Here is a 57,671-nt window from a genome sequence, read left to right on the forward strand (position 1 = left end):
CAGGTGATCGGGTGTTCTGTTTTGCCGATCCCCGCCAGGCGGGTGGTTTTGCCAACTACACCGCAGTCAAGGCACATGCCTTGAGCCGCATCCCCGACACGGTCAGCTTCGAACAGGCCGCCGCGCTGCCCTGCGCAGGCTATACGGCGTGGCAGGCTGTCCATGACAAACTGGATCTCAAACCCGGACAAAAAATAGCCATTACGGGAGCAGGAGGAGGCGTCGGGGGATTTGCCGTCCAGCTGGCAAAACTGGCAGGCGCAACAGTCTATGCCATCGCCGAAAAACGGCATCATCATCGCCTGCTTGATTATGGCGTCGATGCCGTGATCGATCCAAAAACCGAGAATGTTGCCATGCGGTTGATTGAGCTGACCGAAGATCAGCTGGTACATGCTGTTATCGACTGTGTGTCAGCAAAATCAGGCAGTATTATGAGTGCCCTCATCCGCTACAACGGCGAGATTGTTATGGTTGCCGATCAATTTAATCAGGTGCCGCTGCTGGCCACCACCAAAGCAATCAGCTTGCATGAGGTGGCACTTCACGGTACCTATGCCCATGGCACACTCGAGCATATCCACCATCTGGCCGATATCGGCAATACGCTCAGCAATCTGGTTGGGGAAGGAAAGCTGGATCCCATGATTGAGGAGAGCCTGGCGTTTGACAGACTCACTGACGGGCTAGACAAGCTCAAACAGCAACAACACAGCGGCAAGCTGGTTGTTACTGTCGGATAATCCTGCTCATTTTGAACTTGGTGTCATCATAGCTGCCAATTGCCCGTTGCCCGTCGTCACTAGCTTCTGGCAGCTTTCATCCGTTTGATTTTGTTCATCACCGGGTATTTTTCATCAATCAGCTCATTGATAAACGGCGACGTTTTTTCTGGATCTGCGCACACCCAAACATGTTTTTTCGCCCGCGTCAGCGAGACATAAAACAAGCGACGCTCTTCGGCATCGCTGAAGGCTTCATTTCGGGCTTGCAGACAACCAGCCAGCCCAGTTTCACGATCAGGCGCCGGGAAGGTCCCTTTGTTCACATCCAGAATGAATACGTAATCCGCTTCCCGCCCTTTACTTGCATGGCAGGTCATGAAGTCCAGGGACAGCTGCGGCCACTGACTCTGCCACTCTTTCAGCTTTTCAGGGCGCTGATTGTTATTACGCCCGAGTAGCAACACCGAGGCTGGTTTGCTATTTTGCGAAGCCAGCTGTACCAACTCCTGCTCCAGCAAATCCTGACAAAGAAGCGTCACCGCCTTGCGTTTTTGCTTCTTGAAACTGGTCAGGTTCTTTTTCAGCTGCTGAGGGTTTTGCTGAATAAACACGTTGGCAACTTCGCCGATCATGCTGTTAAATCGATAGGTAGTACCTAGCTCGGTAATATGGCTCGAGCCAAAGCGTTCTTCAAAACCGGTCGTCAGGTTAACATCGGCACCGGCAAAACGGTAAATCGCCTGCCAGTCATCACCAACGGCAAACAACGTCGGGTGGGTCTTTCCTTCCTGTGACGACTTACAAATTGCCTCAATCAGCGCCAAACGGTGTGGCGAGATATCCTGATACTCATCCACCATGATAAAGCGCCATTCCGGCACATACTTTCCTTCAACGACATACTCCGTCGCTTTTTGGATCATGGTGTTAAAATCAATTTGCTTATTGGCCTTCAGGTATTGCTGATAAGCGCGGAAACATGGCCACAACAAGGCCAGCTCACTCTTCATCCGCGCATGCGAGGCATTGCCTTCACTGGTCTCGATACTCTGGCTCAACTCTGATTTATTTGCTCCTCGCTGACCGATAAGCTCGATATGGCGCCAGATCCAGGCGGCCAGCTGCTCGCTTTTTGCCTGCTTCTCCATCGAGTTATCTGCCTTGAACCCGGGGATCCGCCACTGGGTCAGGTGTTTCTGCCAACGCTTGGCGGACGCCGCTGTCTGCCATTGCTCGGTCAGCATCCCGGCAATCCAGCTGGCGCGGGCTTTTTCATCCAATGCCAAGGGAGAAACATTCGGCTGCTCGCCTTCAACAGATTTGATGATCTGGGTACCCAGACTGTGGAAAGTAGCAACTTTGATGTTGTTATTTACTTTCTGACCAAGACGCTCGCCCATTTCCTCGGCAGCCTTACGGCCAAATGCCAGCATCAGGATCTCTTCTGGCTGCGCAACCTGATTGGCAATCAGATAACCTGCACGCGCAACCAGCACACTGGTTTTACCGGTACCGGCTCCCGCCAATACCAGGTTATGATCTTGGTTGATAAGCACTGCTTCACGCTGCGATTCATTCAGGGGCGAGGACTCAAATTTATCAAACCAGGATGACCACTTTTCAGCTTCTTGTCGCAGCCATTGCTTATTGGTTTCTTCCACCCATGGGGCATTATCTTCCAGCCAGGGCGTGACTCTCTCAAACGCCATAGGGCGAAACGACGTGGCCAGTTCATGGGACAGCCCCGTCATTGCCAGCGATTGTTGCAGAAATTGGTTAAGGCACTGATGTTCAGACTGGCGCAAATAGCTTGTCTGACCGGCAAAGGCATCTATCCGGCTTAGCATGTCAGGCAGCACGCTATCGAGTTTCTCAACCCGCCCCTGCGCCCAGCTTCGATAGGCTTCGAGCAATATTTCGGCAAACTGTTTGCACTGGCTCCAGGGTAGCCCGTGTACCGTCCAGCAGTACTCCTGATCGGCCGAGGTGATTTCCATTGATCCCCAAATCACACCACGATGCACAGCAATCGCACCATCCCAGTCATCAAAAGGGATTTCCTCCGACTCGGTCTGACTATCCAGGATCAGGCTATTCTCAGCCAATTCAATGCTGCAATAGTCTCCCTGAACCAACCACTGTGCTAGCCAACTGGCTGTTAAACGCATGCTGTCACCCAAAGCTTTCCAAAAACAGGTAAAGAGTAGCAAGAACTCCGGTTAGGCCATAGCACCTGAACAGCCATTTGAGTAAAATTTCTGCTAATAAATGCATTAGCCACTATTTTTACAAGGGGTATATACCCTTTGAGATATGAACTTTGGTATCTTTACCGCTTCACCTAACTAACTGAGCCAACATGCAAACCAGCCGCTTAAAACTTGCTTTTCGCCGCTACTGGGCGAACGACAGAATTAACTACAGTATTCGAGTTCTTATTGCGCTGGTCGGGATCGCATTCCCCTGCTGGTATCTGGACGCCACGACCGAAGTCACACCGCTGGTATTGGGGATTATTGCCGCCGCTCTTGCCGAAACCGACGATAACTTGACCGGGCGGATCAAAGCCCTGGTGATGACCCTGGCCTGTTTTCTTATTGCGGCCTTTTCGATCGAAATTCTGTTTGATTACCCTATTCTGTTTGCAGTCGGTCTGTTTAGCTCGACCTTCGGCTTTATCATGCTGGGCGCAATGGGAGCGCGTTATGCCAGCATCGCTTTTGCATCGTTGTTGCTGGCGGTCTATACCATGCTCGGTGCCGATCATAGCGTGAATCTCTGGTATCAGCCGATGTTACTGCTGGCCGGTGCATCTTGGTATGGCCTGCTCTCTCTGACATGGCAGGTCCTGTGGCCCAACCAACCGGTTCAGCAAAGCCTGGCTGCCGTTTTTACCGAATTTGCCCACTACCTCGACAGCAAAAGCAAGCTTTTCGAGCCTGTTAACAACATGGTACCGCAACCCCTTAGGCTAGAGGCTGCCGGACAGAACGCCCGGGTCGTCGCAGCCCTTAACGGTGCCAAGGCCACTTTGCTCAACCGCGCCCGTCGTGGCCGACCGAACGATACCGGCGACAAATTCCTCAAGATCTACTTCCTGGCTCAGGATATTCATGAACGGGCAAGCTCTTCGCACTACCGCTACCAAGACCTGGCAGCCGCATTTCAGCGCAGCGATGTTCTGTTTCGTTTTCAGCGATTACTGACCAGTCAGGCCAAGGCCTGTCGCGAAGTTTCGCATGCGCTGGCAATGGGCAAACCCTACCGGCACGGTGCAGACAGTGTCAGAGCACTCGACGAGCTTCAGGAATCGCTACTGTATCTGAAAAACCAGCACAACCCGAAATGGCGAACCTATCTGATCCAGCTCGAGTACCTGTTCAACAACCTTGCGACTGTAGAACGCCAGCTTTCAAATGTGAGCAACCCCGATGTCGCACAGACCGGCAATGATATAGAGCTGGCCGACAACGAAGCACGCAATATGAAAGCACGCTGGCAACGTATTACCAGCCAGTTCACACCGGACTCTATGCTATTTCGCCACGCCTTGCGGATGGCTATCGCACTGACCGTCGGTTACGGTGTCATTCAGGCTCTGGAGCTGGAACGAGGCTACTGGATCCTGCTTACCACCCTGTTTGTGTGCCAGCCTAACTACAGCGCCACCCGACAGAAACTGGTGCAGCGAGTACTCGGTACGCTTGGCGGCCTGCTGGCCGGGATCCCATTGCTGTATTTATTTCCGGGCCAAGAAGGCCAGCTGGTACTCATGGTACTGGCCGGAGTCTTGTTCTTTGCGTTCCGCACCGTGCGCTATGGGCTGGCAACCGCGTTCATTACCTTGCTAGTGCTATTCTGCTTCAATCAGCTTGGCGAAGGGTACGCCGTGATCCTGCCGCGTCTGGGCGACACCTTGCTTGGCTGCTTGCTCGCCGTGCTGGCTGTGAGCTTTATTTTGCCTGACTGGCAGGCAAACCGACTGCACAAGGTCATGGCCTCGGCCATTACCACTAACCGTGACTACCTCGGTCAAATCATCGGCCAGTACCGAATCGGCAAAAAAGACAGCCTGAACTACCGCATTGCCCGTCGCGATGCCCACAATACCGACGCCCAGTTGAGTACTGCCATCAGTAATATGCTGGCCGAGCCCGGCCGCTACCGAATGGCAACCGACGAGAGCTTTCGTTTTCTGACGCTCAATCATGCGATGCTGAGCTATATCTCTGCCTTGGGTGCCCACAGGACCCAGCTTGATGATGAGCAAACCCATCACCTGGTCGCCAAGGCACACCGCCAGATCCACGCGCACCTTGATTGCCTGGCAGAGCAACTCGACGGCAACCAATGCAGTCAGGCACCAAGTTCGGATACCGATCTAGAGCAACAACTTGCCCAGTGGCGGGACGAAGACTGTAAGTCCGTCCGTATGGTGTTGCAGCAGCTTCACCTAATCCAGCGAATGCTGCCAGAGCTACACTCGCTGGCCAACAAGCTTGCAGCCAGAACCAGCAAACAAACGGCCTAGCGCAAAAAAGTGACTTGAAGCCGGACTGTGATAACCTGCCGCTTCAAGTCACTGCAAATTGAGCACCACACTGAAAGGAATCAGTATGTCCGAAATTGCCAATACACCTGAACCACCTTATTACGCCGTTATCTTTACCTCCGAACGCACCGAAGGTGACAACGGCTATGGGATCATGGCAGATAAAATGGTCGAACTTGCCAGTATACAGCCCGGCTTTCTGGGTATCGAATCTGCAAGAGAGGGCGTCGGTATTACCGTTTCCTACTGGCGCGACTTAGCAGCCATCAAAGCCTGGAAGGCAAATGCAGAGCACCAAATAGCACAGAAAAAAGGCCGCAAAGAATGGTATTCAACGTTCAAGGTCAGGATATCCAAAGTCGAACGAGACTATGGTCTCTAGCACGGTATTTGTGGGTTGATCAAGCGTGAGTCCCTGGAAGATGTCGACAGGCACTCAATATGAAGAAACTCGTCGCCATTACCACAGCTGACAACCAACGCTGTATCAGACTACTGGACAAACTGGGATTACAGTTTGTAGGAAATATCGAAGAGCCCGAAGCCGCACCGACTCTCGGACTTTATGCCATGGAATTATAACTAAACGTCCGAAAGCGACGCTTTCAGTTTCTCCATACCGCCATCAATGCTAACCAACGGCGTATATCCCAGGTCGCGTTTGGCGGCGGTGATATCAAAATAATGGCTCGTCGACAGCTGCCTTGCCACAAAGCGAGTCATCACTGGCTCTTCTTTTTTGCCCAACGTTCCGTATACCCACTCCAAAAGCGAGCCGACACAATAGGCCAAACCGGCAGGCACTCGCTTGTTAACTTCGGGTAAGTCGGCGCTCGCCAGTATCTTGTTCAGCATCGCCGCCATCGTAATGGGTTCATCATTGCTGAGAAAGTACGCCTTGCCGGCACACGCTTTTTCGTCCCCGGACAGGCTAACAGCGGCCAAAACATGGGCATAGGCGGCATTATCGACGTAAATCGTATCAACCAGCTTATCTTCCCTGCCGACGAGCTTTAAGCGCCCCGCCCGGGCACGCTCAATCACCCGTGGAACGAGATGAGGATCACCCGGGCCCCAGATGAGATGGGGACGCAGAGCAACCGTATTCAAACTACTTTGGTTAGCCTTGAGCACAAGCTGCTCGGCAATGGCTTTCGACTCGGCATAGTAGTTAAGATAGCTACCGGCATAAGGAGCAGACTCATCTATTCCCGCTTCATCCCTTCCTGCAAACGTCACACTCGGTGTGCTGGTGTACACCAGCTTATCAATATCGAGCGCCTGACACGCCTCAATGATATTGCGAGCGCCCTCCACGTTCGGGCGGAAATAAGCATCCCTGTCTCCCCAGACACCCGCTTTCGAGGCAACATGGAAGACCACATCACAGCCTTGCATGGCGGCTAGTATTGCTGGTTTGTCACAAATGTCACCCTTGACCATCCTGACGCCCATCAACTCAAGATCCGGATAGCTCCCCCGAGCAAAGCCCGTCACATCAATCCCCGCTGCCCGCAGGTAGCGACAAATGGCCTTACCCAGAAAGCCTCCTGCTCCTGTTACGAACGCATGGCTAACCTTCAGCGCCAGCGCCTGCAGTGCCTTTGATTCTTCAGGCCGGAGTTCGTGATTAACCGTGCTAGCGGAGATATTTAGATCGCTTACCATCGAGTGCCTTATGTGTGCTCGTTATTTTGAAATGCTGTCTTGCGCCCAGACCGCAAGTTTCTCACGGAAGATTTTCGCATTGTGGCGAATATCGACAGGGAAGTCAGGGTGGATCAGAAAGTCAACAATGCCTGCGGTCTGGCGATGTTTCTCACCTATAGCTCTGAGCTCGTCATAAAAATGCTCTACCGCTGACTCTGACTTTTCTAACTCACCCCCATTTTCAAGCTCTACACACAACAATGGCGCAGTCTCGCCCCTGATTTCTACACCGACTAGTGCGGTACGTCTGACTTTTGGGTGAGTATTGAAGATACGCTCACACGGGATCGAAAAGTAGGGCTCGCCATCGAACGTCGAACCTGCACGATTGGCCTCGACCCGGTGGGCTTTACGACCACACATCCATAACTGGCCATGCTGGTCGAGATAGCCTAAATCTCCCATACGGTGGCGAATACTGTGCTCAGCCGGGCCATCGGCAATGTCTATGATCTTGGCTTGTTCCGTCGCACTGGCACGACGGTAATAAGAGTGGCTGACCATCGGTCCTTTCACGACAATTTCACCAATGGTATCTACGGGTAGCCGCAGTGCCTCGTCCCATTTGGTAATTGGATCGTCTGTGATCGCAATGATCGCTACATCAACCCCGCCAACTGGCTTCCCGACGCATATGCCTCCACCGCTATCAGTAATATCGGTTGTATTAAGGAGCTTCTCACTCCCGATCATCGTCAGCGGCAAGGACTCTGTCGCACCATAGGAATTTAGTACCTCGACACCGCCTTTCAGCATCTTGCTAAAACGGGCAATCGATGAAATTGTCGCCGGTGCGCCGGCAGAAATCACTCGTCGAATACGAGGCAAGGTATGCGCTTTAGCTTTTGTGCTAGCTGTGCCCGCTTGGCCCAGCCGCTCGATAAGGGCCGGATTCACAAACATATTACTGCACTGATATTGTTCGATTGCGGCAAAGAGGTTGTCAGGGTTGGCGGTGATCGGTTTGCTGGCATCCATATCAGGGACAATCGATGCCATCCCGAGTGCTGGCCCGAACAGAGAGAACAACGGGAAAGTGGCAAGATCGCGCTCACCGGGAACAATACCGTAATCGTTTTTCAGCACATTGATTTGTGCCTCAAACATGGCGTGGGTATACACCACTCCTTTGGGTGTTCCGGTACTGCCGCTGGTAAACAAAATGGCAGCCATTTCATCATCACCGAGCAATGCCATATTGTGGGTTATTGGCGTCTTGTTATTCGCTGACGAAGCCTGATAGTTAGCATCGGCCTTCAACAATGCTTTCAGGCTAGTACCGCCAAAGACTTTGGCAAATAGCTCACTGCCGCCGACAGTCAACAAACGGCGGACACTCGACTTGCCCCAGCCAAATAAACAGCGCGCAATATGAGCTTTCGGGATCCCGATAAACGCATCGGGCTCGGCCTCGGCGAAACACTGCCTGAGATTCTTTATCCCCATGCCCGGATCGACAAGGATCGGGATCACTCCGGCTTTGAACAGGGCAAACGTCAGGGCAAAGAAATCGAGGCTGGGTGTTACCATCAGCACCGCTTTCATGCCGCGGGTAATACCATACTCAGCGAGTACCCGGGCAATGCGATCACTCTCGGCATCAAGCGCTGCAAAGTTCAGTTCCTGATAGCGAAACCTGCCGGTCAGCAACCGCTTTTGCACCGCGACGGCAAGTGCATCTGGCGTTTCTTCCGCAGCTCGCTTCAGGTGGCGACAGATATTGGCCTGATGCTCATCAGCCATGTGGGCTATACCTCGCTTTGCGGCGTATCGTTAAGAAAATCGGTGATCAGCGGGACGACTTCGTCACTCGCATCTTCAAGAATATAGTGGCCGCAATCGGCAAACTCATGCACCGTGGCATGCGGCATTCTCTCACGCCACTCTGCCAAGAAATGCTTGTCAAAGACAAAGTCTTTCAACCCCCAGCAGATTAATGTCGGCACCTGTGAGAAACTCGGTAGGCTTGCGGCAATATCAGAGACGAGCTGATAGTTTCTGTCACCTTCGCGCAGCGGAATATCCTGAACAAAACGCAAGGTAGAGATCCGGTTTGCCCATGAATCAAACGGCGCTACATAAGCTTTACGCACTTCCGGGCTCATTGGTTTACGTTTTACACCCACATAGGATGCAATTGACGAAAAGGCATTGAAGCCACGCACCAGCCCAGTACCTAATAACGTATTGCGGCAAATCCACAGTGCCCACGGGAAAGGCTTTGATTCGGGCAGGTGAAATGCGCCTGTGTTCAAGACCACCAGACGCTTGATCCGATCAGGGTAGCGAGCAGCATACCCCATGCCGATCATTCCGCCCCAGTCATGAACCACCAGAGTGATGTTTTCCCGTACATCCAAGTGTTCCAGCAACGCCTCAAGATCGTCGATACGGTTGCTCAGAGTATAATCATATCCATCATCATCCGGCTTATCGGACAAACCGCAGCCAATATGATCCGGCACGATACACTGATGGTTATCGCTTAATGCTGTTACCAGATTACGGTAATAGAACGACCAGCTGGGATTACCATGAACCATCACAACAGGCTCGCCCTGCCCCTCATTGAGGTAGTGGAGCTTATGACCATTGCGATCAAGAAAGTTGCGCTTAAAGGGAAACAATGTGTCTAACATGACCATCCTTATTATGTACTGTTTGGTAGTTAACGACTGCTACCACTTAAGGCCCAACATCATGCAGTTTAGCCCGCTCCCTATACCCAGGAAGCTTACATTGTTGCCCGGTTTCAAAAAGCCGTGATCATGCGCCATCGCGGCGGTAACAGGCAAAGAAACACTGCCCATATTTCCCATCAGGCGATAGGTTGGGAATTCTTTACCAACAGGAATATTCAATGCATTTAGCACCTGTTTCCGGTTAGATGCCCCGACTTGGTGGCAAATAACCTTGTCGACCTGATCGACAACCCAGTTACGCTGCTCAAGAAAATGCTGCCAGGTATCTCGCGCCAGCTGAACCCCTTCCTTAAGCAGGCTCACACCGTCGGTACGCATATACTCACGGAACAACTGCGGCCCAACTTCCTGCAGGCCCCACTGGCAAAGATCGTGGTGTTCCGGTGCCGACAAATGACTCGCACCCAACAATTGGTGCTGACGTGTATTTTTAAGCGGCAGGCTACCATCAGTCAGCAACACAGCAACAGCCCCCGAGCCACCGGTCAGCGTTGCCAGCGACTGGGCAAAGTTCTGCATGGTCGGTTCGGCCAGCATATGATCAATGGTGATATCGACAATATGACGGGCTGATTCACAAGAAACCACTAAGCCAGCTTTAATCTGTCCCAACTCGATACGGTTGGCGATATCCAGGATGCCGGAAAGCACACCCAGACAGGCGTTGCTGATATCGTAAATGGCAGTATTGTTCGACACACCCAGCTCAGAGGCAATTCGACAGGCGGTAGCCGGTTCGTGCTGATCGCGGCATACGCCGGTATATATAACGGCACCCAGATCCTCGACTCTGACGCCCGTTTCATCGATCGATTTACGGGCTGCGGCCAGTGCGCCATCAGACAATACATGCCCCTTCGGCCACCAGCGGCGCTCTTCGATCCCGGTTAACGCGGCAAGCTGCCCCATCGGGATTCGGAATTTCTGATACAAAGGCGCTAAACGGGATTCAAGCTCAGAGCTTGTGACCACTTGTGGTGCTAGCTCGTAAGCCAGACTATTGATAAAAACGCGGGAATATTTCATTCAACTACTGTAACGGCTCACTATCTCGGTCCATACGGCACCGATCATCATTATTTATGCTTACTTGCGCGTCATTGGAGCAAGAAAAGAACGAGGATTCAATAAAAACTGCCAGATAACGAGATGTAGGCTGGCTCATATGACCAGTACAAAAGATATTATGTCAAAGGCAAACCTCATGTAGAGTGCCACTCGTGATACTTATTCTTGCCTAGGCAGAAAAGTATAGAACACCTTATTGATTTGAGAGACCGAAACCAAAATGAGCAAGGTATATCACCACCCGGTACAAATTTATTACGAAGATACTGACCACTCAGGCGTGGTATACCACCCTAACTTTCTCAAATATTTCGAACGCGCCCGTGAACATGTTATTGATAGTGACAAGTTGGCGCGGCTATGGAACGAGCATGGGCTCGGGTTTGCGGTCTATAAGGCCAATATGACCTTCCAGGATGGTGTTGAGTTTGCAGAGATTTGCGATATTCGCACCACATTTACCCTGGACGGAAAGTATAAGACCCTGTGGCGTCAGGAAGTCTGGCGTCCTGGAGCCACCCGGGCTGCCGTTATCGGCGATATCGAAATGGTCTGCCTGGATAAAGAAAAGCGTTTGCAGCCTGTTCCCGAAGAAATCCTGCGCTCTATGATGGATGAATGATCCACGCTATTACGCCATTCCAGTAGCCTTTCAATCATGCTTATTTGCAAAAATGAGGTATAGGTCAAGTTTTGGTGAAAATCTGAGTATTTGCACTAAAACAGCTAAGTTAACCCATTAAATTCAACTGGTTATAAATATTGATAATACAATAAAACGGATTTCCGATTTTATAACTGGTCTGAAGAGATCCTACCTCCCCATTCAGGCGATTGTAACGAAAAGCGACCTCGGGTAGGCTGCTGAGCCATCAACGGACGTAGCTGGCTTTCATACTGGATGGTAAGTACCTCCTTTTCTGATAATCGCAGCAGAATTATGATGGATACGACTTATATGGATGAAAGCACTACCGCAAATCGTAGAATGTCAGGAATATGCTACTGCTAATATGCACTTATCCATTTCTAGCAAATTCCAGCGCATTGCTACCGCCAATCACTTCCTAACTGGTGCCTTTCCACACCGGTTATTACCATATTTATTACACTTCTACCGACTTGCTTCGAACCCGTTGCCTACGAGCAACATCCGCACCGAATATTTTGCACCCGATTTTCGGGTGTTCAGTGGAGACTCATAATGAGCCAAACCCCAAACAACACGCCTGAATCGCAAGAAGACAAGCGACTCAACAAGCGTTTGAAAGACATGCCAATCGCTATTGTTGGTATGGCAAGTATCTTTGCGAACTCACGCTACCTGAACAAATTCTGGGATCTGATCAGCGAAAAGATTGACGCGATCACCGAAGTGCCTGAAACACACTGGCGTCCTGCAGACTACTACGATGCGGATAAGAGCACCCCGGATAAATCTTACTGCAAACGTGGCGGCTTCATGCCGGAAGTAGACTTCAACCCAATGGAGTTTGGCCTACCGCCAAATATTCTTGAATTAACAGATACCTCTCAGCTTCTTTCGCTAATCGTGGCCAAAGAAGTCTTGGCCGATGCCAAACTGCCGGCAGATTACGACCGCGATAAGATAGGTATTACACTCGGTGTTGGTGGCGGCCAGAAGATCAGCCAGAGCCTGAATGCCCGCCTTCAGTACCCTGTTCTAAAGAAAGTATTCAAAAATAGCGGGATCAGTGACGAAGACAGCGAGATGCTGATCAAAAAGTTCCAAGATCAGTACATTCACTGGGAAGAAAACTCATTCCCGGGCTCGCTGGGCAATGTCATCGCGGGCCGTATCGCAAACCGCTTTGATCTTGGCGGTATCAACTGCGTCGTCGACGCTGCCTGTGCCGGCTCCCTAGCTGCGCTTCGCATGGCCCTTGGCGAATTAGTCGACGGCCGCAGCGAGATGATGATCACCGGTGGCGTCTGTACCGACAACTCACCGACCATGTACATGAGCTTCTCCAAAACACCGGCATTCACCACCAACGAAACCATTCAGCCGTTTGATATAGATTCAAAGGGGATGATGATTGGTGAAGGCATCGGTATGATCGCCCTGAAGCGCCTGGAAGATGCTGAACGCGATGGCGACCGTATCTACTCGGTTATCAAAGGTGTCGGCGCCTCTTCGGACGGTAAGTTCAAGAGTATCTACGCTCCACGCCCTGAAGGTCAGGCCAAAGCCCTCAAGCGAGCCTATGATGATGCTGGGTTCGCCCCTCATACCCTTGGCCTGCTAGAGGCCCACGGTACTGGAACCGCTGCAGGTGACGTTGCAGAGTTCAAGGGCCTGAGCTCGGTATTCAGCGAAGATAATGACGAGAAGCAGCACATTGCACTGGGCTCGGTAAAATCGCAGATTGGCCATACCAAATCGACAGCGGGAACAGCGGGCCTGATCAAGGCTGCACTGGCACTGCACCACAAGGTGCTGCCGCCGACAATCAATGTCACCAGCCCGAATCCGAAACTAGAAATTGAAGATTCGCCTTTCTACCTCAACACCCAGACGCGTCCATGGATGCAGCGTGTTGATGGTACTCCGCGTCGTGCGGGTATCAGCTCATTTGGTTTTGGCGGTACCAACTTCCATGTCGTATTGGAAGAGTACACCCAGGAACATGCCCGGGGTGACAAGTACCGCCAACGTGAAGTTGCGCAAACATTGCTGTTCAGCGCAACATCTCGTGAGGCATTGCTTGCGAGCCTGAAAGAAACGGCAGCAAACATCGCAAGCAGTAAAACTGATCTAGCAGCACTGGCGAAGACTCAGGGCTTGCGCGGCATTGATACCACCCATTCACGTTTAGGCTTTGTCGCTAAATCCGATCAAGACCTCCAGGCTCAGCTAGGTCAGGCTATTTCAACGCTTGAGAAGCAGACGAAAGCACACTGGCAGCTACCAAACGGGATCAGCTACCGTGAATCAGCGCTTGTCTCTGAGCAAGGTTCGGCGAAAGTCGCTGCGCTCTTTGCCGGCCAGGGCTCACAATACCTCAATATGGGGCGTGAGCTGGCTTGTCATTACCCAGAAATGCGACAGCAACTCGCAAGCGCCGATCAGGTATTCGGCCAGAATAAAAAAACACCGTTATCACAGGTGCTTTTCCCTATCCCGGCTTTCAACAAGCAAGACACGGCTGCTCAGGAAGCCCTGTTAACCAATACCGCCAATGCGCAAAGTGCAATTGGTGTGGTTTCTATGGGTCAGTATCAATTGATGGCCCAGGCTGGTTTCAAAGCCGACATGGTCGCAGGCCACAGCTTTGGTGAGCTCAGCGCACTATGCGCATCAGGTGTTATTTCCCAGGAAGATTACTACCAGCTAGCGTTCCAGCGTGGCAATGCCATGGCTGCCAAACCTGCCGAAGGGGATAGCGGTACCATGTATGCCGTGATTCTCGAGGCAGATCAGCTAGCCGCCGTCGACACCTGCATCGGCGAGTTCGATGGTGTAAGCATCGCCAACTACAATGCACCGACACAGCTGGTCATTGCAGGTCCGACAGACAAAGCTCAACTGGCCGCAAAAGCGCTGACAGAGCAAGGCTTCAAGGCCATCCCTCTACCGGTGTCCGGTGCCTTCCACACCCCATTGGTTGCCCACGCACAAAAACCATTTGCTGCCGCCATTGATAAAGCGACATTCAGTGCCCCGGCTCTGCCGCTTTATTCCAATGCAACCGGCGAGCTGTATAAGAGTGACGGCAAAGCTATCAAGAAGGCATTCAAGCAGCACATGCTGCAGTCTGTGCGTTTCAGCGCTCAGGTTGAGGCGATGTACGATGCCGGTGCCCGGGTCTTTATCGAGTTTGGCCCGAAGAATATTTTGCAGAAGCTGGTTGAGAAAACCCTAGCTGAGAAAATCTCGGGCGAGCAGGCAACAGAGCTTTGTACGATTAGCATCAACCCGAACCCGAAAGGTGATAGTGATCAGCAACTCCGCCTAGCCGCCGTTCAGCTCGCTGTTGCGGGTATTACGCTAGACAATATCGACCCGTATCAGGCCGACATCGCCCAGCCAAGCGCAACATCACCAATGAATATCAAACTCAATGCGACCAATTACATCAGTGATACAACCCGAACCAAAATGGCCAAGTCATTGGCTACAGGAACGGTAAGTCCTGAAACTGAAATTGTCGAAAAAGTCGTTGAGAAAATTGTGGAAAAAGAAGTGATTAAAACCGAAATCCGCGAAGTACCGGTTGCCGCAGTGCAACCCGCTGAAGCTCCTGCAACAGCACCTGCACCTGCACCTGCACCTGCACAGCCAGTCAACCAGACAACATCACCGCTTGCCACTGGCGATGCATCATTGCATGCATTCTTTGCAGCCCAACAGCAGGCCGCTGAACTTCACCAGCAATTTTTGGCGATTCCGCAGCAATATGGTGATACTTTCACAACCTTGATGACAGAGCAGGCGAAGATGGCTGCTTCTGGTGTGGCTATCCCAGAGAGTCTGCAGCGCTCAATGGAAATGTTCCACCAGCATCAGGCAGAAACACTGAAAGCCCATGCGCATTACCTTGAACTTCAGGCAAAGAGCAATAGCTCTGCGCTAGGGTTGCTATCTTCACAACCTGTGTCACAGCCAGCTTCTGCGCCAACAGCAGTAGCTCCTGTTTCACGACCTGTTTCAGCACCGGTACAGCACGCTCCAGCAGCCCCTGTTGCTCAGGCACCACAAACTGTCGCAGCGACTCCAGCTCCGGTAACAGCACCAGAGCCAGTACAGGCCATCGCACCTGTTCAACAACCTGTGCAATCAGCGACACCATCAATAACAACAACATCACAACCGGTAGCGCCTGCGCCAGTTCAAGCCACTGGACAAACCGACAATGCTGAAAACGTTATGCTGGACGTCGTGGCAGAGAAGACCGGTTATCCGACAGAAATGCTCGATCTTGATATGGATATGGAAGCCGATCTGGGCATCGACTCCATCAAGCGTGTTGAGATCCTGGGCACGGTGCAAGAGCAGCTTCCTAGCCTGCCGGAACTGAACCCTGAAGATTTGGCTGAGTGCCGGACACTGCGCGAAATTGTCACCTACATGAACAGCAAGTTTCCGGCTGGCGCTGTATCAGCACCAGCACTAGAACCAGCAGCCGCGCCAGCATCAAATGGCCTTGATGCAACGCAAGTTCAAACCACCATGCTGGAGGTTGTCGCAGACAAGACAGGTTACCCGACCGAAATGCTGGATCTAGAGATGGATATGGAAGCCGACCTGGGCATCGATTCCATTAAGCGCGTTGAGATCCTGGGGACAGTTCAAGATCAGCTACCTACTCTGCCAGAATTAAACCCGGAAGATCTGGCTGAGTGCCGTACCCTAGGTGAAATCGTCACCTACATGAACAGCAAGCTACCGGCTTCTGTACCAGCAACTGCCATTGCTCCTGTAACAACACCAGTAACAGCAGCTGCACCGAGTGGCCTGGATGCGGCTCAAGTTCAGAGCACCATGCTAGACGTTGTCGCAGACAAGACTGGCTACCCAACCGAGATGCTTGACCTGGCGATGGATATGGAAGCCGATCTCGGCATCGATTCCATCAAGCGCGTTGAGATCTTAGGTACCGTACAGGATCAACTGCCAACGCTGCCTGAGCTAAACCCTGAAGATCTGGCTGAGTGTCGTACGCTTGGCGAAATCGTTGACTACATGAACAGCAAGCTACCTGCAGTGGCAATATCTGCAGCGCCTGCCTCAACAACCTCGGCTACAGCAACCGCACCGGTATCAGCACCTGCAGCAAGCGGTCTGGATGCGGCCCGAGTACAGAGCACCATGCTAGACGTTGTTGCAGACAAAACTGGCTACCCGTCAGAGATGCTCGACTTGGCGATGGATATGGAAGCCGATCTTGGCATCGACTCTATCAAGCGAGTTGAGATCCTAGGTACCGTTCAAGACCAGCTACCGACTCTTCCGGAACTGAACCCTGAAGATCTGGCCGAGTGTCGCACACTGGGCGAAATCGTTGACTACATGAACAGCAAACTGCCTGCAGCGCCTGTATCGACAACAGCAACGGTAGAAACGCCAGCACCAGTAGCAACTCCAGTTGCATCAAACGGCCTAGATGCGGCACATGTGCAAAGCACCATGCTGGATGTTGTTGCAGACAAAACCGGCTACCCGGCAGAAATGCTCGACCTGGCGATGGATATGGAAGCTGACCTGGGCATCGATTCCATCAAACGTGTAGAAATCTTGGGCACGGTTCAAGACCAGCTACCGACACTGCCGGAGCTTAATCCTGAAGATTTGGCAGAGTGCCGGACACTGGGCGAGATCGTTACCTATATGCAAAGCAAGCTATCAGGTTCCGCAGCTGCAGCCCCGGTGGTTGAAGCCATTGTTAAAACAGTAACTGAAGTAGCAAACGTAGAGCTTCCTCCTCACAATGAGGTGGCGCTAAAAAAGTTACCAGCGGTAGATAAACTAACAGACTGTTTTTCCGAAGACGCATGTATCGTGATCACCGATGACGGTCACAATGCCGGCGTTCTGGCAGAAAAGCTCAGTGCTCATGGCCTTGACGTTGCCGTAGTACGCAGTCCTCTATCTGCCGCTTCACCACTGAACAGCGAAATTGCCAGCTACCCGTTAGCCAGTATCGATGAAGCCGGCGTAAAAGCCGTCATCGCAGAAATTGAAAACAAGCACAAAGCAATTGGTGGATTCATTCACCTCCAGCCGGTTACGGCAGATGCTCAAGCAGACAGCGCAGAAATAGCATTGAACGGCGATGCGAAACAAAGCATTTCAGTCGCGTTCTTGTTTGCCAAATTGCTTCATACTCAGCTGAACAGTTCGTCGACATCAGGCCGTCACTGCTTCTTTACTGTCAGCCGCATCGATGGTGGTTTTGGCTACCGCGATGCTGAGCAGCTAGCCAAGGCAGAACTGAACCAGGCAGCATTGTCTGGCCTGACGAAAACATTAAGCCACGAGTGGCCGAACGTGTTCTGTCGAGCTTTAGATATTGCTCCTGCTGTTGATGCGCGTCACCTTGCTGAAGCCATCACTGCTGAACTTTTTGATATTGATACTCAAGCAGTCGAAGTCGGCTTTTATGAACCCAATAACGGTGAATCAGGTCGAGCAACCTTAACGGCTGTAGAGGCCGGGGCTGCACAAACGAAAAACGCCGCAGCGAAGCTATCCAGCACAGATAAGGTACTGGTCACCGGCGGTGCTAAAGGTGTCACTTTCGAGTGTGCACTAACACTGGCAAAACAATGCAAGTCACACTTCATCCTAGCCGGGCGCAGTAAGCATGTTTCGGCCAGCGAGTTGCCAGCATGGGCTCAGGGCAAACAAGAAAATGAGCTAAAACCTGCGGCAATTGCCCATCTTCAGGCTTCTGGTGACAAACCGACACCAAAGAAAGTCGATGCGCTATTAAAACCGGTATTAAGCAGCCTTGAGATCAATGCTGCACTGGCCGCGTTTACCAACGTAGGGGCAAGTGCCGAATACCTTAGTCTTGATGTATCAAACAGTGAATCAGTCGCCAAAACACTAACAGCTCTGTCTCAGGGCGGTGACATCACCGGTCTGATCCATGGAGCAGGTGTACTGGCGGACAGACATATTCAGGACAAAACCCTGGATGAGCTAAACCTTGTTTATGGCACCAAAGTCGGTGGTCTGGGCGCGGTATTAAGCGCGCTAGACTGCAGCAAGTTAAAACTGGTTGCGATGTTCTCGTCTGCAGCAGGCTTCTACGGCAACACGGGTCAGAGCGATTACGCGATGTCCAACGAAATCCTGAACAAGGCCGCACTGCAATTCTCAGCACGTCACCCGGAAACGAAAGTCATGAGCTTCAACTGGGGGCCTTGGGATGGCGGTATGGTCAATCCTGCGCTGAAGAAAATGTTCACCGACCGCGGGGTATACGTGATCCCTCTGCAAGCTGGCGCCGAATTATTCAGCACTCAGCTTCTGAGCGAAACAGGTATTCAGCTACTGATCGGTTCAAGCATGCAAGGCGCTGAGAGCAAGGAAGACATTGTAAAAAAGCCTGATGCGGAGTCTGTGCTGGTAGCAAAGAGTCCGCTGACAACAAGCATCACTGTAACTCGCGACCTTGATCCGAAAGCAATGCCTTTCATCAAGGATCACTGCATTGCCGGTAACCCAGTGTTACCGACAGTGTGTGCTATCCAGTGGATGCGCGAAACAGCAGAAAAACTGTTAGGTGCGAACGTCACTGTTCGCAACTACAAACTGCTTAAAGGCGTGATATTTGAAACGGACGATGTGCAGACCCTGACATTGACCCTGACCCCGGAAACAAAGCCGGGTACTAAGGCAGATGGTCAAATCAAAGCCTTGATCAGTTGCCAGGGCCGACCTCAATATCAGGCGATGCTGGTTACAGAAACAGTCACTGGCCCGGAAGCGCTGTCGCAAGAAACAACCTTCGCGGCGAATACAAGCGAGCCGGTGACAACAGCGGAAACCCTGTACAGCAACGGCACCCTGTTCCATGGCCCGAGACTGCAAGGTATTCAGGCTATCGAGCGATTCGATGAATCAGGTTTGCTGGCAACATGTCAGCTACCGACGGTTGACGATACCGACTGCGGAGCGTTTGTCGCCACCCTGCATACCGGTGGATGCCAGCCGTTCGCGGAAGACTATCTGCTTCAGGCGATGCTGGTTTGGGCAAGGTTGAAATACGGCGCAGCGAGCCTGCCTTCTGCGATCGGTGAGTTTGTTTCTTACCGACCGATGCGAGCAGGTGATAAAGGCTGGCTGGAACTAGAGGTCATTAAAACCACCTCCCGCTCTCTGCAAGCCAACATCACGCTCTACCATCAGGATGGTCGTCTGAGTGCCGTCATGAAAGGTGCCAAAGTGACGATCAGCAAGAGCCTCAACGAGGCATTCTTGGTGAAGTCCGAGCCAGAAAAGGAGCTTCTGTCATAGTGACTGACTCTTCTAATAAAGCGATGCCGTTGCGCATCGCTCTTTTAGCCCGGCCAGCATATGCTGCTGGGCTTTCTGCCGATTGTTTTCCTTCGCTCACAGCCGCTGAGACAATCTCAATTTCTGATTTTTCGGAAACCGCGATTGTAGAAAAAAGTGCTTTTGAACAAGCGCTTCAGGCAGCCGTTGAGGCCGTCAATCAGGGTAAGCCCGTTCGACTCATCGCAGATGCCAAAAAGGGTAACTCGCAGTCAGACGTCTTGATGCTGGCGGGATTAACTGCAGCCCAGAACAAAATTCACCCTCATGCTTATCTTTCAGGTTTCGCTGATACTCTCGAGCAAGCTATTGCCCAGTCGCGCCGTCCAGCCGGTGATATCACTCACCAGCAAGATTTTGACACGCTGACAGCCACTCAGAAGTTCGCGGCGTTCTACCAGTTGATTGAAGATATTGCCGGGCGTACGCTGTCAGAGCAGTATTGGTTTACCGAACCGCACAAAGCACGAGTCGCCAGCCTTACGTTCAGTCAACAAAGCAGTGTCGTATTGACTCAGGCGACAGGCCTGCAAGCGCCTCACTCACTGTTAAACTCTGCTCGACTGCTGTTTATCGTCTCCGGGCTGAATGAAGCCGAGCTACAGGCAAAGCTGGAGCAGCTCAGCCAGAGTTTGAACCGTCTGACTGAAAGTGACTGTGAACCAGATGCCCTGCTCCGTCTGATGAGCGAAAACATCAGACACTACCTGGCCGAGACAGCCAGTAAGCCTGATTCAACGAATCCACAATCACAACAGGTCATTGTGCTTCAGGGGGCTTCCGCGGCTGCCGTGCAGCAGGAAATCTCTGCCCTCCGCAGTGCCCTTCCCAAGGTGATGGCCGAGCACAGCCACTACAAGACACCGGCGGGCAGCTGTTTCTCACCATCACCAAACAGCCGTAGCGGTGTCGCATTTGTTTACCCCGGTGTCGGAACGGTATATCCGGGCATGTTCCGCGAATTACATCGCTATTTCCCGGCACTTTATGCTCGTCTTGAACGTGAAGGCAATCTCAAAGAAATGCTACAGGCCGAGAAAACATACGGCGCAGACCCTGCTGACATGACGTTGGGCGAACTTGCCATTGCCGGTGTCGGTAGCAGCTACCTGCTAACCCAGCTGTTATGTGAAGAGTTTGCGGTGAAGCCTGATTTTGCCCTCGGCTACTCCAAGGGGGAAGCCTCAATGTGGGCCAGCTTGGGCGTATGGAAAAAACCGCATGCCCTGATCGAGATGACCCAGACCAGCCCGATCTTCACCACGGCGATCTCCGGTAAACTCACCGCCGTTCGTGAAGCGTGGCAGTTAGGTGACAACGATTCGATCACATGGAATAGCTTTGTCGTCCGTAGTGAGCCGGAAGCCATTCAAGCTCTGCTACCTGAATTCCCGCATGCTTACCTGGCCATTATTCAAGGTGATACTTGTGTATTGGCCGGCTGTGAGAATGATTGCCGTGCCCTGCTCAAAAAGCTAGGCAAGCGCGGAATTGCAGCGAACCGGGTTACCGCAATGCACACACCACCTGCAATGAGCCAGCACCAGCAGGTCACGGAGTTTTACTGTCAGCCACTTTGTGAGCAGCTGCCAGAGCATATTCGCTTTATCAGTGCGGCTGGCCTCTTGCCTAAGAATCAAAGTAAGACAGGCCCCCTAAATAAGCCGGTTCAGATTGATAGCCAGAGTATCGCCGATTCCATCGCTGATACCTTCTGCTCAACCTTGGATTTTACGGCGCTGATCCGCAGCGCTCGTGAGCAGGGAGCCCGGCTATTTATCGAAGTAGGCGCAGACAGACAGACCTGCACGCTCATCGACAAGATCAACCGTGCCGATGAAGTGACAACCGAAAGTTGCACCATCGCAGCTAATGCCAAAGGCGGAGAAGATATTCTCACCCTGCTCAAGTGTCTGGGTCAGCTCATCACACACCAAATCCCACTGTCGCTGGAGCCTTTGTTGCAAGGGCTTGAACAGCAGCAATTGAATGCCTCGTCGGCAGATAATATGTCTTTGTCGGCGCACAAAATACAAGGAGAGCCAGTTTGAGTTCTCAACACAAAACAACCGACGCGCACAGCACCAGCAAGAAAATTGCCATTGTTGGTTTAGCTAACCAGTATCCAGACGCAGATACGCCAAAAACATTTTGGCAAAACCTGCTGGACAAGAGAGACTCTCGCAGCACATTGAGCGCTGAAAAACTCGGCGCCAATCCCGACAGTTATCAGGGCCAACAAGGAGAGTCCGACCGTTTTTACTGTGATAAGGGCGGTTACATCCAGAACTTCAGTTTCGACCCGAGCGGATACCGCTTGCCCGCCGAGAAGTTCGAAAACCTTGACGACAGTTTTCTCTGGGCACTGGATACCAGCCGCAAAGCGCTGGCAGATGCCGGGATCCCGTTAAATGCCACGGTACTAGATCGGACAGGCGTGATCATGGGCGCATTGTCATTCCCGACGACGCGCTCCAATGATTTATTCCTGCCGCTCTATCACTCTGCGGTAGAGAAAGCACTGAAAGCAAAACTGGGGAATGAGCACTTTTCACTCAGCCCTTCGAATGCAGTGGCACGAGACAGCAATTCGGCCAACGGTGCCGCAGCACATAATGCTTCCAAGCTAGTTGCAGACGCACTCGGCCTGGGCAGTGCCCAGCTCAGCCTCGATGCAGCCTGTGCCAGTTCAGTCTACTCACTAAAACTGGCCTGTGACTACCTCAATACCGGCAAGGCCGATATGATGCTGGCAGGTGCCGTTTCCGGTGCCGATCCGTTCTTCATCAACATGGGCTTCTCGATCTTCCATGCCTATCCGGATCACGGCGTCTCAGTACCGTTCGATAGCAACAGCAAAGGCCTGTTTGCCGGCGAAGGGGCTGGCGTACTGGTACTGAAGCGGCTCGAAGATGCAGAGCGCGACGGCGATCATATCTATGCAGTCGTCAGCGGGATCGGCCTGTCCAATGACGGACGTGGCCAGTTTGTCCTTAGCCCAAACAGCAAAGGACAGGTTCAGGCATTTGAGCGCGCCTATGAGGCTAGCGATTTGTCCCCTGAGAGCATCGAGGTAATTGAATGTCACGCCACTGGTACTCCTCTGGGTGACAAAGTCGAGCTGACCTCCATGGAGCGTTTCTTTGCCGACAAGCTAAACGGGACTCAGGCTCCCTTGATTGGCTCGGCAAAATCCAACCTTGGTCACTTGCTCACGGCGGCAGGTATGCCAGGGATCATGAAAATGATCTTCGCAATGCGTGACGGTACTCTGCCACCGAGCATTAATCTATCGACTCCGCTTTCTTCTCCTGATGGCTTATTTGGATCGCATACACTGCCGACCCAGGTTCAACCATGGCCAGATAAAGCCGGGAACCCTGCACGACGTGCCGGTGTTTCGGTGTTTGGCTTTGGCGGCTGTAACGCACACCTGTTGTTGGAAGCCTATTCTTCTCACTCGGAGCAACCCGGAATTACGGCTGGCGCACAGGTACAGAATCAAGTACAGAATAAAAAGTCGCCGGTATCAGCCCCGTTGAAGATCACCGGCCTGGCCTCGCACTTCGGTTCATTGAAAACCATTAATGCACTGAACCATGCCATCGAAACCGGCGCAGATGCCTTTGTTGCTCTGCCGAAGAAACGCTGGAAAGGGCTGGATCAGCACCCTGAGCTATTGAACCAGTTCGGCTTGCATACCGTGCCCCACGGTGCCTATATTGATCAGTTCGAGCTGGATTTCTTGCGTTTCAAAGTCCCGCCCAATGAGGATGACCGTCTGATCTCCCAGCAGTTGCTGCTCATGAAAGTTGCAGACGAAGCGATTCGGGATGCCAAGCTTGAAGCCGGACAAAAAGTTGCCGTACTGGTCGCAATGGAAACCGAGCTGGAAATGCACCAGTTCCGCGGTCGCGTTAACCTGCACACACAACTTGCCGATAGCCTGGACAACATGGGGATCACCCTGACTGACAGCGAATACCAGTCGCTTGAAGCCATTGCCATGGACAGTGTGCTGGATGCCGCCAAGCTCAACCAGTACACCAGCTTTATCGGTAACATCATGGCGTCGCGTATTGCCTCGCTGTGGGATTTCAACGGCCCGGCATTTACCATTTCTGCGGCAGAGCAGTCTGTTGCCCGCTGTATTGATGTCGCGCAGAACCTGATGTCACAAGAATCTTTAGACGCTGTCGTCATCGCCGCCGTCGATCTCAGCGGCAGTGCCGAGCAGGTGATCCTCAAAAACAGCATTACTCCCGTCGCCTCGACGGCACAAGACAGTGGCTGGCATGTCGGCGAAGGTGCCGGTGCAATAGTTCTCGTTGATGAACAAGAAGCGGCCGCTAGCCATAGCTACGGCTCAATCGATGCCCTCGGGTTTGGTTCAGTCAGCCAGAGCCAGTCGATTACCGATCGTCTTCTGACTGAAACCGGTATTGCTGCGGACAATATTAGCTTGCTGGAGCTTAACCAAGCGCCAGAAAGCACTGATATTACGGCTTACCCTCTGTCTCGAGCAGCACAAACACAGGCCAGCCGTCGCATGGGTCACTGTTATGCAGCATCAGGTATGGCGAGTATCCTCCACGGGCTATTGAGCCTGAACCAAACGGCTTTCCCCGCCAAGGCAAAAGCAGCCATCGTCGCGAGTATCAGTGAAGGTCAATGTTCACAGCTTGTTGTCACCCAGACAGACACAGAAACACACTCCCTGACGGCAAGGCTTGCAAGCGAGCTCGCCGTTGACTCAACACGACAGCTAATCAAACAGGTTACCCTGGGCGGGCGTGATATCTACCAGCATATCGTGACAGCGGATCTTCCTGAACTTCAGCAGATCCAGCAGAAAGCTGCGAACTCAAGACCGCGTATACAGTCCCCGGTGAAGACAATGGCTAAGGCTATGTCCATAACTAAGCCCGTGGCCCAGCCTCTAACCAGGCCCGAGGCACCAACGCCATCCGTATCCCCGACTCTGGCAACACCTGACCAGAGTCCGAGCACAGGTATTCAAAGCAATATGACCAACGTCCTATCCGCTAACGATCACAATGACTCAGTTTCAACGCAGCACGCTTCATTTGTCGAAAATCAACTGTTGGCACAGCAGGTCCATCAGGCCTTCCTGCAAAACCGCGAACAGGGGTTGAAGATGGCCGATGCCCTATTGAAGGCACAGCTTAACGAAGTCACCGCGCAAATGAATGCGGGCAATAGTCAGGTAGGTAACTATCAGCCTGACACAGTTTCAGAGCCGATCTCACCAACACAAAACGTAGTGGCTACACCAGCAGAAACGGTTATCGCAAAACCAATCCGTAAGCCCTGCATTTGGGACTATGAAGACTTGGTCGAGTATGCCGAAGGTGACATCGCCAATGTCTTTGGCCCTGACTACGCGATTATCGACAGTTACTCGCGCCGGGTAAGGCTGCCAACTACCGATTACCTGCTGGTATCGCGAGTCACTAAGCTAGATGCGCAAATGCTGGAGTACAAACCAAGTACGATGACCACGGAGTACGACATTCCAGTGGATGCACCTTACCTGGTTGACGGTCAGATCCCTTGGGCTGTCGCGGTCGAATCTGGTCAGTGTGATTTAATGCTCATTAGCTACCTCGGCATCGATTTCGAAAACAAGGGCGAGCGGGTTTATCGTCTGCTTGATTGCACCCTCACCTTCCTCGGCGACCTGCCGCGTGGTGGCGATACCCTGCGATACGATATCTCCATCAACAACTTTGCCCGTAACGGCGATACCCTGCTGTTCTTCTTCTCCTACGAATGTTTCGTCGGCGACAAGATGATCCTGAAAATGGATAACGGCTGCGCAGGCTTCTTCACCGATGAAGAGCTGGCGGACGGCAAAGGGGTTATCCGTACCGAAGATGAACTGAAGGCACGTAACCTGGCCGTTAAGCAACGCTTTAACCCGTTATTGCATTGCCAGAAGACCCAATTCGATTATCATGCCTTGCATCACCTGCTGAGTGCCGATATTGCCGGTTGCTTTGGTGACAGCCACATCTCTGACCGAAACCAGCCATCGCTGTGCTTCAGCTCAGAGAAATTCATGATGATTGAGCAAGTCAGCCACGTTGACCCGCATGGCGGCACCTGGGGACTGGGCTTGGTTGAAGGCCACAAACAGCTTGAACCTGAGCACTGGTATTTCCCTTGCCACTTCAAAGATGACTCTGTGATGGCCGGCTCATTGATGGCTGAGGGCTGTGGTCAGTTGCTGCAGTTCTTTATGATGTATTTGGGTATGCACACCCAGGTCCAGAGTGGTCGCTTCCAGCCGCTTGAAAGCGCACCGCAAAAAGTTCGCTGCCGTGGTCAGGTTATACCGCAATCTGCCGTGCTGACTTACCGGATGGAGGTGACGGAAATTGGCCTGAGTCCGCGCCCGTATGCAAAAGCAAACATTGATATTCTGCTTGACGGCAAAGTCGTGGTCGACTTCCAGAACTTGGGCGTGATGATCAAAGAAGAAGCTGAATGTACTCGCTACATCGGTTCATCAGACTATATTGCCGAAGATAATATTGCTGAAGATCATATTGTTGAAAGTGTTGTTGCTGAAGTGAAAGCAGTACAAACGACATTACAAACTACAGCACAAGCAATAAACCAGCCAGCCTCTGCCAATGCACCTCTGATGGCGCAAGTTCCCGATCTGAATACGGCACCGAACAAAGGCGTTATCCCGCTTCAGCACGTAGAAGCACCAATAACGCCGGATTACCCAAATCGCGTTCCTGACACGGTACCGTTCACGCCGTACCATATGTTCGAGTTTGCTACCGGTGATATCGAAAAATGTTTCGGCCCGGACTTCGCTATCTATCGCGGCATGATCCCACCGCGCACCCCGTGTGGTGACCTACAGCTGACCACCCGTGTCATAGAAGTTAACGGTACCCGCGGCGATTTTAAAACACCGTCGTCATGTATCGCTGAATATGAAGTGCCGGAAAATGCCTGGTACTTCAACGAAAACAGCCACAGCGCCCTCATGCCTTATTCGGTATTGATGGAAATTTCGCTCCAGCCAAATGGCTTTATTTCAGGCTATATGGGCACTACCCTGGGCTTCCCTGGCCAGGAGCTGTTTTTCCGTAACCTTGATGGCAGCGGCAAGATGCTGCGCAATGTTGACCTGCGCGGCAAAACGATTGTTAATGATTCCCGTCTGCTTTCAACCGTTATGATGGGTACCAACATAGTGCAGAGCTTCAGCTTCGAGCTAAGTACTGACGGCGTACCTTTCTATGAAGGTACCGCGGTATTTGGTTACTTCAAAGGTGAAGCACTGAAAGATCAGCTGGGACTGGATAACGGTAAAGTGACACAGCCTTGGCACATCGAAAATAGTCGCACGCCTGATGTCACTATCAACCTGCTTGATAAGCAAAGCCGCTACTTCAATGCCCCGCTGTCAGCAACAGGCGAAGCACGTCCACATTACCAGCTGGCTGGCGGACGACTGAATTTCATCGATAAAGTTGAAATAACCAGTGACGGTGGTAAATCAGGCTTAGGTTACCTGTATGCAGAGCGAACGATTGATCCAAGCGATTGGTTCTTCCAGTTCCATTTCCACCAAGATCCGGTCATGCCGGGCTCTCTGGGTGTGGAAGCAATTATCGAACTGATGCAAACTTACGCCCTGAACAAAGATTTAGGTGCCGGATTCCGTTCGCCGAAATTCGGCCAGATCCAATCTGAAGTGAAGTGGAAATACCGTGGCCAGATCAACCCGCTGAACAAGCAAATGTCACTGGATGTCCACATCACTGCAATTAAAGACGAAGACGGTAAACGCATCATCATTGGTGATGCCAACCTGAGCAAAGACGGCCTGCGTATTTACGAAGTCAAAGACATTGCCATCTGTATTGAAGAAGCTTGAGTTAGGAACGAATACTATGACAACACAAACAACCATGAATAACGAAAAGCTATCTCCATGGCCGTGGCAAGTTGATGAAAATGCTACCCACTTCGATACCAATGCAATGGCACAAGCCCTTAAAGACTTGAGCTTCGGGTGCTACGTGATCAATCACCCAGAAAAGGGGCTGGGGATCAGCCAGCAAGCCGAGCTGGCCTCTGGCGATTGTGCCAGTGCCACTACGAGTCACCCGGTCAGCGCCTTTGCGCCAGCTCTCGGTACACAAAGCCTGGGTGACAGCGACTTCCGTCGTGTGCATGGCGTGAAATACGCCTATTACGCCGGTGCAATGGCAAACGGTATCTCTTCGGAAGAGCTGGTTATCGCACTGGGCCAGGCAGGCATTCTGTGCTCCTTTGGTGCTGCAGGCCTGATCCCGTCACGTGTCGAGCAGGCTATTCACCGCATACAGGCAGCCCTGCCGAACGGCCCTTATGCCTTTAACCTGATCCATAGCCCGAGCGAACCGGCACTGGAGCGTGGCAGCGTCGAGCTGTTCCTCAAGCATGGGGTGCGCACTGTTGAAGCATCGGCATTCCTGGGGCTGACACCGCAAATTGTTCAATACCGTGCAGCAGGTCTTAGCCGCGATGCTCAAGGCGAAATCCAAATTGCCAATAAGGTAATAGCAAAAGTCAGCCGGACTGAAGTTGCCCGCAAGTTTATGGAACCGGCACCGGCAAAAATTCTGCAGAAACTGGTTGATGAAGGCCGTATTACAGCCGAACAAATGGAGCTGGCTCAGCTCGTTCCGATGGCTGATGATATTACCGCAGAGGCTGATTCTGGCGGTCATACCGATAACCGCCCGCTGGTAACCCTGCTGCCGACAATTCTGGCACTGAAAGAAGAGATCCAGGCGAAATACCAGTTCAAGACTCCGCTGCGTGTGGGCTCTGGTGGTGGTATCGGTACCCCCGATGCCGCACTGGCGGCGTTCAACATGGGAGCGGCCTATATCGTCACCGGCTCAATCAACCAGGCCTGTATCGAGGCAGGCGCGAGTGAGCATACCCGTAAACTACTGGCGACAACTGAGATGGCCGATGTCACTATGGCACCCGCCGCCGATATGTTCGAAATGGGCGTCAAACTGCAGGTAGTCAAACGCGGCACTCTGTTCCCGATGCGTGCCAACAAACTGTATGACATCTACACCCGCTACGATTCAATTGAAGCGATCCCGGCCGATGAGCGTCACAAGCTAGAGACACAAGTGTTCCGAGCGACACTGGATGAAATCTGGGCCGGCACCGTTGCACACTTTAACGAGCGTGATCCGAAACAAATCGAACGTGCGCAAGATAATCCCAAGCGTAAGATGGCTCTGATCTTCCGTTGGTATCTTGGCCTTTCAAGCCGCTGGTCTAACACTGGCGAAACAGGTCGTGAGATGGACTATCAAATCTGGGCAGGCCCGGCACTTGGCGCTTTCAACGCGTGGGCAAAAGGCAGCTACTTGGATAACTATCAGGATCGCCGTGCCGTTGATCTTGCCAAGCACCTGATGCATGGCGCCGCCTATTTGGCACGTATCAACCTATTGGCTTCACAAGGTATCCGGCTACCTGCTGAACTGGCGCGCTGGAAACCTGAACAAAAAATGGCTTAACTGCAACAACCAGTAGTTTTATAGAGAACCAATAAAATCGGCCTTCAGGTGAAGGCCGATTTTTATTTAGCACATAGAGGCTATCAGTATCAATTTAGCAACTATTACTCTTTAACTAAGTAGCCAATAAGCGAAGTCACATTATCGACATTGGTATGCATCAGCACAATTTCGCTCGCATCAGATTTAGTCGGGATAACTGTAAAGTCCAACACTTCCCCATCCAGTTTGATATAAGGTTTCTCAAGTGACACTGACGCAGTATTGATGGTTTGATCTGAAATAATTGTCCCCACACCATTGTCACCTTTATTATTAGGCTGCTTAATGGTCAGTGTTGAGCTATCGACAGTGATTTCAAACTTGTAATCAAACTCAGCAGAAAGCTTAGATTTATACTTACCATCTAGCTTTGATAAGCTATCTAGCTTCACACCTGTAACAATCTTTCTCATCTCTACATTTGGATGTTCATTTACAAGCACAGTCCACTCGTTACCTGAAATGTTAACCGGATTCAGAGTGAAACTGTTCATACGACCTGCAGGTCCAAACATTAAATATAAATGCCCCGCCTTACCTTTATCACCATCAGTTCCAAATGGCTTATTTAAAATTCCCCATGTCTGAACCGAGCCACTTTCATCAATAGACTTGGCAAATACTTCGCCCTCGCCTTCAACGCTGTAGTAATCCCGGGTAGACTGATTAAATGCCTGATCTAAGTGGAGTACAAGATCATCGGCAAGAATTAGATACTTATCAGATAAATCACTCGCAGAGAAAGCCGTATTTACACTGACCTTTTCAAGTGTTGACTGAAGTTCAGATTGAACGGTGGCTTCCGGAATAAAATCATCATGCTTAAAGTTCATATTGCTATCACGGTTAGCAAGCTTAACCTTATCAAGCAGTTCTTTTTTCAGTACCGTTGTTCTGTCAGCCGCCGGATCATTAATTAATGCTTGAAGATCATTAGTAACATTCTCGCCATTGTTATTAAATTTCAAGCCAGTCAAATCAAGGCTAGTCGCGTCTGAACCACGATTAAATGATTTTAAAATGGTCGCGATTGTAATTGGATCGGCATTATTATTAATGTTGCCTACTTTTAGATCGTAAGGCGTTGTGATGCTGGATGGTTGAGGAACAAAGCCAATTTTGATTAAATTCTCATCGCTCAAGGTTGCTTTGTTACTCTCATCACATTTACCGAGATAAAATGAAACACTCTCACCTTCTACTGCTGAGTATGTACCGCTCTCATCTGTACAGCCTGTGCTGTTTTCTGACTTGTAGTACAGACCTTTTACAGGCTCATCAATAAAGGAATAGCTATTCAATTGCGTGGGTGTTGTTTGCCCAGCACCTGCTGTAGATGAACTTGTTGAGCTGTCATTACATCCTGTTGCGGCTAAAGCCGATATTGCAATACAAAGTACTGAGAGTTTCGTTTTAAAAGCCATATTTACTCCGGAAGTAGAAATAAAGTATCAAGGGAAATCATTCATTAAGCGCTGCCCCTTATAGAGCAGCATCGATTCTGTTTTTGTTAAGAACATTTCATTCTCCCTTGCCTGACATTGTCTGTCTTCATGTCAAAAACGATACTCTCAGCATCCATACATTACACAGCTCTCACCTACAGCCGAATCCGACCAAACCTGTACAGAACCTGAACAGTATCGCTTTCGAGCTAATAATATATAAATTGGATTGCATTGAAATGCGATTTATATAAAAGCTAATGATGGCTCACAAAATTAGAGTAACAAATCTAATAATTACTAGACTTTCATAACAATATGATATGCAACTATTTCACTTGTTATCTGTAGGATAATTATGAACCTGGATACTTGCTGTTTGGCGTTCAGAATATCGTAACCGATTACGATTAAAGACTTTCCGGTTCGTACTAGAGGTACGGAAAAAACAATTATTCTCAGACTAAAGTCAATAAAAAGGCCTTCCTACTAGCCATGGAGGAAGGCCTTTTTCATCAGATCATTCTGTTATTTTGTCATCTCGATTTTTAGACTGGCCCCGCTACTTGACGGATTACTGAGCGCCGTCACATATTGCCAGCCACTTGCAGGGTTATTGATAGTAAGTGACTCCACATTGCCTGGCTCGATTGAGCTCAACACGTAGTTGTTACTCTCAGCCCAAGTCGACGGGCTATAGAATAAATCAACATTGCCCTCGCCGTGGCCAGTATTGATATCAATACGGCTGACATCAGCATCTACATAAAAGTAGTAATACGCCTTGCCGTTACTGACACAGACAGTATTGCCATCATAAATCTGGCCATAACCATAGGGTCCCTGGACTTTACAACTATCAGGTATTAGAGCTGGCCCCTGCCCACCGATTGGAGAGTCATCACTTTGCACCACCTGCAACCAGTTATACCACTGATAGTCTAGGGAAGTGCCAATCGAGGTGTTGAGGAAATTAACCCACCCTTGCACATCACCGGCACGGGCATATTGCATTAATTGCTCAACGAGTTCTGGGGACGTTTCAAATAGGAAACGAACTGCAAGATAGCCCCAACGATAAACACGTTCGTCACCGCTGTTATAGGTGTTATTCAGTATTTCACTAAAGCGATATCGCTGCTGACGGCCAATCTCTACCGCCTCATCATAACGATTTTGATGAGAAATATACTCGGCCAGTCCTTCAGACCACCAAACGGATTTGTCCTTGTCGATACTGAAGTAATTAAACGGACCATACATGTTAAACCGACCGTCGAGGTAATGAATATACTCATGACGTAGGTTCCAGACCAAAATGTCGTCTCGCCACGTTGCCTCGTGAGCAATGAAACGAGCCTGATTTCCTTCAACTGAAGGATCCCCTTCTAGGTACATGCCCCCGTTATCGGTACTAATACCAAAGATGGTACCGGCGAATGATTTATAATCCTCGGTCGAATCAAAAATATTCACTTCGAGGTTGGTGTTATAGTCATCATTCACTGGCTGGTTATTAGTATTCAGTACCTGATGAAATAGCGCTTCTTCCTCCGCCAGTAATTCACAAGATTGCTGAAGCTCGGACTGCGTCATACTCTGGGCACGAATTTTTATCGTATCACTACAGGAGTGATGAATGCTCAACACAGCATCTTTGAGCTCTTCCTTCCAGCCACAAATACCAAACTTTTCACATTCTCCCGGGTTATAGCGCTCCAATGCCCCGGCAGCAGTAGCCCACGCCTTGGTATTGCGCTCGAAGTGGGACATGAAGCTGACGATGCCCTGGTTGACTTCCTGTTTCAGGCTATCCGAGAGCCCCCAGTATTTCTGATATTCGAGGAAACGGGCATATTCATTTAGCGCATCAGTCGACTCATAGCTGTACTCAGAATTGTAAATGTACTCTGAAGTTGCAACCTTAAGTAAAGCTGCTCGCAAGGCTGTTTGTTGCTCGGCTGATTTCGTATAGGTTTCATCCCAACTTCCGCGATAGAGCGTCGTCAGCGCCTTGGTTAACGCACTACGGTGTGACCATTGTGCGAGGTGTGCCGGGCTAAACTCATTCAAATACCGGGTAATGGATGTAACACTCTGGATGTAGTTTTTACTGCTGTCCCACGCAGTAAAATACTCAGCCATTGTATTACCCTGAATATCGGTTACTTCAGAAATAAAAGGATTATTTCGGTAGGTTTCAAGTAAAGAAAGCAATGCTTGATGAGGTCGCTGGTCTTGATATTTCAGCTGCTCATTGTTGTACTCTATATAAAATGCACCCCGAAGGTAATAAAACAAATTATAAAGATCATCACCAGTAGATGAATTATAATCCGCGGCTATCACGGCTGCACGCCTGGCAATATCAATAACATTTTCGGCTTGGTATGTTGCTAGTGAAACGCTGTCATTGCGGCGGTACAATTCACTAATACACTCCGAAGATGTATCAGCTATAAATCTGAACAGATCATCGCCGGTAAGCACTGAGAACTGACGATAGTCAGCGCAACCCGCACTGTCATTGAATAATACAATATCCCGTTGCCGACGCTCTGAAACTGTCGGTGCTGGAATAGTGATAGGAGCAATAATAGTCTCCGATTCACTGTATTCTCTTAGCTGTTCATTATAACCACGTGTTGTTTCACCATCTGGGGAAAGCTGAACATTGGTATTATTGTCTTCTGCAAATACTGAGTAGCTAGTTAATAATGAAGTAATGAGTAGTGATAACCATCTTTTCCTGATAGCCATAATGTTTCCTTTTCCTTAGTTATTATTAATCAAAAGCAATGCCTCTCATGAAGGAGTACATGAGTAGCCTTTGTCTTTTCTGTTTTATTCGAACCAACTGCGTGGAAAAGTATAAATATCAGTGCATATGAAATTTGAGATGAGAATCACTCGCCATAGATAAATCTACAATTTACTCACATTATTAGATATTTGTTCCAATTAAATCCAGATATTCAACAGCAAAATTTTTATCAAAACACCCGGTGCAACTTCTAGCCAAGACAAGCGCTAACGTATCTTGATAAAAAAAGCCCCGGCATATAGAGCCGGGGCCTTCATTTATGTTGCGAGACTTTATAACACGCTCAATTAATGACTAAGCAAATCACTCTCAAGGGTCGCAGTCGTATTGTAGACAGGCAGATTTTCCAGGCTTTGTTTCTGATAAGCATATTGCTTGGTTAACAAGGCCTTCTTGGTTTCATCCTGGTAGTCAGCAAGTGCAATCATGCTTAACTGAACAGCAGTCAAATCAGCGCCACTTTTCTCTGCTTCAGACAAGGCATCAAAATCACGAACAAATTTGATCATATCCTGAGCATAAGTGTTATCTGCCGCTGCATAATAAGTTTTACCGTTACTGCGGACATAGGTCAGTGGATCAACCTGCCAACCTGGCTCGCTGCGCATGGTAATTGACCGGGCGAATACCTCATCACGTTGATCTGTCATATTTCCGGCCGAATGTTTGACCATCGCCGTCAAGATAGCCTTAATCAGTGACACTTCTTCATACTTCGGCAGGCCAAAGTAATCCCGGATTGAGTAACTGCCATAGTATGGCATACGCTCAAGCTTCTGCGACCATGACCATGGTTCAAAATCACCATGAGGCTGATGGTAAACACCTTTTTCATCATTAAAGCTTACACTCAGGTGTTTTTCCCCTTTGATGATGGTATCAAGCACGGCTACCTTTGGATTGGACACCAACGGCTGACCGTTTACCACCTCGATATCCAACAAGTCAAACAGCGCCATCGTTGAACGATCAGTGGTACGACGCTCACCAATACGCTCCACCAACGCAACTGCCGCAGCCAGCCGATCCGGCCAGTGACCAATATAGTCAATGTAATTAGAGTAATTATTCACCGGAGCAGGTCGTGGTGCACTACCGCTGTTCAGATATTTACCAGCTTCCCCAGTTACCAGACGTGGGCTATCCCCCTCGGCCAGACTTTTAACCACTGCAGGGTCGAAACACGATTCCGGCACATAGTTGATAGCGAAATTATTACGATAGTTATAGTCATCAATTATTTCAGCCAGGCTGCGATAGCTATATTGGTCTGTGGCTTCATCTTTCAGCTCACAGGTATGATCCGGGGTCATCAGGATCTTTACAAATTTATCCCGAACACTATCAACAGCTCTAGGCGAACCACAATACAAATCGAGCACGAAATCAGTCTGATCTTCCTTCGGATCAGTACACAGCGGGTTTACCTTCGACAGGTAGATCCGGAGCAAGTCATCCTTGAAGTTGTCCTGAACGAAATCTCTCCAGCGATCAAAGTTATGGATACTGTTTCGCCAATCCATAAAGGTACTGATACGGCCATTGGCATATTTAACAATGGTTTCTTCCGAGAAGTTGGCTTTCAGACCACGAATAGTTCGCTGATAATAGAGATCATCGTAACTTTCCAGCTTGAAGGCTGCAATTTCACCGCGGTTGCGCCCTTCATCATGTCGGTTACAGTCTTCGTTCAATGACACATTGCCATCGGTACAGAACATGAACTCTCTCAGTTTGGTATCTGCTGAGCCACCGTCACCCAGTTTCTGCTCGGCCGCCTTCACAACACCGTCATAGATATCAGAAGACAGTCTGCTGCTGTCACGGAAGGTTTCCGCCCTAAGCTTTTTATCCAGATCCGACACATCGAAATAGCTCACCTTAACAGCAGTTTTTCCTTTACCGTCAGGAGCAATCACTTTCTGGTTAGTTTCCAGCTTACGTGAATAACCAAAACGCAATGCCGCCAAATCATAAGGACCATAGACAGGCAATGCATTCAGCATTGAAGGGTTATAATCCATAATTGATGAATAGCCAGGTACGGTTTTTAATCCGTGTTGGGCCAATTCATCCTGACTGAAGTAGTTGTGCTCATCATTACTGCCTTTGAAGTTATGACGCAAACCAAGGTTATGGCCAAGCTCGTGTACCAACGTCTTAGTATAGTACGCCCCGGCAATGAAGATACCTAGCTCATCACGAACACTTGTCGGTAGCTCACGCCATTTCTTCAGATACCCAGGCTCTCCAACCTTGCCGTCCCGCCACATGTCAGGATTCTTGTAGTCAAAAGTCCGCTCCCCAACTTTCGTCGGTAGCGATTTAAATGTCGCTCCGGCTCGTAAATTATCGACCGAATACATATTATTTTCTGACCAATAACGCTTCTCAAGGCTTTCCAAAGCCGCCAACTGACTCACTGATGGTTGGTAGTCAGCATTCAGGCGTTTTTGCTCCTGGAATGCTTTCAATGCTTGCATCATCGATTCGTAAGCCATCGGCTCGGACTCTAGCTGCTGTTTCGCATACTCGCCGCCGACAATAGGCATTGCCGCGTTATCCAGCCCGTCGATCACTTCAGCTGTCTGGTTGCTAGCGTTGGTGGTATTGGCAGCAATATCTTGATCAGCCGATGCGGCCTGTTTTTGTTTTGTTACAGCAACTTGCCCGACACGGCCTTTGTTATAGTCAATAACCGCCTTGTCCCACAGCCAATCAGAAATAGACTGTAATACGCCGGAGTACTGATTGACATGGGCATGGACAATCTCGCCAGTCAACGGGTTCACGGCAGACGGACCGTAACCTGCCAGGCCATTTTTTAATGGCTCGTCTATCAGGTTAATCACGTTGTAGCGCAGGTCACCAGGCTGTTTGCCAGACGGCTCAATCAGATTGATTCGAGGTACACCCACACGTTCAAGCTGAGGATTAATCTTCGCGATCACATCTTTGGTGATTTGTTTGAAAAAGCGCGTATTTTCGTTCAGGTCAAAGCTGTTGGACAGATGATAGTCAATCGTTTTCAGCTTGGGGTTAAACCGATGCAAATAATTAAACTTCTGATCAAACTGCTCCCCCACATAGGAAACATCCGGCCTGCCCTGTTCGTTGGCAAAGAAACCGAAGGTGTCCTCGTCACCCTTTTGGTAGACAATCGGCTCATAAGCATCTGTCATGTTTGAGCTGAGAGACGGCGAACGCACCATGTCCAGCGGTACCAGTGAGTAGAAATGCGAGACAGTAAACGTCAGGTTGTTGATATCAAATGAGGCGCGATCCAGTGCATTGATAAGGCAGCTGAAATTATTGGCAATACTGTACTCTTGCTCAATCTCAAAGTTGATCACACCATCCTGGGTAACTTCGTACCCTTTCCAGTTTGAGTCAGGATCCCTAGCCAGACGAGAATCACCGGATTCAGTATAACAACCGGAGGAATAGGTAAAGACATCATCCCAGCTTTTTTCATGTACTTCGACTTCAGCAAAATCGGGCACAAAGAAACGACGCTCTTGCCAAGACACTTCGTTATTGTCGACCTCTTCTTCCTTGTTGGTACAGTCTCCGTAGTCATCCTCGTTACACTGATAATCAACGAAATCCCCCGGAATCGTCATAATCGGGCGCTGATTCGATTGTACGTCAGTCCAGCGGCCGAGTTTATTTTGATCGATTTCATCCTGGCTGATGATATCTGGGCTGATCATACGCACCTGCAGACTACCGCTTTCATTACTGTCAATACCGCCCTCAAACTTCAGGGTCACCAGCTTTTCTTTACCCTGAGTGAACGGAGCCATACTCACAGCGTAGTCCGGCGCTTTGGCCATTGACGGCATATACAGATAGACCTGATCCGTCTTAATCTGAGTCTTACTTACTAGGTTATCCGGCTTTGCCAGTGTATCGTATGCCTGATCATCGGCACCACAACCAGCCAATGCTGTTGCTATAGCTGACACCAGTGCCAGCTTCCTAAATAAAATTTGTTTTTCCTTTCTCATTTTTCTTCCTTAAAACGAGAGACTTATACTTGCGCCAAATATTGCCTTGTCGCTATCAAATAACTCGAGATCACCCAGGTTTCCTCGCTCGGCATCGGTATAAAATCCTGATGTTGATGCGCTAAGCGAGCCGGACAAAACATCTGTAAACTGGTATTCCACATAAGCAGATGCTCCGTAATCAAAAGTGTCACGGCGGGTCCCCTGATAACTGACGGTATTTCCGACCAAGGCCGAAACTCCCGTCGAAAATTTGTTCCGTGAATAATCAGCAGCCATGGATAAGCTATATATCCATTCTGTTAGGGAACGCCCTCCGGCAGTTTTATATTGGTGAAAGTTTTTCCTTATTCTGGGTGAAACGGATATATCCGCTTCCCATACTTTAAAACCGACCGGAAGATCAATACGCAAAGCGGTTTGTAGATCATCATCCCGGGATGCTTCTGAAGTAGGAATAGTCAGCTGACCTGAAAGGTCAATGGTTCCGCTTTCTCCAAAGTTATATATAGAATAACGCTTTAATTTGATTAAAGAGTCATTCCAAAAGTCTCCTGTTTCATCTTCGAGTGCTCGGTATGCGCCAGTTAAAAAATACACTTTATACTGTTTGTTAATTGGTGAGTTGAGTGACAAATCCCATGATAAATTACGTACCGAACGGTGATCGTCTTTATCATAGATATTTGATTCATAGCCAAAGGTTAAGCTACCACCTAACTTATACCCAACTACTTCCGTGTTATTTTGACTTATTCCTTCAGTCATCTGTTCAGGGTTTTCTGCTGCCATTGATGACAAAGAAAACAGTGAAGAAATAGCCAGCGCAGCTATCCGAACACAATAAGAGTGTGTGTTCTGCATACTATTATCCTGTAAAAATATAACTCAAGATACTGTTGATTGTCGTTATTATTTATTAACTCAAAATAAGGTTCTGAGCTAGCAGTAATCTAATTACAATATCTTGGCGACCTAATAATATTGTTGCCTAATATCCTCCTCAACATTTCCAGTTTAAATTAATGAGTTAATATAAAAACAATAGCATCCCTACCTATCAAACTAACTGATAGGCTTCTTATTAAGAAGCTGACTATTGCTACGGCCATAAAATAACTATTAAACCAGGCTCAATGTAACACGTTAAACAACGCATTTAAGTGATTAATAACTATCAAATATCAATCATTATTGAATTCACAACTAATCAAGAAAAACTAACTACCTAGTTGCCACAATTTAATATCAATACGAATCAACTATTCACTCATCTAGCCTGAATCAGGAACCAAGCCTGAATAGCTTTTATGATTTGAGTCCAATCGATGCAGTGGAGTAGGTATCCGGTGGGGCTATGTGAGTTATAAAGTCCATTTTAAAATCCATTTATTATCCGTGCTTCAAGGGCTGTGTAAAAATCCATCTAGAGTAAAAAATCTAATCAAGTCCAATATATTATGCAACAGTTGTAACAAAGTTTTTTTTTGAACTATAAAACGGAACCGGAAGTCTCATATAGTGATACTTTTTTGCTTGCAATAAAGCTCAACCTGCCTATGAAAAGCAGGTTGAGCGAGTAGTGACTATGTGATTCGAGCTCTTAGCTGGCCATTAATTGCTGTACTTTCTCCTGAAGATCTTTCGCCGACACCTGCTCCGGTTCGACTGCCTTGCCGGCAACAATCTCTACTTTTGACCAGAAACGAGATGGCAAAGTCGTAAACGCACGCCCTTTTTCATGACTAAAGAACGAGCCCCATACGCCAATCAAGCCTAAAGGAACAACCGGCACCGGATTACGGCTGATAATTTTCTCTATCCCTTTCTTAAACTCATTCATCTCACCGGTTCTGGTCAACTTTCCTTCAGGGAAAATACATACTATTTCGCCAGCAGCGAGCTCCTCACTAATCCGGTCAAAGGCCTGTTGATAGATTTTGGGTGATTTCCCCTGAGCACAGATAGGAATGGCCTTGATCCATTTGAAGAAATACTTAACCACCGGCATATTGGCAATGTCTTTGTCCATCACAAACCTTACCGGGCGGCGAGAAGCCCCGGCTATCAGCAATGCATCGACATAGCTGACATGATTACAAACCAATACCACAGCCCCTTCTTCGGGAATATTATCCAAGCCCTTGTGATTAATACGATACACAGTATGCGTCAGCAACCAGACCATAAAACGCAACATGAACTCATGAACCTGCGAGAACACATAGATAGCCACCAGCACATTGCCGATTGACAGTACCAGGAACAGCTCAAGAATTGTCAGCTCGAAAACGTTCAACAAGAGAACGGCCACTGCCGCACTCAACACCATAAACAAAGCGTTCATCACGTTATTGGCAGCAATAGTCTGGGCACGACTTTTTTCTTCACTGCGTTGTTGGATCAGAGCATTAAGCGGCACGACAAAGATCCCGCCGAAGGCACTTACCATTGCCAAATCAAACAGCATCCGAAGATTTTCGCCATGAGTGACGAATGCACTGGCTGTAATACCCGACTCAACAACAACCTGCTGGCTGGCAAAATACAGATCAAAACCGAACACACTAATACCAATTGCGCCAATCGGAATGATCCCCAGCTCAACCTGACCGCCGGATAACTTTTCGCAAAGCAGCGAACCGACTGCAATACCAACAGAAAACACGGTCAGCAGCACTGTCACCAACTGAGGATTGCCACCCAAATAATCACGGGCAAAATTAGGTAACTGGGTAAGATATGTCGCACCAATAAACCAGAACCAGCTAATAGCCAGAATAGACAGAAAGATAGTGCGATCTTTACGAGCATGGTTAACTGTTCTGACCAACTGGGTGAAGGGGTTCCAGTTCACCACCAGCGACGGGTCATTAGCCTTTGCATGAGGTATGAAACGGCTGCTCAGATACCCTAACACAGCAAGCGATAGCACAGATCCCGTCACCAATAACGTTGAATCCTCGGTAGTAAATAACAAGCCGGCAGCGACCGTACCTCCGAGTATCGCCACAAATGTCCCCATTTCAACAACCGCATTCCCCCCCACCAGCTCACGATCGGTCAGATGCTGCGGCATCAGGGCAAACTTTACCGGACCGAACAACGCTGACTGGGCTCCCATCAGGAAGAGGATAACCAGCAGTGCCGGCACATAGTTAAACCACAGGGCGATTGCACCTCCGGACATAATAGCAATTTCAGCCAATTTTATTTTCCGGATCAGCGCAGATTTCTCGTACTTGTCAGCAAGCTGTCCGCCGATTGGTGAGAGCAGGAAGAATGGCAGGATAAACAATCCGGCAGCCAGGTTGATTAAAGAAGTACTTTCCGCCTGATTGTAAATCCCGGAAAACGCAATAAACAGCAGCAACACATTCTTAAATAGGTTGTCGTTAAACGCCCCTAATGCCTGTGTACCGAAGAAGGGAAGAAAACGTTTCTTTCCTAACAATGTAAACTGATTCATGACCTGCCCCTTGCTGTATTCGATCTTTGATTTCCCTTGATGATGCTAATCTACACCACAATCGAACACTGTACAATTATATTTTCCAGTTTTTTGAGCGCAGTTTTGGAAACTAAGGACATACCGCTTGATGCTGTAACTTTAGTTCAATAGTTACAATGATTTAGAGAGAAGATATTGTTTCGGATCGAAACCAGCCTTTACGCAGCATTGATTGACAACACTGTTAAGTGACAAATCAGGCTTTTCGCATCCCCCTGGCCGCGCGCAGTTTCCGCAACGACACTAGGAGCAAGCGCTGCATTGTGCTCATGTTCCATCATGAACAGCTCTACCTGTTGCTTGTAACCTTCAGGCTTTGCTTTTCTTATTACTGTGTTCTCCTAGTTATTTTCATTTGTTAGTTAGCAGGATCATCGCTTTCCTGCAAGTCAACAGCTTCAAGTGCAAGTTGCAGTTCCGTAAGCGCTTCTGATAGCTGGGCCATTCGCTCTTTGCCGAGATCCGCTTCAAGCCGTTTTGCGTAATCAGCATGTTGCGGGCCGATTTTTCCGATGGCCTCCAATCCTTTATCCGTCGGTGTTAACAGCATGGCTTTGCGATGAGACGGGTTCGGCATGAACTGAATCATTCTGTCTTCAATCAACTGGGTGCTGGTTCTCTGAACACTCTGTCGTGTTATGCCCATGCGACGCGCTATTTCCGCCTGGGTTAACGGTTCGTTGAGGACCGCGCCCAATACCTGCCATCGTGTTGCCGTCAGCCCTGCTGGCTCAGCAAGCTGATCAGCAATTTTCAAAAAACGACCATTGAGCGCAAACACTGTCAGCGCCATTGAACTCAACTTGTCTTGATGATCACTCACTTTGAATGCTCCTCCATCAATTGATAAAAACCAGCCGGATCCTTGTGCTCAAATAGTTGCAACCAGGCCTCAAGCGTTGTGTCTGAATAGAGGCCGAGTTTACGAAAGATCTCTGCCGCAAATGCTACTGGCGCAACCCCGCTTGCCGTAATCAGATTCCCACCCGTTACAGCAGGTTTATCGATATAACAGTCGCTCCCCTTATAGCCTGCCATTTGCAGAAATTCCTTGGCATTGCTGGTATGTGGCAGCTCATCAAGTAACCCACGTTTTGCCAACGCAGCGGTCGCACCACATATTGCGGCAACAGGAACATCAGCACTCAGAAAACGCGCTGCCATATCAACGAAAAGTTCAATACCATCACCTGCTGCAGTATCCGCACCAGGCAAAATCAATAGTTGGCTGTCATTTGGCTCCAACCTATCCAGACTAAGATCTGGGAGGATACGGATCCCACCCTTGGTCGTGACCGGCTCAAGCGTCTCACCGACAGTCCTGATCTCAAAATGTCCCGGTGATTTCTGAAATTCTGGTGAATTGATATGAGCAACGACATAGCCATACTCCCAGTCGGCCATCGTGTCATACACTGCCAGGTGGATTATTGCCTTCTTCATATGTAACCCCTCCCTTATAGATATGACAGCATGCTTACATTTTGACAGCGAGCTGTCAATTTTATTGTTAATTCTAAGGATCAGATCTGCCATTTCTTATCATCTATTCCTTATAGCTATTTTTCTCAGAGGTGTGATGTAGATTAAGTTTCCTAAAAGAAACCTTTGTTCATCACAGTGGAATTTGTCTAATATGTTTCGCAATTGTTAAGAAACATGGCGAACGCAGCAGTCCTCGCCCGTTAGAAAAGCATGGAGACAGGTAAATGCCACATAGTATTTTTGAGCTATTCAAGGTTGGAGTCGGCCCTTCCAGCTCCCATACTGTAGGACCGATGGCAGCGGCTGCAGGCTTTGCCACTTTCTTAGTTGAGCAAGAACTGCTTGACCAAACATTTTCGGTGAAGGTTGATCTCTATGGCTCGCTCGCCTTAACCGGCCTTGGGCATGCCACCGACATTGCCTGTGTCATGGGGCTGATGGGAGAACTCCCAGAAACGATAGAAGCCGATGACATCCCAACCATGGTCAGTATGGTTAAAGGCTCCCGCGATCTCCCATTAGCCGGCAAGCGTTTTGTTCCTTTCGACTGGTCAAAAGATATCGTGTTCCACAACGATACTTTCCTTCCGGAGCACCCTAACGGCATGACTTGTACAGTGTACGATCAAGAAGGCAAGATCGTGGCCGAAAAAACCTACTTTTCTATCGGTGGCGGAGCCATTGTCGCCAAAGGTGACGCAGAACAAGAAGCGGCTTCAACATCGCCTCTTCCTTACCCATTCCGCTCCGGAAACAAACTCCTGGCACTGTGCAAGGAGCACCAGCTAACCATTGCCGAAATCATGCTCGCCAACGAACAGGCACGTAATGACGAGGATCCAACCACTCGTCTGGATCACGTCTGGTCAGTAATGGATCAATGTATTAAGCGCGGGGTAGCACAAACAGGGGTACTGCCCGGCAGCCTCAAGCTCAAGCGTCGTGCTAACAAAATCCACCAGGATCTGACGGCAAGAGAAGAACGTGGCGAGCAGGTAGACTCTCAGGAATGGGTCAACTTGTATGCCATGGCCGTCAACGAGGAAAATGCGGCCGGAGGCAAAGTCGTAACAGCCCCGACTAACGGCGCGGCTGGCGTGATCCCTGCTGTTCTGGCCTACTACATCCAGTTTGTCGCCCCCAAAAATCAGGATAACGTACAAAAAGGCATCCATGATTTCCTGGCCACATCTGCGGCCATCGGCTCACTGTACAAAACCAATGCTTCAATTTCAGCTGCCGAAGTCGGCTGTCAGGGAGAGATCGGCGTGGCCTGCTCTATGGCCGCCGCTGGCCTGACAGAAGTGATGGGTGGCACCCCGGAGCAGGTAGAAAACGCAGCAGAAATTGCCATGGAGCATAACCTCGGACTGACGTGCGATCCTATCGACGGCCTGGTTCAGGTGCCATGCATCGAGCGTAATACCATGGGAGCGGTAAAGGCCATTAATGCCTGCCGATTGGCCCTGAGCGGTGACGGCTCCCACCATGTCTCTTTGGATGATGTCGTCAAAACCATGCACCAAACCGGGCTGGACATGATGAATCATTACAAGGAAACCTCTCTCGGCGGACTGGCGATTAATGTCACGGCCTGCTAAACAATCTTTTCGTTATGGAAACGGAGAGCATCGATAAAAGCTCTGTGCAAGGATGGCTTGAGTATCAAGCCATCCTTAAAGTTAAGACAAGTAGATTTCAGCTAGGCTGTTAATGCCAGTACCAACGTTGGCTATCGCCACCGTGATGCGTCCAAAGATGCGCCTTGCTGCCATTTGTGCTCCAGTAGCCACCTTTTATGTCCAGCATGTTTTGCTTACCATACTGGCTGCGTAACCCATGATCGCCATACTCAGACCAGCGTTGGTTTATCTGTTCGTTGCAATCCCAGATTTCAACGTTAGAGCCCTTATCCCCCGATCCTGAGACGGTGGCACACTTGTTGAAATTCATCTTATTGCGCAGATATCCCTCCGAATCCAGGTACCAGCGTTGTGAGTCGGCATCGTGGCAACTCCATTGATGGATTTCGTTGCCATTCTCTAAGCTGCGATCTTCCAAGTCCAAACACTTGTCATAACCATTTTTCAACTGGCGGAAATTTACATTGCCGAAAAGTGGATAGATGGCACCGTAATTATTTGGGAAGAATGATTTCACACCAGCCAATGAAGCAATATTCTTGCGATAAAGATTGATAGCAAGACTAGTCTCTACAACCTTAGAGCGGCGCTCATAATAATCAACCATAATAATATTCGGTTCCAAGCCCTGATCTATTTCATAGGACATCATCCATTGAGAAAGATAAGTATTGAATTCATCAGCCATACTTTTTAAGGTTGTTAGTTTGTCAAGAATGCCACCAGACCCCATAAAGGTGAGCTGCATCTGACTCACATAAAATTGATTGGTATTTTGATGGTTGAGAAGTTGAGCGTCCTGGTAGACCTTCAGATCTTCAACCGTAGCGGCGTTTGCCCATGGTGAATCGATATTACTGCCACGGTGCCAGTAGTATTTTGAAGAGGCGAGTACCTTGCTGTCTTTCGCCAATGCAATAATATTTCTATTCATATTCCAAGCATCGGAAATCTGAATATTTCCCGAGTTATAACTGATACCAGCCGCATTATTAGGAATTAAGAGATTGGAAAACTTAGTCAGGAAGTAATCGTTGAAACGTTGTACATCTGTATTGTCAGCAAAATCATTTAACTCCTGAAAGTCCAATATCAAGATCTCTTTGGGATGACTCTTGGCAAATTCATACAAAGGATCAAGAACCAGTGGCAGATCTTCTCCACGTATGATGCCATGCACGATGATAAACTTATTATTGTCATCATCGTTACTGACCCGTAGATCAAAATAGCGAATACCATCTTTAGCCTGCTGACACAAATCCCGACTTTGGGTCACTGACACTGCTTCAATTGAAGCAAGAGACTTGATCGAGAAAGTACCCGCATCGTGGGTGCCTGGAATGGCAATATCGCGCAGGCGAACATCACTGTCCTGACTATACAAACGCTCCATCCAGCCGCTATATTCTCCCCCGCCTGAACAGGTTGTAGCCTGAGCACCCATACTGAATGCCAACGCCGTCAACATACAGGCTGAACAGGTGAGTTTTCGAATGAATTTCATATGAATCCTTTTATTATATAGCTCCGTTATATTCGGAGTAGGGTCTATTGGTAGTTTCTTGCTTATGCTTTCAGGGCATTATTATATGAATTACAAGCAAAAAAATACTCACCCACCATTGAGAACCTTGTAAGCAATCCCAAATAAAACACAAAAGGAAAACATCTTTGGCTGTATCGTGCCGGAGTGGTTAATCCCCAGATAAAAATTGCCTCGCACAATGGCGAGGCAATACAAAGTTATCTTTTTAAGCGCACTGATTCAGGTTCAACTATTCAGGACGAACGATTCAAAACAACCTTCTTCTGCCTGAGTAGCTGTTTAGGCGAAAAACCTGTCACAAACATGGTTCCAACGACGACGAGTACAGAGCCCACCAAAGTGTTCATGCCTATTTCTTCACCGAGGAAGAGGTGCCCCCAAAAAATACCAAATACAGGGATCAGGAAAGTCACCGAGAGTGCAGAAGACGCCCCTAGATCAACGATCAATCGGAAATAGATTAAATACGCGATACCTGTACATACCACGCCAAGCAAGAAGACCGCCAGAGCAATATTAAGATTAGGGTCTTCCCTAATTGGTACAAACGGCAGGAAAGGCACAACGATAAGGACCGCAGCCCACATGCTGCCATGGGCATTATTGAACGACTCAATTTTCGGTGCATTCTTGGCATAGTTTGAGGCAATACCATAACAAAACGCCGCCATTATCGCGGCAGTTATAGGCAAAATAGCATTCTCACCGATATTGGCAGCTTCCCAGCCAACCAACACACTCACCCCTATAATCCCCATGCATAACCCGAGTAAGACGCGTTTTGACAGGACAGTCCTGGTCCAAATCGCACCAATTATCGCCCCCCAGATAGGCGCGGTAGAGTTCAGAATCGAGAGAGAAGAAGCGTTCAACGTCTGCGCAGAATAGGCGAACAGCAAAAATGGCAAAGCTGTATTGAACAGTCCCAGGATAAAATAGTGCCTGGCATTGGCTATAAACTGGAGGTTCTTCTTTAGGTAAAAAGAAACCGCCAGCAAGGTAATCGCCGCAAATGCTACCCTGGCTTCAATCAGCACAGCAGGCCCGAGCGGGTTGGCCGCAATGCGCATAAAAAGGAATGATCCACCCCAGATTGCAGCTAAGGTAAGAAGTCTGAGAAAGCTTGCCATATTATTCTTCCATAAAAGCGGTTATTGCCGACTTGTACTAACCACGCAGCACTTCGACACCCTGTCTTTTCAGGGCATCGATATCATCTTTAGGTGCAGCATCATCGGTCAGCAAAATTGATATTTCACTGGTTTTGCCGATTGAAGACGGATAAATCTGGCCAAACTTGCTGGAGTCGGTCAACACAATATTGCGGCGGTTCTTGCCGATGATCGTTTCGGCAATTTCTGCCCGCATCATATCCCGGCTGGTAAAGCCGGTATCCTGGTGATAGCCGTCAATGCCCAGAAAGGCGGTGCTGAAATGAATATTCTGAATACACAGCTTGGTTAACGGGCCAACCAGGCTCTCCCCCTGATGCTGGTATACGCCGCCAAGCAAGATAATATTGGCTGCGGAGTTGCGAATAAGATGAGCAATATAGGCCGAAGGCGTAATGATCGTCACATCGCCGCGCTCAGCCAGTGTCCGGGCCAATAGCGCATTGGCACTGCCCCCTTCTATTAACACCGTTTCGTTCGGTGCCACCAGCTCGGCCGCTTTGTTGGCGAGTTGCTGTTTAATATCGAATCGGACTTCAAGACGTGCATTCACATCATCACTCTGAAGCGCCATTGCGGCGCCATGAACACGCTTAAGATAGCCCTGCTGCTCAAGAAAATTAAGATCCTGACGGATAGTCACCCCCGAGACACCCACCAGCTCAGACAAGTCGGTAACTTGTACCCGCTTGCGTTCGTTGACGATTTGTAAGATCTCGTTTTGTCTTGAATTCACAGCGTTTCTCCAAAAAAAAGGCCGAGTCAGTGTAACTCAGCCTTCTTTCATTTGAAACTACTGCAAGCGTGTAGTTGAAAGTCTACTTACAAGTCATGCTCGGTACGGGCAATGATATCGTCCTGCGCATCTGGCGACAGCGCCGTAAAGAACGCCGAGTAACCGGCAACCCGTACCACCAGATCACGATATTGCTCAGGGTTCTTCTTCGCCGCCAGCAAGGTATCACGCGAAACGATATTGTACTGCACATGCCACCCCTTGTGATGATTGAAGAAAGTACGGATCAACATAGAGAGCTTCAGCTTATCCCCTTCCGAGGCGACCGCAGCCGGTGACAGTTTCTGGTTCAGCAACACACCACCCAAAATCTGATTCACCTGAATTTTGCCGACCGAGTTATATACCGCCGTCGGTCCCAGACGGTCCGAGCCTGATGACGGGCTTGCCCCCTCTGCCAGTGGTGTGGTTGCCTTGCGGCCATCTGGCGTTGCCATGGTGGATGCCCCGAATGGCACGTTGGCAGAAATGCTCGACGTACCTGCGTAGTAACCGCCACCAATTGGGCCACGACCGTAGCGAGTGTTCACAAACTGGGCAAGCTCATCAATATAGGCCTGGTATGCTTCCGCCAGCAGGCTGTCAACAGCATCGTCATCGTTACCGTATTTCGGTGCGAAATTTATCAGGCGCTGGCGAAGCTGTTCGTTCTCGCTGCCGGCAAAATCCTCTGCCAATGCTTTTGCCAGTTCAGGCTGGCTGATTTGCGCCTCGTCAAACACCAGGTGCTTAACCGCTGCCAGGCTGTTGCCCAGGTTGGCAATACCGACCTGTAAACCCGATACCCAGTCGTATTTTGCCCCGCCCTCTTTGACGGTTTTACCACGCTCAAGGCAGTTGTCGACCAATGATGAGCAGAAGATATCCTGTGCCTGCTGCTCCAACACTGTATCGACTACCGTGTCAATCTCAATCGACTTACGTGTGTAGTAACGTACCTGATCGCGCCAGGATTGCATCACTTCAGCGAAGTTCGCAAAATTTCCTTTCGCCAGCGATTTGTCATGCGGCAGGAAGTCCTTACCCGATGTGGCATCCACACCTTCATTGAGTGCTGCCAGCAAGATACGGGCAAAGTTGATAAAGCTCATACCGGTACAACGATAGCCCCACTTGCCCGGCACCGCCGTTTCGATACAGCCGATCGAAGCATAGTTATAGGCGTCTTTTTTCTCCACACCCAGCTTGATGAACTCAGGGATCACGATTTCATCGTTGTTGAATGCCGGCATACCAAAGCCGCATTTAATCACCTCAATACAGCCCATTAAAAACGCTTGGTCTAGCCCTTCGTGATAACGAACACTCAGGTTTGGCTGGGTAGAACGCAGCTGGCCGCAAGATTCCAAAATCGCCCACGACAGAGGATTGACCGCATCTTCCGGCGTCCCATCTTCATTCAGCTTCTGACCGCCGATACAGACATTTTGGTACAGCGGTGAACCTGCCGATGCTTTAGAGTGTGCCCCCGAGCGAATCTTGTTAACTTCCAGTAGCTTAAGCCAGCAGCTTTGCAGCAGTTCAAGCGCAAAATCCTTTTCAATAGCGCCGCTCTCAAGGTCGCGCACGTAGTAGTCATTCAGGAACTGGTCCATCCGGCCAAACGACACCGAGTGACCATTTGATTCGATTTGCAGCATCAGCTGAACAAAATAGCTCAGTTGCAATGCCTGCCAGAAATTCTCTGGGGCATCGGTGGACACATGACGGCAGTTCGCGGCAATCATTTCAAGCTCTGCCTTACGAGCCATACGCGCTTCGTCTTTTGCCATTGACTCGGCAAGCTCGGCGTAGCGCACCATGTGAGCCTGGATCGCCACAAGAACAATCTCGACCGACTTATAGAACTGCTCTTTCTTCAGTCCCTCAAACGTAGACACATCATTGGTTGCACGGTACTGGCGAACTTCCTCAATCAGGCCGTTCATACCCAGCTCGAGGATCTTCTCGTTATCCACCGCAAGGTGAGCATCGCCTGAGGTCATATTGCCTTCGGCCTTGATGATGGTGGTTGCCAAAATGTCCTGCTGCTCATCGGTAAACAGGCCATAGCAGCGGTCTTGTACCGTCTTGCCACGCCAGTAAGGTGTCAGACGGTGAATAATCTGCTTATCTTGCTCGGTTACCGCAAACCCCGCCCCCGGGCGGTCAGCCAGCTCATCAATCTCGGCTTCAATCCAGCGAACTGTGTATTCAGGGAATATAGGTGCCGCGCGCACTTTACTTGCCTGGTTACCGATCACCAGTTCATCGTGTTTGATCCAGATAGTACGTGTACGCAGGTGCTCCTCTAGCGCCAGTGCACGCTGGACAATCACAGGCTTGTCTTCATTGGCTTGATAAGCCTTGGTATATGCCTCTGCACGTTCGGTACAAATCGGTGGGGTGACAATATTTACCAGCTCAGCTTTGTGTGCTTTGATGCGCTCAGGCAGAAAATTTAAGTCCATGATTAACCTCTGATGGTCACGTTAAGTTGGGTATTGTTGCTCGCGTATTGCTGTACTCTCTGGAGCAGCTCCGGATTATTCAGCGGTTGGTCCGAACATTCGTAGGGCATATCGAGCAAGCGATATTTGTTGATGCCGAGGGTGTGGTACGGCAGCAGATGAAGCTCTTTGCAGCTTTCAAGTGAAGATGCAAAATCAATAATTTGTTGAAGCTCTTGATCTGTATCGTTAAAGCCCGGTACGACAGGCACTCTGATCACAATGCGTTTGGTAATAGGTGCCAGCTTGCGGAAGTTTTCTTTGATGCGCTTGAGCGAACCCTTCGCCCAGCTCAGAAACTTCTCTTCATCGGTATGTTTAAGATCGGCCAGCCAGCAATCGATATGGGGCGCCGCTTTCTCGATATTCTTCCACGGAACATGCATGCATGATTCAATCGCCGTAGGGACATCAGCATCGTGCAAACGCATTGCCAGATCGGTCACCAAGTCTGGCTGCATAAGCGGCTCGCCGCCCGAGAAAGTCACCCCGCCACCGCTTTGGTCATAAAAGGGCTTATCTTTCATTAGGGTATCGAATAGATAGTCACTTTCTGCTTCTTTCCCACACACGGTTAACGCCTCAGTCGGGCAAACTCTTTTCAGCGCGATTAGCTCGTCGTCACTGATCTGCTTACGATTGATGACAAGCGTATCGCCATCACGCTCAATGCCCTGGCTGGCACCGACGCATAGGTTGCAATCAGCCATGCAGCTTCGCTCGTCAAACAAGACAGAGTGCTTTTCACTGCGGCTTTCAGGATTTTGACACCAAGGACAAGCCAGACTGCACCCTTTCAAAAACAAGATAGAGCGAATGCCGTCCCCGTCATGAGTCGAAAACCGTTGAATATTAAAATACATCCTATTCCTCGCTGTCGGTTTGATAGATAACCGCGACACCTTCATTAAATGAAATTATTATACTTTCAAATGAAAGTTCAATTGATCTTAATCAAGATCTAAACAACTAGCGGGATCTATAGTTTGTCTATCAACTGAAACGAGACCTATACCCATGATCGAACTCTACCTAGACACTGCCGACATTGAAGAAGTAAAGCGTTTTGATAGCTGCCTGCCACTGAAAGGGGTAACGACCAACCCGAGCATTCTGGCCAAGTCGAAGCAAGGGCTTAACGAAACCCTAAAAGGAATGAGTGAAGCAATAAGCACCACACCAAGGTTTCACGCCCAGGTGATCAGTACCGATGTAGAGGGAATGGTTGAAGAAGCACGCCAACTCAATGAAATGCCATATGACATGGTGGTAAAAGTGCCTGCAACAGAAGTCGGCCTTGCCGCTATTAAGCTGATGAAAAAAGAAGATATTCAAGTACTAGCCACAGCAATTTACTCCGCGCAGCAAGGTTTTCTGGCGGCACTTTGCGACGCTGACTACCTCGCCCCGTATGTAAACCGCATTGATGCCATGAATGGCAATGGTGTGGAAGTGGTTGCCGATCTTCAACTGCTGCTTGATCAGAACCAGTTACCGGCCAAGATCCTGGCCGCAAGTTTTAAGAATACCCAGCAAGCGATGGAAGTGATGAAGCTGGGTATCGAGGCCATCACACTGCCTGTTGATGTTGCCGCTCAGATGTTCACCCACCCGGCAGTACAACCAGCGGTTGATCAGTTTGATCAAGACTGGAAAGGTGCGTTTGGAGATAAACTTTCATTTGAAAGTTAATTGAGGATTAGGCTGAGATAAAGCCGCGATAGATACAATCAAATAGTCGCGGCTTTTGTTGCGGCTATGAGTTATCCATTACCTGCAACACCGCTTTTGCTGTTTTCGTCGTGGAGTTTGGGTTTTGCCCGGTGATCAGCCGCCCATCTACGACAGCATGACCCATGAGAGGAAATAGCGCCTTACTATATACCATTCCTCTGTCTTTCAGAGTCTTCTCAAGGTTATAAGGTACAAGGCTTTTCACTCCTGCAATGGCCTCGTCAAAATATGGGAACCCCGTTCCCTTTCTGCCCTTAATCAGATAATCACCATTACTCAGACGGACGTTTTGTAAAGCGGCGACACCATGACATACAGCCGAAACAATTTTACCGTCTTCATACATTTTACGCGTCAGCGTGTGGAGCTCACCGTTACCAGAAAAGTCCCACATCGCACCATGCCCACCGGCAAAATACAGAATGTCGAAATCTCGCCAGTCGACACTTGAAAGTGGTTTTGTATCTTCTAATAACGCCATGAACTCGCGGTCTTCATAACGCTTTTTGGTCGCCTTATCTAAGGTAAAACGCCCCAGGCTTCTGCCGTCAATTGGCACTTTTCCCCCTTTAGGGCTGACGATATCAATATGAATCCCCTCTTTATCGAGTTCATCATAAAAGTGGGTCAATTCTGATAGCCAAAGTCCGGTTGGCTCTGCCTTAGAGTTCTCGAAACTGGAATGATTAGTAACGACGACGAGTGCCTTATAGTTTTTCATTTTCTTTTCCTATATTCCTGATAAGCAAAATATACCAACTGTTTGGCTCATGCTTTAACACGAATAGAGGAAGGTTAAACACAAATCGTAGGAACGTTTGATAGTAGCAATAAGCTTCCTAAATCTGGCGGTATTCTTGTGGCGTTTTGCCGGTTTTCTGCTTGAAAACTCTCGCAAAGTAATGAGGATAATTAAAGCCAAGAGAGTAAGCGATTGAACTCACCGAGTCATTAGAGCTTAATAACAGGTGTTTCGCTTTTTCTACTAGGAAGTCATTGATATGGTCTTTAGCCGAGCGGCCCGTTTCCTTGGATAATAAGCTGCTCAAGTAATTTGGTGACAAGTAACACCTGCTTGCCAGGTATTGAATGGTCGGCTGACCGGATTCAATCAGATCGTTATTCTGGTAGTAATCCTTTAGAAGCGTCTCTATTCGGGAAATGATATCAAGGTTCTGGACAGAACGCGTCGTCAACTGCCGCTCATAGTATCTCGCGCAGTAGTTAAGCATGAGCTCGATGTAAGAAACGAGAACTTGCTGACTATGCTCGTCAGTATCACCATTAAGCTCATGCCTGATCAAATTGACGATCTGATTCAGCGTTTGTTGTTCCTGCTCTGTCAGGTACAAGGCTTCATGGACGGCATAATCAAAGAAGGTGTACTGATCAATCTTCCGAGCTAATGCGCTCTTTTGGATAAGATCCGGATGAAAATAAAGCATCCACCCTTTTACTTCATTCAGCTTCTGAGCTTTGGCGACTTTAAACACCTGATCCGGAGCCGTAAAAATCAAAGTCCCATTATCCGAATCATAAGCATTGCGCCCATAGTCAATACCGCAACCTTTATCTTTCAAAGCGATACAGTACATGTCAGACGTGAACTTCATGCCAATTAATTCTTCTCCGTACGATAGATTTTCTGTATCCACTATCGTAATGAGAGGATGAGCAGGTTTGCCCAGCCCCATGCCTTCGTGCAGTTCTGATATCGACTTCGAACGAATGATCATATTCTTCATTTCAGCGTGTTCAACAACGTTGCTTTAATCCGCAGATAGACTAACACAGCGATTTACTGGCTCAATAAGGACGTGATGTTTCGACATCACATCATACTTAACTTTTGTATAAAGTGAGGCGTTCGTTAATTATGACTTTCAGCAAATAAGCCTTTATCTAAGCATTACGACGCACCTGGCCTGGCGGCTGTTCAAAAAAAAGCTTAAATGCTTTACTAAAGGCAGCCTCAGACGAGTACCCTGCGTTTTCAGCAACATTAATCATGGGCATATTACTAGTTTCAAGTTGTGCTTTGGCTCTTTGCATGCGCCAGTTGATTAGATATGTCTTGGGAGGCATACCGACCATCTTTGAAAATTTCAATGTAAATGCTGTTCTTGATAGGGCAACTGCCTCACTAAGCCGTTCAACGCTCCAATAGGCCTTGGATTCCGAATGGATCAAGTTCAGTGCGGAGCCTATTTGATGGTCTGCCAGTGCCGCAATATATCCCATATTATTCGGTGCACTCTTTATGTAAGCTCGCATAAGCTGGATAAACAGAACCTCGGTCAGACGGTCAACCATGACGGTTGAGCCTGGCGACGACTGGCGAGACTCCGCCGCAAGTACCGTTACCAGAGATTTTAACCAATTATTCTCCGGGGATTCAGATGCACTGATATGAATAAAACAAGGAAGATCTTTCACAAAGGGATGATCCATTGAAGAATCGTAACGAAAAGAACCACACAGCAAGGTATTGCTACTGTGTGCTTCCTCTTCTTTGAGCTGGAATGGGTTGTTACCATTGAGGATATTCTCAACAACATTAGAACCAGGCAGTTTAGGGCTATTGGGTGTATCACTTATCCAATGAGCACCACCCGTGGGAAAGGCAACAATATCACCTGTATCTAATTGTATGGGCTCATCAGCCTTCGCGAGCTTTAACCAGCACGCCCCTTCAACCACAACATGAAAAACTCCCTGTTTACTTTCTTCAATTTCCATTCCCCAAGGAGCGTTAAAGTCTGTACAAAAATAAGTGTTGGCACTGAGGCGAACTGCTTTCAAGACATCAGCTAATGCATCCATATTGGCTGAATTCTCCATTTAATCTCCTGCTAGCTTGACTGCTGGTCAAAAAGACAATTTATACCAACATTACAGCATATTTTGTTCGATATGGATCGGGATAATCATACTCAACGAACATAAAGAGGAACGGAGACTTCAGCATGATTAAATCAAATAACATCAAAGCTCTTTCGTTATATCACTACCAGGGCTGCCCTTTTTGTGCCGCCACTAGAAAGGCTATTAAACAAACCAAGCTCAATATCGAGTATCGAGACATACGATTACAACCACAGAACCGCTCGGATTTGATCAACGGTGGTGGAAAACCACAGGTACCTTGTCTTCGCATTGAAAAAGAAAACGGTCAACATGTGTGGCTTTATGAGTCGACCGATATTATTCATTTCCTGCGTAGTTATGATGCGCAATTAGAAAAACAGGCTGAATCAAATAATTAACAGGATCGCTATCATGAAAACAAGACACGTTGACGTTGCTATTATAGGTTCTGGTACATCTGGAATGGGGGCCTATCGGGCCGCTCGAGAATATACTGATAGCCTGGTACTTATCGAAGGCGGTGAGTATGGCACCACTTGTGCCAGGGTAGGTTGTATGCCAAGTAAATTACTGATTGCTGCCGCTGAAGCCGCGCACCATGCCCGACATACCCAACCTTTTGGTGTAACTGTTGAAGATGTTCACATTGATGGTAAAGCCGTTATGAACCGGGTACAAAGTGAACGTAATCGTTTTGTTGGATTTGTCCAAGAAGCTATCGAGGAATTCAAACCCGAACATAAAATTAAAGGATATGCGAGATTTAAAGATGATCATACTCTAATCATCGACAATCACATCGAAATTACAGCTAAACGTATAGTAATAGCGACAGGCTCAAGCCCTGTCTATCCTCCAATATTTGCTGAGGCGGGTAATCGCTTACTGACTAATGACAACCTCTTCGAGTTAAGTGATCTTCCTGAGTCTATTGTCGTTTTTGGTCCGGGGGTGATTGGCTTGGAACTAGGACAGGCTTTAAGCCGGCTGGGGGTTAAGGTTAAAGTATTTGGTTTGGGCGGCGCCATTGCTACTCTCCGAGATCCTGAAATTAAAACTTACGCTGAAAAAGCTTTCAACGAAGAGTTCTACTTAGATGTCGATGCACAAGTTAGTACTATTCGAAAAGTCAATGATGGGGTTGAAGTGACGTATCAGGATCGGTCAGGAAAAGATACCACGGAGGTATTTTCCTATCTGTTAGCTGCGACCGGGCGCAAACCTAATGTGGATAAACTAGGGCTTGAGAATACTACAGTGCAACTGGATAAGCGGGGCGGACCTGTATTTGATCATTACACAATGCAAACAACCCCTGATCATATTTTCATTGCCGGAGACGTAAATAACGAACTTACACTCTTACATGAAGCTGCTGATGAGGGACGAATTGCTGGAAGCAATGCTGGTCGCTATCCGGATGTGCGTGCAGGACTACGTCGGGCTCCTCTCGGGATCGTGTTCACTGAACCGCAAATTGCCAACATCGGCCTGAGCCTGCCAGAGTTGGAAACACGCTGTGCTGGATGCTATGCCGTTGGTGAAGTCAATTTCGAAGGACAAGGGCGAAGCCGGGTAATGAGAAAGAACAAAGGGATATTGAAAGTCTATGCCGAACAAGGCTCGGGGCTATTTCTTGGGGCAGAAATGTTTGGCCCTGCGGCAGAGCATATCGGTCACTTACTTGCCTGGGCGCTTCAACAACGGCTGACCATTAGCAAAATGCTGGAGATGCCTTTTTATCATCCTGTGATCGAAGAGGGACTGCGTACAGCGCTCAGAGATCTCAATGCGAAACTGCACCTTGGTCCAAAAATGATTAAAGGTTGTCTTGATTGTGGTCCGGGAGCCTAAGTATGAGCTAGCTTTTTTAAACGATAAGCTATAACACAGAAAAGGACATTTATTACAGGTAAAACAACTAGCCTATTATCAAGCAAGTTTTGTAACAAAGCCGCGATACTTCGCGGCTTTGTTATAAGAGAGCACCTACCCCGGCATTTCCTCGAACGTATCTTGCAGGGCAAATTTCAAATCTTGCTCGGCTTGGGCCAATGCCTTACCTGCCTGCTGACGCTTGATTCGGCCTTCTTTGACATGACCTAGGGTATTTTTCAGGGTGTCGATGGTGAGCTGATTAACGGTTTGCAGCGATTCGATATCCAAAATACCACGCTGGTAGTTTTCGGAGATCTGCTCTTCCAGAGCCTTTAGCTTCTCGGCGTTTCGGACATACTGCTTGTTGGTGTAGTCCTTCACCGTGCGGGTAACTTTCAGTGCCTTCTCTTTCTCGAAGTTAGAGATCGCAATCAGGAACTGACGCTTCCACAACGGCAAGGTGTTGTGAATGATATCCTGAATATCTTCCATCAACATTTTGTTGCCTTCCTGCGACAGACGAATTTGCGGTGCAGTCTGAATCGCAGCCATTCGAGCCAAGCTAAGGTTGTGAACCCGCTTTTCGAGACGCGTCATTGCCTGCAGGGCATCACGATAGGCCTGACCGTCTAGTGCATCGTTACTGGCATCAGCCTTTTCTTTTAGCTCAACCAATTCCTGGTTTTTCAGCTTATCGAGACGGATATTGCCGGCATAGATATAGATATCGAGCTGCTGCAACAAGCCTAGGTTTTCGTCATACAGGCCATCAAGCTGCTGGATATCATTCGCCAGCTTGGTTTCCTGTGCTTCAAGCCGCTTTGCCAACTCTTCAAGCTGCTCTTTAACGGTATCGAAGCCT

The 57,671-nt window shown here is 49.1% G+C and carries 35 protein-coding genes (2 of these 35 cut by a window edge); 13 read left to right on the forward strand and 22 right to left on the reverse strand.

Annotated elements, in window-relative coordinates:
• Window positions 1-743, forward strand: the 3' portion of a protein-coding gene (locus EIZ48_RS08790) for an alcohol dehydrogenase catalytic domain-containing protein (protein ID WP_160650192.1). It extends 238 nt beyond the left edge of the window; the window shows 743 of its 981 coding nt (coding positions 239-981); its start codon lies off the left edge, out of view; the stop codon is at window positions 741-743.
• Between the two features lie 59 nt (window positions 744-802).
• On the opposite strand, the gene helD is transcribed toward EIZ48_RS08790, so the two are convergent.
• Entirely contained in the window at window positions 803-2,893 is a 2,091-nt protein-coding gene (gene helD / locus EIZ48_RS08795) for a DNA helicase IV (RefSeq protein ID WP_160650194.1), read from the reverse strand.
• Window positions 2,894-3,084: 191 nt separating this feature from the next.
• Between helD and yccS the strand changes: the two genes are divergently transcribed.
• The 3 genes from yccS to EIZ48_RS08810 all read left to right on the forward strand — a co-directional run bounded on the left by yccS (window position 3,085) and on the right by EIZ48_RS08810 (window position 5,859).
• Window positions 3,085-5,256 (forward strand): YccS family putative transporter, encoded by a 2,172-nt coding sequence (gene yccS, locus EIZ48_RS08800; protein ID WP_160650195.1) that lies wholly within the window; start codon window positions 3,085-3,087, stop codon window positions 5,254-5,256.
• A gap of 85 nt (window positions 5,257-5,341) precedes the next feature.
• Window positions 5,342-5,659, forward strand: coding sequence for an antibiotic biosynthesis monooxygenase family protein (locus tag EIZ48_RS08805; protein WP_160650196.1), 318 nt, complete (start codon window positions 5,342-5,344; stop codon window positions 5,657-5,659).
• 59 nt (window positions 5,660-5,718) lie between these two features.
• A complete protein-coding gene (locus tag EIZ48_RS08810; protein ID WP_160650198.1) occupies window positions 5,719-5,859 on the forward strand; it encodes a hypothetical protein in 141 nt (46 codons plus the stop codon).
• Here EIZ48_RS08810 and oleD read toward each other — a convergent pair whose 3' ends face one another.
• From oleD to EIZ48_RS08830, 4 genes are read right to left on the reverse strand one after another with little or no spacing between them, the layout of a single operon-like run.
• Entirely contained in the window at window positions 5,860-6,945 is a 1,086-nt protein-coding gene (oleD, locus tag EIZ48_RS08815) for a 2-alkyl-3-oxoalkanoate reductase (RefSeq protein WP_160650200.1), read from the reverse strand. It abuts the gene before it with no gap.
• Window positions 6,946-6,966: 21 nt separating this feature from the next.
• On the reverse strand, window positions 6,967-8,730 hold the full coding sequence (gene oleC, locus EIZ48_RS08820; protein ID WP_160650202.1) for an olefin beta-lactone synthetase: 1,764 nt from the start codon (window positions 8,728-8,730) through the stop codon (window positions 6,967-6,969).
• Window positions 8,731-8,735: 5 nt separating this feature from the next.
• On the reverse strand, window positions 8,736-9,626 hold the full coding sequence (locus EIZ48_RS08825; RefSeq protein ID WP_160650204.1) for an alpha/beta fold hydrolase: 891 nt from the start codon (window positions 9,624-9,626) through the stop codon (window positions 8,736-8,738).
• A 39-nt stretch (window positions 9,627-9,665) separates the two neighbouring features.
• On the reverse strand, window positions 9,666-10,715 hold the full coding sequence (locus tag EIZ48_RS08830) for a 3-oxoacyl-ACP synthase III (protein WP_160650206.1): 1,050 nt from the start codon (window positions 10,713-10,715) through the stop codon (window positions 9,666-9,668).
• A gap of 262 nt (window positions 10,716-10,977) precedes the next feature.
• Here EIZ48_RS08830 and EIZ48_RS08835 point away from each other — a divergent pair, with 262 nt between their 5' ends.
• From EIZ48_RS08835 to pfaD, 5 genes are all read left to right on the forward strand, one after another.
• On the forward strand, window positions 10,978-11,379 hold the full coding sequence (locus EIZ48_RS08835) for a thioesterase family protein (protein WP_160650208.1): 402 nt from the start codon (window positions 10,978-10,980) through the stop codon (window positions 11,377-11,379).
• A 582-nt stretch (window positions 11,380-11,961) separates the two neighbouring features.
• Window positions 11,962-19,746 carry a type I polyketide synthase gene (locus tag EIZ48_RS08840; protein ID WP_160650210.1) on the forward strand — a complete coding sequence of 2,595 codons (7,785 nt, stop codon included), beginning with the start codon at window positions 11,962-11,964 and terminating at the stop codon, window positions 19,744-19,746.
• Window positions 19,746-21,836 (forward strand): PfaB family protein, encoded by a 2,091-nt coding sequence (locus EIZ48_RS08845; protein WP_160650212.1) that lies wholly within the window; start codon window positions 19,746-19,748, stop codon window positions 21,834-21,836. The genes EIZ48_RS08840 and EIZ48_RS08845 overlap by 1 nt, the downstream gene beginning before the upstream one ends.
• Complete coding sequence (locus EIZ48_RS08850) at window positions 21,833-27,709, forward strand: hotdog fold thioesterase (RefSeq protein WP_160650214.1); 5,877 nt, start codon at window positions 21,833-21,835, stop codon at window positions 27,707-27,709. The genes EIZ48_RS08845 and EIZ48_RS08850 overlap by 4 nt, the downstream gene beginning before the upstream one ends.
• 16 nt (window positions 27,710-27,725) lie before the next feature.
• Window positions 27,726-29,363, forward strand: a complete 1,638-nt coding sequence (gene pfaD, locus EIZ48_RS08855) for an eicosapentaenoate synthase subunit PfaD (protein ID WP_160650216.1) — start codon at window positions 27,726-27,728, stop codon at window positions 29,361-29,363.
• A gap of 104 nt (window positions 29,364-29,467) precedes the next feature.
• Here pfaD and EIZ48_RS08860 read toward each other — a convergent pair whose 3' ends face one another.
• From EIZ48_RS08860 to EIZ48_RS08890, 8 genes are all read right to left on the reverse strand, one after another.
• Window positions 29,468-30,829, reverse strand: coding sequence for a hypothetical protein (locus tag EIZ48_RS08860; protein ID WP_160650218.1), 1,362 nt, complete (start codon window positions 30,827-30,829; stop codon window positions 29,468-29,470).
• A 549-nt stretch (window positions 30,830-31,378) separates the two neighbouring features.
• Complete coding sequence (locus EIZ48_RS08865) at window positions 31,379-33,610, reverse strand: M9 family metallopeptidase (RefSeq protein WP_160650220.1); 2,232 nt, start codon at window positions 33,608-33,610, stop codon at window positions 31,379-31,381.
• A gap of 351 nt (window positions 33,611-33,961) precedes the next feature.
• Window positions 33,962-37,666, reverse strand: coding sequence for a zinc-dependent metalloprotease (locus EIZ48_RS08870; RefSeq protein WP_160650341.1), 3,705 nt, complete (start codon window positions 37,664-37,666; stop codon window positions 33,962-33,964).
• Window positions 37,667-37,693: 27 nt separating this feature from the next.
• Window positions 37,694-38,548 (reverse strand): hypothetical protein, encoded by an 855-nt coding sequence (locus EIZ48_RS08875; protein WP_160650222.1) that lies wholly within the window; start codon window positions 38,546-38,548, stop codon window positions 37,694-37,696.
• Between the two features lie 739 nt (window positions 38,549-39,287).
• The gene (locus EIZ48_RS08880) at window positions 39,288-41,153 is read right to left on the reverse strand and encodes an MFS transporter (protein ID WP_160650224.1); all 1,866 of its coding nucleotides are present in this window, start codon (window positions 41,151-41,153) and stop codon (window positions 39,288-39,290) included.
• Window positions 41,154-41,353: 200 nt separating this feature from the next.
• Window positions 41,354-41,476 carry a hypothetical protein gene (locus EIZ48_RS29695; RefSeq protein WP_275690363.1) on the reverse strand — a complete coding sequence of 41 codons (123 nt, stop codon included), beginning with the start codon at window positions 41,474-41,476 and terminating at the stop codon, window positions 41,354-41,356.
• A gap of 77 nt (window positions 41,477-41,553) precedes the next feature.
• Window positions 41,554-42,018 carry a MarR family transcriptional regulator gene (locus EIZ48_RS08885; protein WP_160650226.1) on the reverse strand — a complete coding sequence of 155 codons (465 nt, stop codon included), beginning with the start codon at window positions 42,016-42,018 and terminating at the stop codon, window positions 41,554-41,556.
• Window positions 42,015-42,638, reverse strand: a complete 624-nt coding sequence (locus tag EIZ48_RS08890) for a type 1 glutamine amidotransferase family protein (RefSeq protein WP_160650229.1) — start codon at window positions 42,636-42,638, stop codon at window positions 42,015-42,017. Before EIZ48_RS08890 ends, EIZ48_RS08885 begins: the two co-directional genes overlap by 4 nt.
• A gap of 266 nt (window positions 42,639-42,904) precedes the next feature.
• Here EIZ48_RS08890 and EIZ48_RS08895 point away from each other — a divergent pair, with 266 nt between their 5' ends.
• Window positions 42,905-44,281 (forward strand): L-serine ammonia-lyase, encoded by a 1,377-nt coding sequence (locus EIZ48_RS08895; RefSeq protein WP_160650231.1) that lies wholly within the window; start codon window positions 42,905-42,907, stop codon window positions 44,279-44,281.
• Window positions 44,282-44,390: 109 nt separating this feature from the next.
• Here the strand turns inward: EIZ48_RS08895 and EIZ48_RS08900 are convergent, their stop codons facing one another.
• The 5 genes from EIZ48_RS08900 to EIZ48_RS08920 all read right to left on the reverse strand — a co-directional run bounded on the left by EIZ48_RS08900 (window position 44,391) and on the right by EIZ48_RS08920 (window position 51,192).
• The gene (locus tag EIZ48_RS08900) at window positions 44,391-45,830 is read right to left on the reverse strand and encodes a ricin-type beta-trefoil lectin domain protein (protein WP_160650233.1); all 1,440 of its coding nucleotides are present in this window, start codon (window positions 45,828-45,830) and stop codon (window positions 44,391-44,393) included.
• A gap of 275 nt (window positions 45,831-46,105) precedes the next feature.
• Entirely contained in the window at window positions 46,106-47,002 is an 897-nt protein-coding gene (locus EIZ48_RS08905) for a DMT family transporter (RefSeq protein WP_160650235.1), read from the reverse strand.
• Between the two features lie 37 nt (window positions 47,003-47,039).
• A complete protein-coding gene (locus tag EIZ48_RS08910) occupies window positions 47,040-47,780 on the reverse strand; it encodes a DeoR family transcriptional regulator (RefSeq protein ID WP_160650237.1) in 741 nt (246 codons plus the stop codon).
• 86 nt (window positions 47,781-47,866) lie between these two features.
• The gene (locus EIZ48_RS08915; RefSeq protein ID WP_160650239.1) at window positions 47,867-50,290 is read right to left on the reverse strand and encodes a formate C-acetyltransferase/glycerol dehydratase family glycyl radical enzyme; all 2,424 of its coding nucleotides are present in this window, start codon (window positions 50,288-50,290) and stop codon (window positions 47,867-47,869) included.
• A gap of 2 nt (window positions 50,291-50,292) precedes the next feature.
• Window positions 50,293-51,192: a glycyl-radical enzyme activating protein gene (locus EIZ48_RS08920; RefSeq protein ID WP_160650241.1), complete on the reverse strand. Its 900-nt coding sequence runs from the start codon at window positions 51,190-51,192 to the stop codon at window positions 50,293-50,295.
• Window positions 51,193-51,346: 154 nt separating this feature from the next.
• Here EIZ48_RS08920 and EIZ48_RS08925 point away from each other — a divergent pair, with 154 nt between their 5' ends.
• On the forward strand, window positions 51,347-52,021 hold the full coding sequence (locus EIZ48_RS08925; RefSeq protein ID WP_160650243.1) for a fructose-6-phosphate aldolase: 675 nt from the start codon (window positions 51,347-51,349) through the stop codon (window positions 52,019-52,021).
• 64 nt (window positions 52,022-52,085) lie between these two features.
• Here EIZ48_RS08925 and EIZ48_RS08930 read toward each other — a convergent pair whose 3' ends face one another.
• The 3 genes from EIZ48_RS08930 to EIZ48_RS08940 form a co-directional block, all read right to left on the reverse strand.
• Window positions 52,086-52,784, reverse strand: a complete 699-nt coding sequence (locus EIZ48_RS08930) for a type 1 glutamine amidotransferase domain-containing protein (protein ID WP_160650245.1) — start codon at window positions 52,782-52,784, stop codon at window positions 52,086-52,088.
• A 118-nt stretch (window positions 52,785-52,902) separates the two neighbouring features.
• Window positions 52,903-53,799, reverse strand: a complete 897-nt coding sequence (locus EIZ48_RS08935) for a helix-turn-helix domain-containing protein (protein ID WP_205298580.1) — start codon at window positions 53,797-53,799, stop codon at window positions 52,903-52,905.
• A 166-nt stretch (window positions 53,800-53,965) separates the two neighbouring features.
• The gene (locus EIZ48_RS08940; protein WP_160650249.1) at window positions 53,966-54,904 is read right to left on the reverse strand and encodes an AraC family transcriptional regulator; all 939 of its coding nucleotides are present in this window, start codon (window positions 54,902-54,904) and stop codon (window positions 53,966-53,968) included.
• A gap of 125 nt (window positions 54,905-55,029) precedes the next feature.
• On the opposite strand from EIZ48_RS08940, the gene EIZ48_RS08945 reads away from it, so the two are divergent.
• Together EIZ48_RS08945 and EIZ48_RS08950 are read left to right on the forward strand one after the other, a co-directional pair.
• On the forward strand, window positions 55,030-55,329 hold the full coding sequence (locus EIZ48_RS08945) for a glutaredoxin family protein (RefSeq protein WP_160650250.1): 300 nt from the start codon (window positions 55,030-55,032) through the stop codon (window positions 55,327-55,329).
• A gap of 13 nt (window positions 55,330-55,342) precedes the next feature.
• Complete coding sequence (locus tag EIZ48_RS08950) at window positions 55,343-56,785, forward strand: dihydrolipoyl dehydrogenase (protein WP_160650252.1); 1,443 nt, start codon at window positions 55,343-55,345, stop codon at window positions 56,783-56,785.
• A gap of 135 nt (window positions 56,786-56,920) precedes the next feature.
• Here the strand turns inward: EIZ48_RS08950 and EIZ48_RS08955 are convergent, their stop codons facing one another.
• Window positions 56,921-57,671 carry the 3' portion of a toxic anion resistance protein gene (locus tag EIZ48_RS08955; RefSeq protein ID WP_160650254.1) on the reverse strand. The gene runs 326 nt beyond the window's last position, so 751 of the gene's 1,077 nt are visible here — the last part of the coding sequence; its start codon lies beyond the right edge, outside the window; the stop codon is at window positions 56,921-56,923.

Source organism: Photobacterium alginatilyticum, from assembly GCF_009910675.1.
Taxonomy (GTDB): domain Bacteria; phylum Pseudomonadota; class Gammaproteobacteria; order Enterobacterales; family Vibrionaceae; genus Photobacterium; species Photobacterium alginatilyticum.

Coding starts and splice junctions, on each gene's coding strand:
- EIZ48_RS08945 (WP_160650250.1), top strand. CDS start 55,030: ATGATTAAATCAAATAACATCAAAGCTCTTTCGTTATATCACTACCAG.
- EIZ48_RS08860 (WP_160650218.1), bottom strand. CDS start 30,829: ATGGCTTTTAAAACGAAACTCTCAGTACTTTGTATTGCAATATCGGCT.
- EIZ48_RS08805 (WP_160650196.1), top strand. CDS start 5,342: ATGTCCGAAATTGCCAATACACCTGAACCACCTTATTACGCCGTTATC.
- EIZ48_RS08900 (WP_160650233.1), bottom strand. CDS start 45,830: ATGAAATTCATTCGAAAACTCACCTGTTCAGCCTGTATGTTGACGGCG.
- EIZ48_RS29695 (WP_275690363.1), bottom strand. CDS start 41,476: ATGATGGAACATGAGCACAATGCAGCGCTTGCTCCTAGTGTCGTTGCG.
- EIZ48_RS08905 (WP_160650235.1), bottom strand. CDS start 47,002: ATGGCAAGCTTTCTCAGACTTCTTACCTTAGCTGCAATCTGGGGTGGA.
- yccS (WP_160650195.1), top strand. CDS start 3,085: ATGCAAACCAGCCGCTTAAAACTTGCTTTTCGCCGCTACTGGGCGAAC.
- EIZ48_RS08840 (WP_160650210.1), top strand. CDS start 11,962: ATGAGCCAAACCCCAAACAACACGCCTGAATCGCAAGAAGACAAGCGA.
- EIZ48_RS08930 (WP_160650245.1), bottom strand. CDS start 52,784: ATGAAAAACTATAAGGCACTCGTCGTCGTTACTAATCATTCCAGTTTC.
- EIZ48_RS08925 (WP_160650243.1), top strand. CDS start 51,347: ATGATCGAACTCTACCTAGACACTGCCGACATTGAAGAAGTAAAGCGT.
- oleC (WP_160650202.1), bottom strand. CDS start 8,730: ATGGCTGATGAGCATCAGGCCAATATCTGTCGCCACCTGAAGCGAGCT.
- EIZ48_RS08825 (WP_160650204.1), bottom strand. CDS start 9,626: ATGTTAGACACATTGTTTCCCTTTAAGCGCAACTTTCTTGATCGCAAT.
- EIZ48_RS08865 (WP_160650220.1), bottom strand. CDS start 33,610: ATGGCTATCAGGAAAAGATGGTTATCACTACTCATTACTTCATTATTA.
- EIZ48_RS08935 (WP_205298580.1), bottom strand. CDS start 53,799: ATGATCATTCGTTCGAAGTCGATATCAGAACTGCACGAAGGCATGGGG.
- pfaD (WP_160650216.1), top strand. CDS start 27,726: ATGACAACACAAACAACCATGAATAACGAAAAGCTATCTCCATGGCCG.
- EIZ48_RS08950 (WP_160650252.1), top strand. CDS start 55,343: ATGAAAACAAGACACGTTGACGTTGCTATTATAGGTTCTGGTACATCT.
- EIZ48_RS08830 (WP_160650206.1), bottom strand. CDS start 10,715: ATGAAATATTCCCGCGTTTTTATCAATAGTCTGGCTTACGAGCTAGCA.
- EIZ48_RS08890 (WP_160650229.1), bottom strand. CDS start 42,638: ATGAAGAAGGCAATAATCCACCTGGCAGTGTATGACACGATGGCCGAC.
- EIZ48_RS08835 (WP_160650208.1), top strand. CDS start 10,978: ATGAGCAAGGTATATCACCACCCGGTACAAATTTATTACGAAGATACT.
- EIZ48_RS08895 (WP_160650231.1), top strand. CDS start 42,905: ATGCCACATAGTATTTTTGAGCTATTCAAGGTTGGAGTCGGCCCTTCC.
- helD (WP_160650194.1), bottom strand. CDS start 2,893: ATGCGTTTAACAGCCAGTTGGCTAGCACAGTGGTTGGTTCAGGGAGAC.
- EIZ48_RS08880 (WP_160650224.1), bottom strand. CDS start 41,153: ATGAATCAGTTTACATTGTTAGGAAAGAAACGTTTTCTTCCCTTCTTC.
- EIZ48_RS08810 (WP_160650198.1), top strand. CDS start 5,719: ATGAAGAAACTCGTCGCCATTACCACAGCTGACAACCAACGCTGTATC.
- EIZ48_RS08920 (WP_160650241.1), bottom strand. CDS start 51,192: ATGTATTTTAATATTCAACGGTTTTCGACTCATGACGGGGACGGCATT.
- EIZ48_RS08875 (WP_160650222.1), bottom strand. CDS start 38,548: ATGCAGAACACACACTCTTATTGTGTTCGGATAGCTGCGCTGGCTATT.
- EIZ48_RS08940 (WP_160650249.1), bottom strand. CDS start 54,904: ATGGAGAATTCAGCCAATATGGATGCATTAGCTGATGTCTTGAAAGCA.
- oleD (WP_160650200.1), bottom strand. CDS start 6,945: ATGGTAAGCGATCTAAATATCTCCGCTAGCACGGTTAATCACGAACTC.
- EIZ48_RS08915 (WP_160650239.1), bottom strand. CDS start 50,290: ATGGACTTAAATTTTCTGCCTGAGCGCATCAAAGCACACAAAGCTGAG.